42 protein-coding genes, 1 tRNA gene and 1 pseudogene are annotated in these 42075 nt (G+C 54.0%); 38 read left to right on the forward strand and 6 right to left on the reverse strand.

All coding sequences use genetic code 11. The features are described 5' to 3' along the window. From H7F08_RS08630 to H7F08_RS08640, 3 genes and pseudogenes are all read right to left on the reverse strand, one after another. Positions 1-410, reverse strand: a pseudogene (locus tag H7F08_RS08630) (two-component sensor histidine kinase); the annotation flags it as partial. 330 nt (positions 411-740) lie between these two features. Then, positions 741-1478, reverse strand: a complete 738-nt coding sequence (locus H7F08_RS08635; RefSeq protein WP_031573823.1) for a response regulator — start codon at positions 1476-1478, stop codon at positions 741-743. 1 nt (position 1479) lies between these two features. Next, entirely contained in the window at positions 1480-2025 is a 546-nt protein-coding gene (locus H7F08_RS08640) for a hypothetical protein (RefSeq protein WP_024893203.1), read from the reverse strand. A gap of 216 nt (positions 2026-2241) precedes the next feature. Between H7F08_RS08640 and H7F08_RS08645 the strand changes: the two genes are divergently transcribed. The 6 genes from H7F08_RS08645 (at position 2242) to rmuC (ending at position 10752) form a co-directional block, all read left to right on the forward strand. After that, positions 2242-3672 (forward strand): TolC family protein, encoded by a 1431-nt coding sequence (locus tag H7F08_RS08645; protein WP_193640341.1) that lies wholly within the window; start codon positions 2242-2244, stop codon positions 3670-3672. Beyond that, positions 3672-4787 carry an efflux RND transporter periplasmic adaptor subunit gene (locus H7F08_RS08650; protein WP_193640350.1) on the forward strand — a complete coding sequence of 372 codons (1116 nt, stop codon included), beginning with the start codon at positions 3672-3674 and terminating at the stop codon, positions 4785-4787. The genes H7F08_RS08645 and H7F08_RS08650 overlap by 1 nt, the downstream gene beginning before the upstream one ends. Then, entirely contained in the window at positions 4784-7876 is a 3093-nt protein-coding gene (locus H7F08_RS08655) for an efflux RND transporter permease subunit (protein ID WP_035210997.1), read from the forward strand. The genes H7F08_RS08650 and H7F08_RS08655 overlap by 4 nt, the downstream gene beginning before the upstream one ends. A gap of 160 nt (positions 7877-8036) precedes the next feature. Then, a complete protein-coding gene (locus H7F08_RS08660) occupies positions 8037-8555 on the forward strand; it encodes a hypothetical protein (protein ID WP_031573832.1) in 519 nt (172 codons plus the stop codon). Positions 8556-8695: 140 nt separating this feature from the next. Further along, positions 8696-9151, forward strand: coding sequence for a large conductance mechanosensitive channel protein MscL (mscL, locus tag H7F08_RS08665; RefSeq protein ID WP_010642476.1), 456 nt, complete (start codon positions 8696-8698; stop codon positions 9149-9151). Between the two features lie 101 nt (positions 9152-9252). After that, on the forward strand, positions 9253-10752 hold the full coding sequence (rmuC, locus tag H7F08_RS08670; RefSeq protein WP_031573835.1) for a DNA recombination protein RmuC: 1500 nt from the start codon (positions 9253-9255) through the stop codon (positions 10750-10752). Here the strand turns inward: rmuC and ispH are convergent. After that, complete coding sequence (gene ispH / locus H7F08_RS08675) at positions 10749-11723, reverse strand: 4-hydroxy-3-methylbut-2-enyl diphosphate reductase (protein WP_029316446.1); 975 nt, start codon at positions 11721-11723, stop codon at positions 10749-10751. The genes rmuC and ispH overlap by 4 nt on opposite strands. A gap of 201 nt (positions 11724-11924) precedes the next feature. Here ispH and ppk2 point away from each other — a divergent pair, with 201 nt between their 5' ends. The 3 genes from ppk2 (at position 11925) to corA (ending at position 15697) form a co-directional block, all read left to right on the forward strand. Further along, entirely contained in the window at positions 11925-13103 is a 1179-nt protein-coding gene (gene ppk2 / locus H7F08_RS08680; protein ID WP_140391107.1) for a polyphosphate kinase 2, read from the forward strand. A 24-nt stretch (positions 13104-13127) separates the two neighbouring features. After that, on the forward strand, positions 13128-14609 hold the full coding sequence (locus H7F08_RS08685; protein ID WP_193640342.1) for an MFS transporter: 1482 nt from the start codon (positions 13128-13130) through the stop codon (positions 14607-14609). Between the two features lie 122 nt (positions 14610-14731). After that, entirely contained in the window at positions 14732-15697 is a 966-nt protein-coding gene (gene corA / locus H7F08_RS08690; protein ID WP_031573842.1) for a magnesium/cobalt transporter CorA, read from the forward strand. 3 nt (positions 15698-15700) lie between these two features. Here the strand turns inward: corA and H7F08_RS08695 are convergent, their stop codons facing one another. Then, positions 15701-16429, reverse strand: a complete 729-nt coding sequence (locus tag H7F08_RS08695) for a 16S rRNA (uracil(1498)-N(3))-methyltransferase (RefSeq protein ID WP_031573843.1) — start codon at positions 16427-16429, stop codon at positions 15701-15703. A 79-nt stretch (positions 16430-16508) separates the two neighbouring features. Here H7F08_RS08695 and H7F08_RS08700 point away from each other — a divergent pair, with 79 nt between their 5' ends. From H7F08_RS08700 to H7F08_RS08780, 17 genes are all read left to right on the forward strand, one after another. Then, positions 16509-17342, forward strand: a complete 834-nt coding sequence (locus tag H7F08_RS08700; protein WP_031573845.1) for an inositol monophosphatase family protein — start codon at positions 16509-16511, stop codon at positions 17340-17342. A gap of 58 nt (positions 17343-17400) precedes the next feature. After that, complete coding sequence (gene glpX / locus H7F08_RS08705; RefSeq protein WP_031573847.1) at positions 17401-18345, forward strand: class II fructose-bisphosphatase; 945 nt, start codon at positions 17401-17403, stop codon at positions 18343-18345. A gap of 27 nt (positions 18346-18372) precedes the next feature. Next, on the forward strand, positions 18373-20370 hold the full coding sequence (gene tkt / locus H7F08_RS08710) for a transketolase (RefSeq protein WP_031573849.1): 1998 nt from the start codon (positions 18373-18375) through the stop codon (positions 20368-20370). Between the two features lie 30 nt (positions 20371-20400). Continuing rightward, on the forward strand, positions 20401-21408 hold the full coding sequence (gene gap / locus H7F08_RS08715) for a type I glyceraldehyde-3-phosphate dehydrogenase (RefSeq protein ID WP_010642491.1): 1008 nt from the start codon (positions 20401-20403) through the stop codon (positions 21406-21408). Between the two features lie 27 nt (positions 21409-21435). Then, complete coding sequence (locus tag H7F08_RS08720) at positions 21436-22641, forward strand: phosphoglycerate kinase (protein WP_031573851.1); 1206 nt, start codon at positions 21436-21438, stop codon at positions 22639-22641. Then, complete coding sequence (gene pyk, locus H7F08_RS08725; protein ID WP_065974594.1) at positions 22638-24077, forward strand: pyruvate kinase; 1440 nt, start codon at positions 22638-22640, stop codon at positions 24075-24077. Before H7F08_RS08720 ends, pyk begins: the two co-directional genes overlap by 4 nt. 100 nt (positions 24078-24177) lie before the next feature. After that, entirely contained in the window at positions 24178-25248 is a 1071-nt protein-coding gene (fba, locus tag H7F08_RS08730) for a class II fructose-bisphosphate aldolase (protein WP_010642497.1), read from the forward strand. A 63-nt stretch (positions 25249-25311) separates the two neighbouring features. After that, a complete protein-coding gene (rpe, locus tag H7F08_RS08735) occupies positions 25312-25974 on the forward strand; it encodes a ribulose-phosphate 3-epimerase (RefSeq protein WP_010642498.1) in 663 nt (220 codons plus the stop codon). After that, positions 25975-26661, forward strand: coding sequence for a phosphoglycolate phosphatase (locus H7F08_RS08740; RefSeq protein WP_031573857.1), 687 nt, complete (start codon positions 25975-25977; stop codon positions 26659-26661). A gap of 105 nt (positions 26662-26766) precedes the next feature. Continuing rightward, a complete protein-coding gene (gene trpE, locus H7F08_RS08745; protein WP_065974593.1) occupies positions 26767-28287 on the forward strand; it encodes an anthranilate synthase component I in 1521 nt (506 codons plus the stop codon). 87 nt (positions 28288-28374) lie between these two features. Beyond that, the gene (locus H7F08_RS08750) at positions 28375-28632 is read left to right on the forward strand and encodes an AbrB/MazE/SpoVT family DNA-binding domain-containing protein (RefSeq protein ID WP_031573862.1); all 258 of its coding nucleotides are present in this window, start codon (positions 28375-28377) and stop codon (positions 28630-28632) included. Further along, the gene (locus H7F08_RS08755; protein WP_193640343.1) at positions 28619-29038 is read left to right on the forward strand and encodes a type II toxin-antitoxin system VapC family toxin; all 420 of its coding nucleotides are present in this window, start codon (positions 28619-28621) and stop codon (positions 29036-29038) included. Before H7F08_RS08750 ends, H7F08_RS08755 begins: the two co-directional genes overlap by 14 nt. Before the next feature lie 83 nt (positions 29039-29121). Further along, positions 29122-29697, forward strand: coding sequence for an anthranilate synthase component II (locus tag H7F08_RS08760; RefSeq protein WP_010641092.1), 576 nt, complete (start codon positions 29122-29124; stop codon positions 29695-29697). Beyond that, on the forward strand, positions 29694-30704 hold the full coding sequence (gene trpD / locus H7F08_RS08765; RefSeq protein WP_024893182.1) for an anthranilate phosphoribosyltransferase: 1011 nt from the start codon (positions 29694-29696) through the stop codon (positions 30702-30704). Before H7F08_RS08760 ends, trpD begins: the two co-directional genes overlap by 4 nt. Positions 30705-30713: 9 nt before the next feature. Then, positions 30714-31526, forward strand: coding sequence for an indole-3-glycerol phosphate synthase TrpC (gene trpC, locus H7F08_RS08770; protein ID WP_031573869.1), 813 nt, complete (start codon positions 30714-30716; stop codon positions 31524-31526). 37 nt (positions 31527-31563) lie between these two features. Beyond that, positions 31564-31989 carry an OsmC family protein gene (locus tag H7F08_RS08775; RefSeq protein ID WP_010641088.1) on the forward strand — a complete coding sequence of 142 codons (426 nt, stop codon included), beginning with the start codon at positions 31564-31566 and terminating at the stop codon, positions 31987-31989. A 10-nt stretch (positions 31990-31999) separates the two neighbouring features. Continuing rightward, the gene (locus H7F08_RS08780; protein WP_010641086.1) at positions 32000-32485 is read left to right on the forward strand and encodes an RrF2 family transcriptional regulator; all 486 of its coding nucleotides are present in this window, start codon (positions 32000-32002) and stop codon (positions 32483-32485) included. A gap of 13 nt (positions 32486-32498) precedes the next feature. On the opposite strand, the gene coq7 is transcribed toward H7F08_RS08780, so the two are convergent. Continuing rightward, positions 32499-33125, reverse strand: coding sequence for a 2-polyprenyl-3-methyl-6-methoxy-1,4-benzoquinone monooxygenase (gene coq7, locus H7F08_RS08785; RefSeq protein ID WP_031573872.1), 627 nt, complete (start codon positions 33123-33125; stop codon positions 32499-32501). A gap of 72 nt (positions 33126-33197) precedes the next feature. On the opposite strand from coq7, the gene H7F08_RS08790 reads away from it, so the two are divergent. The 12 genes from H7F08_RS08790 (at position 33198) to H7F08_RS08845 (ending at position 41996) form a co-directional block, all read left to right on the forward strand. Continuing rightward, positions 33198-33515: a (2Fe-2S) ferredoxin domain-containing protein gene (locus H7F08_RS08790; RefSeq protein WP_024893179.1), complete on the forward strand. Its 318-nt coding sequence runs from the start codon at positions 33198-33200 to the stop codon at positions 33513-33515. Beyond that, entirely contained in the window at positions 33515-34249 is a 735-nt protein-coding gene (locus H7F08_RS08795; RefSeq protein WP_193640344.1) for an alpha/beta hydrolase, read from the forward strand. Before H7F08_RS08790 ends, H7F08_RS08795 begins: the two co-directional genes overlap by 1 nt. Next, positions 34227-35159, forward strand: a complete 933-nt coding sequence (locus H7F08_RS08800; protein ID WP_319026043.1) for an ATP-binding cassette domain-containing protein — start codon at positions 34227-34229, stop codon at positions 35157-35159. The genes H7F08_RS08795 and H7F08_RS08800 overlap by 23 nt, the downstream gene beginning before the upstream one ends. Next, positions 35159-35935 (forward strand): ABC transporter permease, encoded by a 777-nt coding sequence (locus tag H7F08_RS08805; protein ID WP_193640345.1) that lies wholly within the window; start codon positions 35159-35161, stop codon positions 35933-35935. The genes H7F08_RS08800 and H7F08_RS08805 overlap by 1 nt, the downstream gene beginning before the upstream one ends. Before the next feature lie 105 nt (positions 35936-36040). Continuing rightward, a complete protein-coding gene (locus tag H7F08_RS08810; RefSeq protein WP_193640346.1) occupies positions 36041-36904 on the forward strand; it encodes an MBL fold metallo-hydrolase in 864 nt (287 codons plus the stop codon). Between the two features lie 30 nt (positions 36905-36934). Beyond that, positions 36935-37360: a YeeE/YedE family protein gene (locus tag H7F08_RS08815; protein ID WP_024893174.1), complete on the forward strand. Its 426-nt coding sequence runs from the start codon at positions 36935-36937 to the stop codon at positions 37358-37360. Beyond that, entirely contained in the window at positions 37360-37794 is a 435-nt protein-coding gene (locus H7F08_RS08820) for a DUF6691 family protein (RefSeq protein WP_031573887.1), read from the forward strand. Before H7F08_RS08815 ends, H7F08_RS08820 begins: the two co-directional genes overlap by 1 nt. Before the next feature lie 119 nt (positions 37795-37913). Further along, entirely contained in the window at positions 37914-38510 is a 597-nt protein-coding gene (locus tag H7F08_RS08825; RefSeq protein WP_031573890.1) for a hypothetical protein, read from the forward strand. A 142-nt stretch (positions 38511-38652) separates the two neighbouring features. Next, positions 38653-38729: transfer RNA gene (locus H7F08_RS08830), tRNA-Met, on the forward strand. A gap of 217 nt (positions 38730-38946) precedes the next feature. After that, complete coding sequence (locus H7F08_RS08835) at positions 38947-40389, forward strand: diguanylate cyclase domain-containing protein (RefSeq protein ID WP_193640347.1); 1443 nt, start codon at positions 38947-38949, stop codon at positions 40387-40389. Continuing rightward, on the forward strand, positions 40379-41704 hold the full coding sequence (locus tag H7F08_RS08840) for a glycosyltransferase family 2 protein (RefSeq protein WP_193640348.1): 1326 nt from the start codon (positions 40379-40381) through the stop codon (positions 41702-41704). Before H7F08_RS08835 ends, H7F08_RS08840 begins: the two co-directional genes overlap by 11 nt. Position 41705: 1 nt before the next feature. After that, on the forward strand, positions 41706-41996 hold the full coding sequence (locus tag H7F08_RS08845) for a hypothetical protein (RefSeq protein ID WP_193640349.1): 291 nt from the start codon (positions 41706-41708) through the stop codon (positions 41994-41996). The last annotated feature ends 79 nt before the right edge of the window (positions 41997-42075 follow it).

Below are 42075 nucleotides of genomic sequence, written 5' to 3' on the forward strand. Positions count from 1 at the left end.
GGCATGGCCAGAGCCAGAGCCGCACCGGGATGCGTCTGCAACCACAAGGTCCCGGAGCGCGGATCAAAACGCAACAGGGCGTCCGGCCAGCCCATCTGCCGGAGTTGCTGCAGGGCATTGACCAAGGGAGGAATGCGAGGATTGCGCCCGCTCATCGCGCTGGCCGGCAACACCTGCAAACCTTGCCGGGACAAAATCGGCTGAATGGCGGTCCGCTGGGCAGGACTGAGGGTTTCGCTGAGGGTCAGAACCTGCGCCCAATTCTGAGCCATATGCTCGGCCTGGGGATTAGCCTGATAAATATTAAAAAACCAGTAAACCGCTAACTGACTCAGAAAGAGCAATCCGGCAATAATCAGAAACATCCGGTTAAACAGAGTATCCGGCCACCAGAATTGATTTTTTTTCATAATCCTTCATCCCAATGCACTGTTTGACGAGGACATTCTGAACCAACAGAGCGCGATGTCGGAGAAGCACCGCCCCGGCCTTGCCCAAAATGCCCTCGTCAAAAATAACCCTTTAACCTAAAAACGGCAGTTGCCGTGGGTGCTTTGCAGCGACTTTTGTTTCGAGCCGTTGTTGTTCCTGGCGAAATCCAGCGCCCGTCAGGAGAGCTGTTTGAGCCCGTAGGGCGAGTTCTCTCCTGACAGCAGGATAAGCCTTAGAACAACAGGCGAGGAACAACGGAGCAAAAAGCACCCACGGCAACTGCCGTTTTTAGGTTTAACCTGGGGGTGCTAGGTTTCATCCGGCTCCGCAGCAGCATTGCCACCATCGGGCACCAGCACATAGCCGCGTCCCCACACGGTTTGTATATAACGCGGATCACCCGGATCCGTTTCGACAATGCGCCGCAACCGGGAAATAAATACATCAACGCCCCGCGATCCCGCAGTGACTTCTTCATTCCCATGACTCATGGCCAGCAGACGCTCTCTGGACAAGGGTTGCCAGGCGTGACTGGCGAGGGCATGTAAAATGGAAAACTCGCTATCGGTCAGGGAGATTTTTTCCGCTCCCCGCCACAAGCTGCGCGTATCCAGAGCCAGACGAAAGGGGCCGAATTCTATGGCCCCAGGCGCCGGATCCACCGTCCGGATTTCCTGACTACGCCGTAACACCGCCCGAATACGGGCCGTCAGTTCACGGGGTTCAAAAGGCTTGGGCAAATAATCATCGGCGCCCACATCCAGCCCCTCTACCCGGTCACTGAGGTCGCCCCGTGCCGTGAGCATGATAATTGGCAGATGAGGTTCCTGCGCACGCAGGCGACGACAGATGCTGAAACCATCTTCGCCGGGCATCATGACATCCAGAAGCAGCAAATCGTAATATTCCCGCTCCAGATGGCGGTCCATTTGTACCCCGGACCCCACTGCCTGAACGGCAAAACCCTGCCCTTCCAAATAGCGGACCAGCATGGTCCGCACTCTGGGATCATCATCGACCAGCAGTATCTTGCCGTTCTCAGCCATTTTATTTACCCCAGGGTCCTGGACGATGGCCCTTGTGCTCCGCCATCTTCACGACGGTCTGCCATTGTACCGGGGTCAGGATTTTGTGCAGGTACTGGACCTGCGCAATACCCCGATCCAGCATCATTTCATGATCCTTGACCACGGCCGCTTTCAGGGGTGCCAGTGCGGCCCCCGATTCACCGTTGAGGAGAGCATCGCGCAATGCCTTGTTATGCGCCATCATGCCCTGACGCCAGGCCGGAAAATCCTTACGCTGGGTATTCCGCCAATTTTTCAGATCACTCTCCTGTGCCGGGGTCAATTTCAGGTCAATCGCGTGTCGCCAGACAATAGGCATCAACATGGGAACGGGCATATTCTGCATCCAGGGGCCACGCATGGGTCCATGCTGCCATGGTCCGTGATGGCCATGCATCATCCCCGGTTCCATGGGGCCATGTCCGGCCATGGGCGGCGGGGGTGCATCTTCGGCAAATGCCGGCAAAGCAGTCATACCGAATGCGGCAATCATCAAACCGGATACTGCATATTTCAGTTTCGACATTGTATTGCTCCTCGTCTCTCAGGGGGAAAAGGTTCGTCCCTTTCCGTGGAATACACGTTAACGGCTTGCCCCCTCTGTTGCCAGCGACAAATTGTCAATAATTGTGAATAAGGCACCGAATCCATTCACACTTTGCAACAATTTTGCACAAAAACCTACTTCCCTCCCTGACGCTTTTTCAGGAGAATGCAGGCTCCACGAATGGGGAGCTTGAGCGTGCCCCATAAAGTGCTAAACGCCGTCACTGGCGTCTGGTTGGCGGTCACCGGACTGACTCAGGCGGATGCCGGGGTGATGGGCTGGTTGGCAGATCCCTTTGATACCGATGGCGGAATCAGCCAGCAACCCGGACAGCCGTGGACCGGCCCCAGTAAACTGCCGACCATACCCGATGCCCATACGCTTGCTCAGGCTGAACAGGAGCAGGTCTGGAGCCTGCCGCAACTGACCGCCTATGCCCTTGCCCACAATCCGCAAACAGCAGCCGCCTGGGATTCTCTGCGTGCCGAAGCGGCAGGAGTGGGTGTAGCAGAAAGTGCCTGGTTGCCGACTTTAACCCTCAGCACTTCGGCTTCACGTCGCCAGTCGGCTTCTACGGCGGGCTTTACCGTACCCGCGCGCAACAGCGTCAATCCGAATCTGACCCTCAGCTACACCCTCTGGGACTTTGGCCTGCGCTCCGCCAAAACCGATGCGGCAAAAGCCCAGGAATGGGTAGCCGGCTTCACCCAGAATCAGGAAATCCAGTCTGTGGCCTTCAGCGTGGCCCAGGCCTATTATCAGGTGCTCGGCAACCAGTCCCTGCTCCTTGCCGATGAAAAAACCGTTGCCGAAAATCAGAAAAACCTGGAAGCCGCAGAAGTCATGCACCGCGCCGGTCAAGCAACAGTTGGAGCCTTGTATCAGGCGCGGGCGGCCATGGCTCAGTCACAATCCACCCTTGCCGCCCAACAGCAGACCCTGCGTAGCAGTCAGGGCGTATTGGCCAGCACCCTCGGCCTGAGCCCCAAAACCGTTCTGAAAATTCACCCGCTGCAACTCAATCAGACACCCCCGCAACTGCACGATGCGGCAGACACCCTGATGCAATCCGCACTAAGCGCCAACCCGGCCTTGCAGGAAGCACGAGCCCAGGTGGCTGCAGCCCAGGCCAATCTGCGGAGTGCTGAGGCCAGCGGCTTGCCCACTCTGGGGGCCAGCAGTTCCTATGGCTACCTGTTTCAGGGTGGCTTTCGGCCCGGCGACACCTGGACCGTTGGTTTTACTCTGACCGTTCCATTGTTTACGGGCTTTAATAACCACTATCAGGTTCGCCAGAACGAGGCCTTGCGTGATCAGGCTGAAGCCAATCTTGCTGGTAGCCGAAACAGCACCGAAAGTACAGTCTGGCAGGATTATCATAATTTTCAGGGTGCGACGGCAGCATGGCCAGGAGCTCGCAGTGGTCTGCAAAACGCCGACAAAGCTCTGGAAGTAGTACAGGCACAATATCGCGTTGGGCAAGCCACCATCCAGGATGTGTTACTGGCAGAATCCACCCTGGCGCAGGCGCGTTACACCCTCATTCAAAATCTGGTCAGCAGTTACGTGGCACTGGCGCAACTCAGTCAGGCCGTGGGCATGCCTTTGGGAGCACAACAACCGTGATGCGTTATCCCCTTATTTTTCTTCTGACCGCTGTTACCTTGGGTCTGACGGGCTGTCAGGGCAAAGCCCGCCATGAAATGCCTCCGCTTCAGGTACAGTTGACCACTCCGACCCAAGAAAATATGACCCACTACGTCGGTTATCTTGGAACCGTGACGCCTATCCAGACCGTCACCGTCATTCCCCAGACTTCGGGACTGCTACAAAACATCTCTTTCACGCAGGGGGCCATGGTCAGCAAGGGTCAAACCCTGTTTACCATTGATCCGGCCCAAACCCGGGCGGAGCTTGCCCAGGCTCTGGCCAAACTGGCTGCTGATCAGGCTACTGCCCGCTACAACCGCAATCTGGTTGATCAGGATCGGCCCCTGGCGGAAAAAGATTTTATTACCCGCCAGAGTTTTGACCAGGCGGTTTCCCAGGCGCAGGCGGCGGCGGCTCAGGTGGCCGAGGATCAAGCTGCTGTTCAGCAGGCTCAGATTAATCTGTCTTACACCAGGATTACCGCACCTATCAATGGTCGCATCGGCTTGGCGCTGGTCAAAGCCGGGAATCTGGTGGTCGCCAATCAAACCCAATTAACCACCATCAATGAAATCAACCCCATCACCATCAACTTCAGTGTTCCTCAAGCACAACTGGGGGCCGCCAGACAGGTACAATCCCAAAACACCAACCTGCCCATCCAGGAAGAAAAAGGCGGGACCCTACTGGCTCAAGGCAAGCTGACTTTTATTGATAACACCGTCAGCGCCAGCACCGCCACGGTCAGCCTGCAGGTCACGGTACCCAATACCAACCATAAACTCTGGCCGGGTCAGTACGTGCTGGTGCAAATGCCGGTCCAGCACATCGCTAATGCTCTGGTTCTGCCCGTAGGAGCTGTGCAGCAGGGTAGTTCCGGTCCTTTCGTTTATACCGTCGAACAGGGCAAAGCAACGGACAAGGCCATTCAGGTTCTCTGGGAAACAGGAAAAAAGGCGGTGATCAGTGGTATTACGCCCCAAACCAGGGTCATTTTCCCGCTCCCGGCGCGACTATATCCCGGTGCCGCCGTACAAACCGGTGCGGCCGGGCACTCTACCAAGCAGCAGCATCAAGGTAGCCCCTCGTGAATTTCTCGGCGTTATTCATCCGGCGCCCGGTGATGACCGTTATCATCATTCTCGGGCTGGTGATTTACGGCATTTTTGCCTTTACTAATCTGCCCGTCGCCCTCCTGCCCAGCGTCGATTTCCCAACCGTCATGGTATCGGCCAGTTTGCCTGGCGCCAGCCCTCAGACCATGGCCAGTGCCGTCGCCACGCCTCTCGAAAAACAGTTTTCTTCCATTCCCGGACTGTCTTCGATGAGTTCCGTGAATAATCAGGGTTCCACACGCATCATTCTGCAGTTTGATCTCAGCCAGAATATCGACGTAGCCACCCAGAATGTATCCAATGCCGTCACCCAGGCCAGTCATCTGTTGCCACCCGGCATGACCAGCCTGCCTTTTGTCAAACAGCTGAATCCTTCTGCGGCCCCCATCGAATTCATCGCCCTTTCCGCACCCAATATGCCCATCTACAAGCTCAATGAGTACGCAGTAGACAAGGTGGTGCCAGCCATTTCCGGGATTCCCGGGGTAGCGCAGGTGCAAATATTTGGTGAGCAGAATTACGCCGTACGCATTCATGCCAATCCATTTGCCATGCAGGCGCATGGTATTTCCCTGCAGGATCTCAGCACGGCCATCAACAATCACAATGTGAATTTACCCCAGGGAACGGTTCTGGGCGCCGTCCGTAATTACGCGGTGAATGTTCATGGTCAGCTACAGGACGCCCAGGCTTTTGCCAACATGCCCGTAACTTTTGCCAACGGCGCTGTAGTCCCCCTTTCCGACATCGCTCAGGTGCGCAATGGGGTGGATAATGACCAGATTGCCAGCTGGATTGGTAACCAGCGCGCCCTGATTCTGGCGGTCGTCCGTCAGCCCGACGCCGATACGGTCGCCATTTCCGATGCCATCGGCAAGCGCCTGCCGACGCTTGCTGCCAGTCTGCCCGGCGGGGCGAAAATGACGGTGGTTTATGACAAAGCGGACTATATCCGCTCCGCCGTGGAAGAAGTGGAAATCACCTTGCTTCTGGCTTCCCTGCTGGTAGCGGGCGTGCTCTGGCTGTTCCTGCGCCGGGGAAGCCCCACGCTGATTGGGGCAGTAGCCATTCCAACCTCCATTTTGGCCACTTTCGCCATTATCTACGAACTGGGCTACACCCTGAACACCCTGACGCTGCTGGCCCTGACTTTGGCCGTCGGATTTGTGGTGGATGACGCCGTGGTCATGCTCGAAAATATCACCCGCCACGAAGAAAATGGTGAAGAACCTTTCCATGCGGCCATTACCGGCAGCCGGGAAATTGGTTTTACCGTCATTTCCATGACGCTTTCGCTAGCTGTGGTGTTCCTGCCCTTTCTGGTTATGGGTGGCATTATTGGTCGTTTGTTCCGGGAGTTCGGGGTCACGATAGCCATCGTCATCCTCATGTCCGGACTGGTCTCGCTGACCCTGACCCCCATGCTCTGCGCCCGTTATTTGCGGGTAAAACATCATAGTCCCAGCCGCTTTGAGTCGGGCTTCTCGCGGCTGCGCAACTGGTATGGACGCAGTTTGCGCAAAACCATGCAGCATCGCGGCTGGGTGTATATAGCTGCACTGCTCAGTCTGCTGGGCATGATCGGCCTGTTCGTCATTCTGCCTAAAGGGTTCATTCCCAGCGAAGACAGCGGCATGATCATGGGCAATCTGGAGTACCCTCAGGGTATTTCCTTCAGTCAACTGGAAGATACCCAGCAACGTATCGCCACGGCCGTAGGTCACAACAAGGCCGTACAGGCGGTCATGTCCAGTGCCGGGCAGGGAGCGGGCGCTTTCGGGTCCGCCAATACCGGACGCCTGATTATCCGTCTGAAGCCCCTGGGACAAAGAGCTTCCGGAGAGCAGGTCATCATCCAGTTACGCCAAATTGTCAGTCACTTTAATGGTGTCGAGGCCAGCTTCCAGTTGCCTCCAGCCATTCAGATGGGGCCGGTATCGTCGCAGTCTCACTACCAATACATTCTCCAGAGCGAAGATCAGGACAGTCTCAACGAAGCAGTCCCCCATTTGGTAAAAGCCCTGCGCAAAGTGCCGGGACTCCAGGCCGTCAATAGTGATCTGCAGCTAGCCAACCCCGAAATCGAGGTCCATGTAATGCACCAACGTGCCCAGGCCCTCGGGGTAACACCCCAAGGTATTGAGCAGGCCCTCAACTTTGCCTTCGGTGGCACCCAGGTTGGCACCATTTATGCCTCCACCAACCAGTACGAGGTCATTCTTGATCTGGAGAGAAAGTTTCAGGAAAATCTGGGAGCCCTTTCGGCAATTACCATTCCCGGTACTGCCGGTCTGGTCCCCCTGGCAGCCATCGCCCATTTTGCCTATGGCGTAGGGCCCTTGAGTATCAGTCATTATGATGGCCTGCCCAGTGTCACCATTTCCTTCAATCTGGCCCCCGGTGTCTCCCTGGGAGAGGCCACCCAAAGGGTGCAAAAGGCTGCCGCACAAATTCTTCCCGCCAACGTGCAGGGTGAGTTTGGCGGCTCGGCAGCGGCCTTTTCTCAATCCACGAACACGCTGCCCTTGCTGCTTCTTGCCACCATCGCCCTGATTTATGCGATTCTGGCCATTCTCTACGAAGACTTCATCCACCCGTTGACCATTCTGACCGCCTTGCCACTGGCAGGTTTCGGCGCGCTGCTGGCTTTGTGGATATTCCATCAGGAACTGGATTTGTTCAGCTTTGTGGGCATTATTATGCTCGTGGGTCTGGTCAAGAAAAATGGCATTATCATGGTGGATTTTGCCGTCCATCGGCGTCGCGAGGGTGCCAGCGCAGAAGATGCCATTGTCGATGCCTGCATTACCCGGTTTCGCCCGATCATGATGACCAACCTTGCGGCGGTATTGGGTATTTTGCCTATCGCCATCGGCATCGGCGCTGGTGCAGAATCGCGGGTTCCGCTGGGTGTTGCGGTAGCCGGGGGCATTGTTGTTTCACAATTTTTGACCCTGTATATCACTCCCGCTTTTTATGTACTTTTTGAAAACTGGAAAGGACGCTGGCGACGCCAGCCTCAGCCGGCACAGAGCAGCCCGGGGATTTCCGGGGATCACCCATAAACCTCAAAACGGCGCTTGGGCGGGAAGCTTTGCAGCGACCTTGGTCCGCGCCGTAGGCTGCGCGGACCTGTTTCGGTATGACATCTGAATGGATAAGTTCTGCATTATCACTGAATTGTGATATATAACGAACAACTATCCGTAGAATAGCGAGTCCGTAATGCCTGCAAAAATCCTGTTATTACTGGTCCTTGCCAGCCTGGCCGGCTGCGCCACTATAACGCCCTCCGGGCCCAACCATTTGACGAGCAGCGCCGCCACCCAAAGCGCCCAACTCGCGCAACAAAAAGCTGAACTGGCCGAACGGCACCTGGCAGCCATTGCTGGCCAACGGGCTACTGCAGAACGGCAGTTTTGTCCCAACTGGCAACAGGCACTCCTACACGCCCGTAATAATGCTATCGGCTGCGCCCAAATGCCGATCAATGCCCAATCCGCCTGCTGGCAGGCGGTTGCCCAATGGACCAACGAAGAAAGCCAATATTTTCATGCTCTGCATCCTTTATTCACCCACAGCCCCTACGCGGAACCCGCAGGGCATGCCGCACACTTTTTCGATTTGGCCCAAAGCTGGGCCATGACCTGCGAAGATGGCGGTGCTGCATGTACCCAAGCCTCAGGACATCAGCAAATGGATCAGGAGAAGAAGCAGGTGAATCAGTTTTGCATGCACCAATAAATAATGATCCAGGCCACTTTTTAAGGCGAAGCTCTATAGGCATCTCTGGAGAAATTGAGTAGGATAAAAATCGGTAGAAAACAATTACCTTACAATTAACTAAAAGATTTTCCTGCCCATAACTCAAAAAGGGAGAAACCATGTTCAAGGATTTTATAGGAGACTTCAAAACATTTCTGCAGCGTGGGAATGTGATCGATCTGGCGGTCGCTTTTGTTATTGGTACGGCTTTTTCTGCCATAGTCACCGCTTTGGTAGGCGACATCATCATGCCGCCCATCGGCCTGCTGCTCGACAAGGTCGATTTTTCCAATCTATACGTCATATTGAAAGAGGGCAGCACTCCCGGTCCTTACCTGACCCTCGCTGCGGCGAAAAAAGCAGGCGCAGTCACCCTCAATTATGGCCTGTTCATCATGTCACTGATCAGCTTTTTCATCATTGCTCTGGTCATATTTTCCATTGTCCGCGTAATCAACAAACTCTACCCCAAGCCTGTTGCACCGGTTTCCACCAAAAACTGCCCCTATTGCTTTTCCTCCATCCCTTTGGCGGCTACGCGTTGCCCCAGTTGCACCTCCCAACTGGAATCCTGATCAGGTAATTACTTTGGCGAAGCCCGCTCACTGAGAGCCCCTTCGCCTTTCCTGCGCACTTGCCGTATGCTCATGACTCATTATGTACACGGGTGGATCATGTGATCTGGGAACTTTTTCTGGTTTTTCTGGCCGGGATGCTGCTCGGTCTGGGTATTCTGTTTTTTTTGAGCCGGCAAAACTTACGTCGCCAGCAGGACGAGGCAGCAGCTGTCCAGGCACGTCAGGAACAAGTCATCTCCGAATTGCGCGCCCATATTCAGGCGCAACAATCCGAGCTGCTGAAACAAAATGAAAACCGGGTCCGGGCAGAGACAGAAAACCAGCAGATCCCCTTGCTGAATGAAGCACTCAAAACTGCTCAGGATGAAATCAATCAGTTACATAATAATCTCAATCAGATACGCGGTCAGCAGGCAGAATTACAGGAACGCCTGGAACAGGAGCGCTTGCGCAGTAATGAGAAACTGACTTTGCTGGAAGAAGCCCGGCAGCGCCTCACCGAAACTTTCCAGTCCCTCTCTGCCGATGCCCTGCGCCGCAATAATCAATCTTTTCTGGATCTCGCCAGGGAAAACCTCGAACGCTTTCAGGAAAACGCCAAAACTGACTGGGATGGCCGCCAGAAAGCCGTGGGACAACTCATCGAGCCCATTCGTGAATCCATGGAAAAAGTGGGCCAGCGCATGGATGCCATGGAAAAAACGCGTATTGATGCTTATGGCGCTTTAAATGAACAACTGCGTGGCCTCGTTCAGGACCATCTGCCCCGCCTGCATCAGGAAACAGCAGCCTTGGTAAAGGCACTGCGTCAACCTGCCGCGCGAGGCCGCTGGGGCGAAATGCAGCTCAAACGCGTTGTGGAAATGGCAGGAATGCTGGCCTACTGTGATTTTGCTGAACAGGAAAGCGTGCAGACGGAAACCGGGCAGCAACGCCCCGATCTGGTTGTCCGACTGCCCGGAGGCAAACGCCTGATTGTAGATGCCAAGGCGCCCCTTAACGCTTACCTGGAAGCCATGGAAAGCGAGGATGAGCAAAAACGTCAGCAGTTCCTGCTCAAGCATGCCCAGGAACTACGCACGCACATGACCCAACTCGGCAAAAAGTCCTATTGGGAACAATTTCAGCCCACCCCTGAATTCGTGGTGCTTTTTGTCCCCGGAGAAGTATTTTTCAGCGCGGCGCTCCAGGCCGATCCAGCTCTGATTGAATTTGGCGTCGAACAAAAAGTCATTGTTGCCAGCCCAACCACCCTCATTGCCCTGCTGCGAGCCGTTTCTTACGGATGGCGGCAGGAATCTCTGGCAGAAAATGCCAGAGCCATCAGTGAGCTTGGCAAAGAACTTTATGATCGTCTCCATACGCTTGCCGGACACTGGAGCAGGGTAGGGAAAAATCTGGGACAGGCCGTTGATGCCTATAACAAGGCCACCGGCTCACTGGAAGGTCGTGTTCTCAGTTCTGCCAGAAAGTTCCGGGACCTCAAGGCGATAGCAGACAACAAGGAATTATCTGTCTCTGAGCCGGTAGAACTCAATCCGCGTCAATTACAGGCAGACGAACTGATCGGCGAAAAGCTGCCTGACTCCAGCGATTAGGCGGAGTCCCCGGTCACCTGCCCGGCATCCTGCCGACGGGATTGTGCCTGCACGAGCGCCAGAGGCAAGCTGAAAATGACCTTTTCTTCAACCCCCGCCGTTTCCTGCGGCGCTGTAGCACCCCATTCCTGTAACTGGTCGATAATACCTTTCACCAGACTTTCCGGTGCCGACGCACCGGCACTAATCCCGATTTTGCCGACATCAGCAAACCATTCCCGACGCAATTGGCTCGAATCTTCAATCAGATGCGTTGGGGTATCCAGCCTTCCGCCCAGCTCGGCCAGACGACTGGAGTTGGAACTGTTGGGCGCACCGACCACCAGCAAAATATCCACCTCGGGAGCCAGGGTTTTGACGGCATCCTGACGATTTTGGGTGGCATAACAAATGTCATCTTTTTTGGGGCCCTGAATATGGGGAAAACGCGCACGCAAGGCCTGAATCACCTCGGCGGTATCATCCATACTCAGGGTAGTCTGGGTAATATAAGCCAGCTTTTCCGGGTTTCGCGGAGTCAGGCTGGCCACATCAGTCACATTGGAGACCAGATACATCATTCCTTCTTCCACCTGCCCCATGGTGCCCTCCACTTCCGGATGCCCGGCATGACCAATCAGCACCATTTCCATCCCGTCCCGACTGTATTTCTTGACCTCCATATGGACCTTGGTGACCAACGGGCAAGTCGCGTCAAATACGCTCAGCCCCCGGGCGGCCGCATGTTGACGTACCGCAATGGGTACCCCATGCGCACTGAAAATCACCGTTGCCGCATCGGGAACTTCGTCCAGTTCCTCCACAAAAACCGCCCCACGGGCACGCAGGTCCTCGACGACATGGCGGTTATGCACCACTTCATGACGTACATAAATCGGTGCCCCGAAAAGCTCCAGGGCGCGGTCCACAATTTGAATGGCACGATTGACCCCGGCACAAAAACCGCGCGGATTGGCTAACAGAATTTCCATATTGAAGTTCTCTAAACGATTTAAGGGAATGGTCCATCCTGCCGCAGGCGCTGTCAACCCAAGCGGCACCGTCTGACCAAGGCTCAAATTCATCTCACCGGAATTTCATCCGGGCCGATAAAACTCAAACGATTGTCATAAAAGCGTCATATTTACCTGATATTATCCTTTTGCAATTCCAATCACTTATCAGGGGTCATCATGGCAGAAAGCTCCAAATCCACCCAAAATCTGCAGGAACAAGCTCTCTCCGCAGAGGACAGCGCCCATAGCCTCACCAGCTCGGGAGATATTGCCCCGGATTTAAGTCCTGAAGGTATTCGTGATTTCGTCATCCATGAAGCCGTAGAAGCAGCCCAGGCTCAGCAAAGTGCCATCGTCACCGACTATGTCAACAGCCATCCCCAGGCCGCCCAGTCTCTGGATGACGCCATTCGGGTGATTCATTCGGATGTCAGCCCGGAAGACCTGGAGCATCTGCATGAGAGTGGAGCCATCCATCCGCGCAAGCACGTCGCCAACACGGATGATGCCCTCAATGACGACTGGCGTAGCGGCGGTTATCCCTACAAGTTCCGGATGACGCGCCGGGACTATGAACACGATAAATATGGCCTGCAGGTAGAACTGCTCAAGTTACAGGCCTGGGTAAAATCCAGCGGTCAGAAAGTTGTCGTCATTTTTGAAGGGCGGGATGCGGCGGGCAAGGGCGGCACCATCAAGCGCTTCATGGAACATCTCAATCCACGTGGCGCCAGAGTGGTTGCGCTGGATAAACCCTCTGAAAGAGAAAAGGGACAGTGGTACTTCCAGCGTTATGTGGAACAACTGCCTACTGCTGGTGAAATGGTATTTTTCGATCGCTCCTGGTACAACCGCGCGGGCGTCGAGCGGGTCATGGGTTTCTGTAATGAAGCTGATTATCAGGAATTCATGCGCCAGGTTCCGGAATTTGAGCGACACCTGATTTACAGCGGCATCTATCTGGTCAAGTTCTGGTTTTCGGTGACCCGTGACGAGCAGCACCGGCGTTTTGAAGAGCGTAAAGTGCATCCCCTCAAGCAGTGGAAGCTATCTCCCATGGATCTCGCCTCCCTGGATCGTTGGGAAGATTATACCCGCGCTAAGGAAACCATGTTTTTTCATACAGATACCGCTTATGCGCCGTGGACGGTGGTCAAATCCAATGACAAAAAACGGGCTCGACTGAATGCCTTGCGGCACCTGCTCCAGGTCATTCCCTACGACAATAAGGACCTCCATGCCATTGGTCCCGTCGACGGACTGGTGGTAAGCCGCGCCCACGTCATGTACGGCGAGACCAATTCTCAGGAACTCAATCCCTTTAATGGTAACCATTCACCGGAATCCGCTGGCTAAATCCACTCCAAGGAGCACCTGACCGTGAGCACAGAAAAAATTCACACCCCGCCTTCGGGGAAAAGTATCCAGCAATATATTGACGAAACACCTGTCTGGTCCGATGGCACGTCCCTCAAGGGAACCCCCATGACGGCCATGCAGTGGCGCATCTGGAGCCTTGCCGTGGCCGGCAAGTTTTTTGAAGGCCTGGTGATTTTCATGACGGGTATTGCCTTACCCCTCATTGTCCGGGACTTTACCCTGCAGGCAGCCCAAAAAGGGGTAGTCACTGCCGTAGCACTTTTCGGTATCCTGATTGGTGCCACCATGCTGGGCGGATTATCCGACATATTCGGACGTAAACGCATGTTTATTGCCGAAATGGTGATTTTTGTGGTGTTTCTCATCGGTCTCACCCTGAGCCCCAGTTATCTCTGGATGGTGATCTGCCTCTTCGGGATTGGGCTGGCTCTGGGTTGTGACTACCCCACCGCCCATCTGGTCATTTCTGAAGCGGTTCCCAGCAAGGGACGCGGCGGCCTGGTGCTTGGCGCCTTTGCCTTTCAGGCGGTAGGTGCAATTGTCGGTGCCGGTCTGGGCATTATCATTCTCGATGTTTATCCCGAAGTGGATGCCTGGCGCTGGATGTACGCTGCAGCGGTTATCCCGGCCATTCTGGTGATTGTCGGCCGGTTTTTTATCACCGACAGCCCCCACTGGCTGGCCAGCAAGGGGCGTATGGAAGAAGCGGAAAAGGAAACCCGCCGCCTGCTCAAGCGGGTTCCCCAATACCCCAAGGAAGTGGTCCTCAACAGAGAACACGCCCATCACCACCAGAAAGTCAGTCCTGCTGTGCTTTTCAACAACAAAAACCGGCGCGCCACTTTCCTCGCCGCCATCCCCTGGTTCATTCAGGATTTAGGTACTTACGGTATCGGTATTTTTACCCCGATCATTCTGGCCACCACCCTGGGTGCTTCCAGGGATGTACATAGCGTTGCTGACCTGGCACAAAATGTAATGCTCTCTGCCAAGGGAACCGCCCTGCTCGATGTGCTGTTGATTCTGGGGGTGCTTGCTGCCATTTTCTTCGTGGAAGGGACCGGCCGCATCAAGTTGCAGATCATCGGCTTTATCGGCTGTGCTGTCGGTCTGGGTCTGGCCGCCATTTCTCTGAATCTGCCCGATGGGGACAAAACCATTCTGCTTTTTGCCGGATTCATGCTTTTCAACTTCATGACCAATCTCGGCCCCAACGCCCAGACCTATCTGCTGGCCGGTGAAGTGTTTCCGACCTCCATTCGCGGCTATGGTGCCGGCTTTGCGGCTTCTTTCGCCAAAATTGGGGCGGTCATGACGGCCTTTTTGTTCCCCATCCTGCTCCACACCATTGGTACCCAAACCCTGTTGATCATTCTGGTGTGCACGTCAATACTGGGGGCCGTATTGACCTGGGTTTTCCGGGTCGAAACCCGTGGTAGCCTCGAAAAAATTGAAGAGGCGCGCGTGCAACCCCAGGTCTGAGGGTTTTGCTTATGGGTCCGCGCAGCTTGCGGGCCTGTTTTTCCGCCGGAAATGGCTGTTAGCGTTTCCGGCGGAACCGTTTATGAGGTAAACGACCACAACTTCCGCAAAGGAGTAAATATATGCTGGTCAACTGTGTGGTATATAACGATGGACATAAAGTTGCAGACAGCACACTGGAGGACGTTACTCAGTACTTGCAGCAAGCCGGTAACTTTGTCTGGGTTGCCCTGCAGGATGCGACGGAACCGGAACTGCGCATTCTGCAAAAGCAGTTCAATCTGCATGAACTGGCCGTGGAAGATGTATTTAATGGCTTGCAAAGGCCTAAGGTGGAAGAGTACGACGAACATCTTTTCGTCATACTTCAGGCTCCGGCCTACCACGGCAAAGATCTGCATATGGGGCAGATCAATATTTTTGTCGGCAGCAATTTTGTGCTTTCCGTCCGTCAGGAGTGTGAGCAAACCCTGCTGGGCGTCCGTGCCCGGGCCGAACGCGAGCCGCATATGCTCAAATACGGCTCTGCCTATGTGCTTTATGCCCTGTCTGACGCCATTGTCGACCTGTTTTTCCCGGTCGTAGATATGCTGGATGATGAACTGGAACAACTGGAAACCGTGATGTTTCACAATCAGGATGCGCGCCAGAACATGGAGCGTCTATATGATTTCAAATACAAAAGCAATGTGTTACGCCATGCATTACTGCCTCTGGCAGACGGCTTCAGCAAACTGTTTGGCGGACGGGTCCCCGCCCAGATAGATGGTGCAGAAAACTACTTCCGAGATGTTCATGATCACATCATGTTGCTCAACAGCCAACTGGATACCATCCGTGACACCATTTCCACAGCCATTCAGGTCAATCTTTCCCTGATTGCCATCGACCACGGCGAGGTCAATAAAAAACTGGCGGGCTGGGGTGCCATTCTGGTGCTGATTACCATTTTTACGGGCATCTGGGGCATGAACTTTGAATACATGCCGGAATTGCACTGGAAATTCGGATACCCCATGGCCCTGACCGTCATGGCCGGATCCTCCTATTACCTTTACCGTCGCTTCAAAAAAGCCGGCTGGATTTAGTTTTCAGAGATCCCCCCACAACGCCTGCAACACGGCGACTGCTGCAACAGCAGCGGTTTCCGCCCGCAGAATGCGTGGCCCCATATGCACCTTTTGAAAACCATGGGCACTTGCCGCCGCCAGTTCTGAACTGCTCAGTCCACCTTCAGGCCCGCTTAACAACGTCACTTCCGACTCGGGGTGCAGCAGTTCACGCATTTTCGCATTCTCCGGCGCAGGGTCCAGAACCAGACCCCGCCCCCGGCACAGGGGCCAGGCATCACTCAGAGCCATAGGCGGCAGCACCTTGGGAATGCACGTCGCGCCACTCTGCTCACAGGCGGCAATCACCATATCCTGCCAACGCTGGAGACGTTTTTCGCCGCGCGTTTCTTTCATCTGTACCACGGCATGCTGGCAAGCCACCGGCTGAATCGTCTGCACGCCCAGCTCTACGGCTTTTTGCAGACTCCAGTCCCAACGCTCCCCGCGCATCAAGGGCAACCACAGATGAATCATGAGCGGAGAACGTGTTTGCCGCACAAAACGCCCGTTGATCAGGATTTCGGCGCGGTTACCGGAAATGCCTTTCAATGTACCTGCGTAGACGCAACCATCCCCGTTGAAAAGGGTCAGCTCCTGAGCAATGCGTGCGCGCAGCACTTTCAATAAATGATGGCTGGGCTCCGTGGGCAAAAGAAAAGCGCCGCTTTCGGGTAATTCGGAATCAGCGTATAAATGAATGCGCGGCATCACTGTAGGCTTTCAGCAAGAAATAACCCGCATATCATCGCAGCGCCGTAGTAGTGGGTCAAAATTCACGGAGATGGGCATGTCCAGAATCAATGAAATCGACCAGCAATGGGTGGGGAAATTGCTGCGTACCAGTGCCGAGCGTTTTGTTCTGCCGCGTTTTCATACCGTAGTCAGCAGTCGCAAGCCTGACGGCAGCATCGTTACCAGCGCCGACATAGACAGCCAGAATTTTCTTCAGGATATGCTGGCCGCCCGCTACCCCGATATTCCCTTGCTGGGTGAAGAGATGCCCCGCGCAGAACAACAATCCCTTTTGGAAAACAGTGATGCACTCTGGTGCCTGGACCCTCTGGACGGCACCAGTAATTTTGCCGCCGGGGTACCGATTTTTGGCATCTCTCTGGCCCTGCTGGAAAAGGGGCATTCGGTCATGGGCTGGATTTATGATCCGGTACGCGCTGAACTTTTTTCAGCCGTACAGGGAAAAGGGGCTAAAATCGATGGGGCTATGCTCCACACGCGCGAAGCGCCAACACTGAAACACTGCGTAGGGGTGGTGGATTACAAGCGACTGGATCGAAATCTGGCCCTGCGCATCATTGATGAACGCCCCTTTCATAGCCAACGTAATTTCGGTTCATCCGTATTGGAATGGTGTTGGCTGGCGGCGGGGCGCTATCATTTTTATTTGCATGGTGCCCAGCAACTCTGGGATCGCGCCGCAGGCGCATTGATTCTTCAGGAAGCTGGGGGGCAAATTTCCCAGTTCAATGGTCAGGCTCTTCAGGAAAAAGACCTGAAACCGCGCTCCGTTCTGGCCACACTGGATCCGAATTTGCACCAGACCTGGCGAAACTGGCTGGAGCATGCCGCCGATAAGGCCTCCGAGTTCCCAAACGCGGTCCTTTGATTTATGCTAAAACGAATTATGTCTTCTATCTAATTCCGCCACTGAAGGGAACAAGCTTATGTCATCCATAGGTAGTCTTGCGCTGTCTCTACTCCCCGTTACCGAATCTGCCGCCCGCGCTGCCAGCGCCTGGATTGGGCGAGGTGAAAAAGAACTGGGAGATGGAGCCGCTGTAGATGCTATGCGCGCTGCCATTGCTCAAGTCCCCATGCGTGGCGTGGTTATCATCGGCGAAGGCGAAAAAGACGAAGCCCCCATGCTCTACAACGGTGAGCAGGTCGGATCGGGCACGGGTCCGGAAGTGGAAATCGCCGTGGATCCCGTCGAAGGCACCACCTTCTTAGCCCAGGGCATGCCCGGTTCCATTTGTGTACTGGCTGCAGCCCCCAAAGGCAGCATGTTCCAGCCCGGCCCCGCCTATTACATGGACAAGTTGATTGTCCCCGCCCCGGCACGCGGCAAAATCGATCCCGAAGCACCTATGAAAGCCAAACTGCAGGCACTGGCCAAATCTCTCGGCAAAGATGTTAAAGAATTGCGTATTTTCCTTCTGAAGAAGCCCCGTCATGACGCCATGATCCGGGAAATTCAGGCTGCAGGCGCGACGGTTCGCCTGCAGACAGACGGTGACGTCAGTGGTGGCATCATGGCAGCCCTGGGTACCAAAGTGGACGCGATGATGGGCATCGGCGGCACACCCGAAGGCGTCATCTCGGCCTGCGCCGCCCGTGCCATGGGCGCAGATATGTTTGGCTGCCTGGCCCCGCAAAAACCCGGCGAAGCCGAAGCGATTGCCGAAGCAGGCCTGAAAGTAGGCCAATGGCTGAGCCGTGATGAACTGGTTTCCAGTGACGACGTGCTTTTCGTCGCGACTGGCCTGACTTCCGGCGACATTCTTGATGGCGTTACCCGTTCCCACTACTTTGTAGAGAGCGAAACCCTGGTCATTTCCGGTCACGACGGTATTTTACGCCGGGTCCGCACCCACCAGCGCGCCGACTGACATTTTCATCTATCCAAGGAGTGAGTTATGACTGTAACCCGTACTGATCTGGCCAATGCCATTCGCGTTCTGGCCATGGATGCCGTCGAAAAAGCGAACTCCGGCCATCCCGGAATGCCTATGGGCATGGCGGACATCGCCGAAGTCTTGTGGAATGATTTTCTGGTACACAACCCGGCCAATCCGCATTGGGCCGGACGTGACCGTTTCATTCTTTCAAACGGTCATGGTTCGATGTTGCAGTATGCGCTCCTCCATCTGAGCGGTTACGATTTGTCCATTGATGATCTTAAGCAATTCCGTCAGTGGCACAGCAAAACTCCCGGTCATCCCGAATATCGCGATGCCCCCGGCGTTGAAACCACCACGGGCCCCTTGGGTCAGGGCATTGCCAACGGTGTGGGTATGGCCCTGGCGGAACGTATGCTGGCTGCCCAGTTCAACCGCCCCGATCATGAAATCGTCAGCAACTACACCTATGTGTTTCTCGGCGACGGCTGTCTCATGGAAGGGGTTTCCCATGAAGCCTGCTCTTTGGCCGGGGTCTGGGGACTGAACAAGCTTGTCTGTTTTTACGATGACAATAACATTTCCATTGATGGTCACGTGGACGACTGGTTCGGGGACGATACCCCGGCGCGTTTTGAAGCCTACGGCTGGCATGTCGTTCGTCATGTGGACGGTCATGATCCTGAAGCCATCAAAAAGGCTATTGCCCAGGCCCACAAACAGACCACCAAGCCGACCCTGATTTGCTGCAAGACCGTCATTGGTCATGGCTCACCCAACAAAGCCGGCACCCACGATGTACATGGAGCCGCGCTGGGCGCTGAAGAAGTTGCCCTGACGCGCAAGAATCTCGGCTGGAGTGGTGCACCCTTTGAAATTCCGGAAGCGATTTACCACGGCTTTAATGCCAAGGCCAAGGGCGAAAAAGCGGAGAGCGACTGGAAGGAAAAGTTTGCCAAATACAAGGCCAACTTCCCCAAGGAAGCGGCCGAATTTGAACGGCGCCTGAGCGGCGAAGCCAGCCCCGAATTTGACGCCGCCATTGACCGGATGATCAGCGAGTTCCGCAAGGAAAATCCGAAAATTGCGACCCGTGTTGCCTCAGGCAAAACTATTCAGGGTATTGCGGCCTCACTGCCCGAGTTTCTCGGTGGCTCCGCCGATTTGACGCCTTCCAACAATACCCGCTGGAAAGAAGCGATTGACATCGGCAAGCACCGTTTGATGGGTAATTACATTCACTACGGCGTGCGTGAATTCGGCATGTCGGCCATCATGAACGGTGTGTCATTGTATGGCGGCTTCCTGCCCTTTGGTGGCACCTTCCTGATTTTCTCGGATTACAGCCGCAACGCGATCCGCATGTCAGCCCTGATGGGTATTCGTGTCGTCTATGTCATGACTCATGATTCCATTGGTCTGGGTGAAGATGGCCCCACCCATCAGCCGGTCGAGCAGGTCAATAGCTTGCGCCTGATCCCCAACCTCAACGTCTGGCGTCCTGCAGACGCCGTGGAAACCGCCATTGCCTGGGAATCTTCCGTCAAGCTGCAGCGTACGCCTTCCTTGCTCGCGCTCAGCCGTCAGAACCTGCCGGCACTGCCCCATACGGATGAAACCGTAGCCAACGCCCGTCGTGGTGGCTATGTCATCAAGGATGCCGAAGGTGGTAAGGCACAAGGCATTTTGATTGCTACCGGTTCTGAAGTTGAACTGGCTCTGGCCGCCCAGGCGAAACTGGCTGAACAGGGTCACGCCGTTCGCGTGGTTTCCATGCCTTGTATGGACATCTTCGCCGCTCAGGATGCTGCCTATCAGGAAAGTGTTTTGCCGGCCGGCATCAGCAAGCGGGTCGCCATTGAAGCAGGCACCACGGGACTCTGGTACAAATACGTCGGATTGCACGGAGCCGTCGTCGGTATTGATCATTTCGGGGCTTCCGCTCCGGCAGCGACGCTCTTCGCCAAATTCGGCTTCACTGTGGACAACATTATTGCCCAGTTCCAGGCGCTTTGAATTCATTTGCAATTTTGAGGAGTAAATATAATGACCATTCGCGTAGGTATTAATGGTTTCGGCCGTATCGGCCGCATGGCTTTCCGCGCCATCGCCAAGGAAGCAGAGTTCAACAACATTGAAGTTGTTGCCATCAATGACTTACTTGAGCCTGCCTATCTGGCTTACATGCTGCAGTATGATTCAGTTCACGGCCGCTTTCAGGGTGAAGTCAAGGTTGAGGGCAATGATCTCGTCGTCAACGGCAAGAGCATCCGCCTGACCGCCGAACGCGATCCTGCCAATCTCAAGTGGGGCGATGTAAACGTAGATGTAGTCATTGAGTCTACCGGCTTTTTCCTGACGGGCGAGACCTGTCAGAAGCATCTGGATGCCGGCGCCAAAAAAGTGGTGCAGTCTGCGCCCTCCAAGGATGACACCCCGATGTTTGTTTACGGGGTAAATCACAGCAAGTATGCCGGTGAAAAAATCGTATCAGCAGCTTCCTGCACCACCAACTGCCTGGCGCCCATCGCCAAGGTGCTGAATGATCATTTCGGCATCAAACGCGGCCTGATGAGTACAGTGCATGCTACTACCGCGACCCAGAAAACCGTTGATGGTCCTTCTGCCAAGGACTGGCGCGGTGGCCGTGGCATTCTCGAAAACATCATCCCTTCTTCCACGGGTGCTGCCAAGGCCGTGGGCAAGGTGATTCCGGAGTTGAACAAAAAACTGACCGGTATGTCTTTCCGGGTGCCCACCTCTGACGTTTCGGTGGTTGACCTCACCGCCGAGCTGAATAAGGAAACCAGCTACGAAGAAATCTGCAAGGCCATGAAAGCCGCCAGTGAAGGTCCGCTCAAAGGCGTTCTGGGCTACACTGAAGCCTCAGTGGTTTCCACCGACTTCCGTGGCTATCCGACCCCGTCCATTTTTGACGCTGGTGCTGGCTTGCAGCTGGATCCGACTTTCGTCAAGGTAGTGTCTTGGTATGACAACGAATATGGTTATACCTGCAACATGATGCGCTTCGTCAAGCACGTCGCCAGTCACTGATTATCACTGCAAACTGGAGATGCCATCATGCATGTTTTGACTTTTGAAGACCTGTGCAAGCGTGGCCTTGCCCAAGGCAAGCGAGTTTTTATCCGCGCTGATCTCAATGTTCCCCTGAGCAAGGAAGGGGCCATTGCCGACGACACCCGGGTGCGGGCGTCTGCACCTGCGGTCCAAATGGCTCTGGATGCCGGTGCCGGCGTCATGATCACCTCACACCTGGGTCGCCCCACGGAAGGTGAATTCAAACCCGAAGACTCTCTGGCTCCGGTGGCCAAGCGACTTTCCGAGTTGCTCGGTCGTCCTGTCCGTTTGCAGGCGGACTGGGTGGACGGTGGTTTTGAAGTCAAGCCAGGTGATGTGGTTATGCTCGAAAACTGCCGCATCAACAAGGGCGAAAAGAAAGATGACGATACTTTGGCGCAGAAATACGGAAAACTCTGTGACATTTTCGTCAATGACGCTTTTGGTACCGCCCATCGCGCCGAAGCCAGTACCCATGGCATCGCCAAGTATGCACCGACTGCCTGTGCTGGCCCCCTGCTGGTGGGTGAACTGGATGCGCTCGGTAAGGCCCTGCAGAATCCCAAACGACCATTGGTGGCCATTGTTGCGGGTTCAAAAGTATCCACCAAGCTCACCATTCTCAAATCACTGGCCGATAAGGTAGATCAGCTGGTGGTAGGCGGTGGTATTGCCAATACCTTCATTCTTGCCGAAGGTCATGGAGTGGGTAAGTCGCTCTGCGAGGCTGATCTGGTCCCCGAGGCAAAAGCCATCATTGCCGCTGCCAAAGCCAAGGGTGGCGCGGTTCCCCTGCCTACGGACGTGGTCGTTGCCAAGGAATTTTCGGCCACGGCACCAGCTCGTACCTGTGCAGTAGCCGACATTGCCGAAGACGACATGGTTCTGGATATCGGGCCTGATACCGCCAGGGCGTTGGGCGAAATTCTCAGAAAAGCGGGGACCATCGTCTGGAACGGCCCGGTAGGCGTTTTTGAGTTTGAAAGTTTCGCGGGGGGAACCAGGGCCATTGCCCAGGCTGTCGCCGAAAGCACGGCATTTTCCATTGCCGGTGGTGGCGATACCATCGCGGCCATCAATCAGTTCCATATTGAAGACAAAGTTTCTTACATCAGTACCGGTGGCGGTGCCTTTCTGGAATTTCTGGAAGGCAAAACCTTACCGGCCGTTGCCATACTTGAAGAACGTGCACGAGGTAACAACGCTTGATACGCCGGACGAAAATCGTCGCAACCCTAGGCCCTGCCAGTTCTGATGTGCAGGTCATCGATCGTCTGATCGAGGCGGGCGTCGATGTCGTCCGCCTCAATTTTTCTCATGGTTCCCCCGAAGACCACGTGCAAAGAGCGGAAATGGTGCGCGAACGGGCACGTGCCCATGGTCGCGCCATTGGGGTCCTGGCCGATTTGCAGGGCCCGAAAATCCGCATCGGCAAATTTGCTGATGGCAAAATTCATCTGCAAGAAGGCGAACCCTTTATTCTAGATATTCACTGCAGCATGGGAGATCAAACCCGGGTGGGGGTGACTTATCCGCAGCTGGTCAGCGATGTTGATCGTGGTGCCACACTGCTGCTGAATGATGGCATGATTGTGCTCTGGGTCGAGAAGGTTCAGGGCGGCGAAATTCATACCCGGGTAGTACAGGGTGGTGAATTGTCCAACAGCAAGGGGATCAATCGCGCCGGTGGTGGCCTGACCGCGCCGGCCCTGACCGATAAGGATCGGGCCGACATCATCACGGCCGCCCAACTGGAAGCCGATTATCTGGCGGTTTCCTTTCCGCGCAGTGCAGCAGATATGGATGAAGCACGTCGCCTGTTTCGTGAAGCCGGAGGACATGGTGCCCTGATTGCCAAAATAGAACGTGCCGAAGCGGTTGATGCGATTGAAGAAATTTTGGCAGTATCCGAGGCCATCATGGTCGCCCGGGGAGATCTCGGGGTGGAAATTGGCGATGCAGCCGTTCCTACAGTCCAGAAGCGCATTATCGCCCTGGCCCAAAAACATAATCGCCTGAGTATCACCGCCACCCAAATGATGGAGTCCATGATTCATCAGCCCATACCCACGCGTGCCGAAGTTTCCGACGTGGCAAATGCGGTTCTTGATGGTACGGATGCCGTCATGTTGTCGGCAGAAACGGCAAGCGGCGCTTATCCGGTAGAGGCCGTGGCGGCGATGGACCGTACCTGTCGCGAAGTTGAACGGCATGCCCCCAGCACCAACACCCTGCAGATTATTGATCGCCCGCTTGCCGGAGTGGATGAAACCATCGCAGCTGCCGCGCTTCTGGCTACCCTGCGCTCATCTATCGCCGCCATTGCCGCCTTTACCGAAAGTGGCTCTACCGCATTGTGGTTATCGCGGGCTAATCCCAAGGTACCCATTTATGCTTTGACGCCCCAGGTGTATACCCGCCGTAAGGTGACTTTGTACCGGGGCGTTCATCCGGTGAATTTCCCCCAAAACCGTCATGATGATCCTGTGCAGGTGATGCGCGCTGCCGAAGATGAACTGCGCCGTCGTGGTGCAGTACGCGACGGAGATCTTATGTTGATTACCATTGGTGAGCCCATTGGCTCTCCGGGCGGAACCAACACCCTGAAACTGGTCCGCGTAGGAGATGTCACCCATCGCGGTTAGACAGAAACACCGGAATGACGGGCGGCTTGCAGTTTGCCTATCCCGTCTATAGGATTGATTAGAAACCAACCATTTTTCATTCACGTTTAGGAGAAGTGCTATGGCCCTCGTTTCACTGCGCCAGCTTTTGGATCACGCTGCAGAACACAGCTACGGAATTCCCGCATTTAATGTCAACAACCTCGAACAGGTTCGCGCCATCATGGAAGCCGCCGCTGCTGTGGATGCGCCGGTTATCCTGCAGGCATCTGCGGGTGCCCGCAAATATGCTGGTGAACCCTTCCTGCGCCACCTCATTTTGGCGGCCATTGAAGAATATCCCGATATTCCTGTCGTCCTCCATCAGGATCACGGTGCCAGCCCAGCCGTTTGTATTCAGGCCATCCGCTCCGGATTCTCCAGCGTCATGATGGACGGCTCCCTGATGGAAGATGCCAAAACCCCGGCCAGCTACGATTACAACACCGCCGTCACTGCCAAAGTGGTTGAAATGGCCCATGCTGTAGGCGTTTCTGTGGAAGGTGAACTGGGTTGTCTGGGATCCCTGGAAACCGGCATGGCTGGTGAAGAAGACGGAGTGGGTGCCGAAGGCTGTCTGACCCACGACCAGATGCTGACCGATCCGGAAGAAGCCGCCCAATTTGTGAAGGCCACCAAGCTAGATGCCCTGGCTATCGCCATCGGCACCAGTCATGGTGCCTACAAATTTACCCAGCCGCCAACCGGCAAGGTACTGCGTATTGACCGGATCAAGGAAATTCACGCCCGTATTCCCGATACCCATCTGGTCATGCATGGCTCCAGTTCCGTGCCCCAGGAATGGCTGAAAATCATCCACGAATTTGGTGGTGATATTGGCGAAACCTACGGCGTGCCCGTCGAAGAAATTCAGGAAGGCATCAAAAACGGGGTGCGCAAGGTCAATATAGACACCGACCTGCGTCTGGCCGCTACGGGTGCTGTGCGCCAGAGCCTTTACAAAAACCCCAAGAACTTCGATCCCCGCAAGTTCCTCACGGCTTCTCTGGATGCTATGCGCGACATCTGCCGTCAGCGTTTCGAAGCCTTTGGTACGGCCGGCAATGCCAGCAAGATCAAGGTCGTTCAGCTGGATGACATGTTCAAACGCTACAAGAAAGGTGAACTGGATCCCCGCGTCACTGGTCTCTGAAGCGATTCCGGTTTTTGCAACTGGCGAGGGCGCACGGCGCTCTCGCCCTGTTTTGGAGGCCGTATGACACAATTCAAGATTTCACCCTCCATTCTCTCTGCTGACTTTGCCCGCCTGGGTGAAGAAGTGCGGGCAGTGGATGAAGCTGGCGCCGACTATATTCATGTTGACGTCATGGACAACCATTTTGTACCCAACCTGACTATTGGACCGCTGGTCGCTGCGGCTATCAAACCCCATACCCAGAAGCCTCTGGATGTGCATTTGATGATTGCCCCGGTGGATGCCATCATTCCCGAGTTTGCCAAGGCCGGTGCCAACATCATCACCGTGCATCCGGAAGCAACCATTCATCTGGATCGCACCATTCAGTTGATCCACAGCCTCGGTTGCAAGGCTGGCGTGTCGCTCAATCCCGGAACGCCCCTCGATGTGCTGGACTACGTCCTGGAAAACCTGGACCTGGTACTGGTCATGAGCGTCAACCCCGGTTTTGGCGGTCAGAGTTTCATTGACTACACCCTGCGTAAGATCGAAGCCATCCGCAAGCGCATTGACGCTACCGGCAAGCATATTGAACTGGAAGTAGATGGTGGCGTTAAAGTCGATAATGTGCGCCGGGTCGCCGATGCTGGTGCCGATGTATTTGTCGCCGGCAGCGCCATTTATAACACTCCAGACTATAAAGCTACCATTGCGGCTTTCCGCAAGGCACTGGCGGGTTAAATGACGGTGCAACTGAACGTCAGCGCACCCTTCACGGCGCGGGTGGTACTGCTGGATCTGGACGGTACGCTCATTGATACCGCTCCGGATCTGGCGGGAGCCGCCAACCACGCCCTTCGCAAACTGGGGCGTCAACCTGCCGGGATGCCGGTGATTCGCGGCTTCATCGGCAATGGCGTTCGTGAACTGATGCGCCGGGCCCTGAGTATTCAGCAGGAACCCAGCGAAGCAGAACTGGACGCCGCCATGGTCGATTTCAGTCGATACTACGGAGAGCATCTGCTGGATCACAGTCAGATTTATCCAGGCGTAAGCGACACCCTCAAAGCCCTTCAGGCGCAAGGCCGGGAGCTGGTCTGCATCACCAACAAGGCCAAGGCTTTTACCGAACCCCTGTTAAAACGTCTGGAGTTATATGACTTTTTTGGCCTGGTCCTGTCGGGTGACAGCCTTCCCAAAAAGAAGCCGGATCCATTGCAACTCCTGCATGCTGCTGCCCACTTTCATCAGCCGGTAGGTGACTGTTTGTTGGTCGGAGATTCCTGCAATGATACCCAGGCAGCCCGCGCAGCTAGCATGCCCGTAGCTTGTGTAACCTATGGATATCATGGTGACGAACCCGTACACACGCTCAATCCCGATGCTGTACTGGACAATATGAGTGAATTATTGGATATTCTCGCCTGAGACAGGAGTAACGGAAATTATGCGGAAATTGGAACGTGTGGGAAAACGATGGCGTTGCTGCTGAAAAGCAGTGCCCTTCTTTTTATCGTTCCAACGAGGTGATCCGTGATTTCTGAAGCCACTTTTGCTGCCCTGGCAAGCCAGGGCTATAACCGCATTCCCCTTTCCCGCGAGGTCATTGCCGACCTCGATACTCCTCTTTCCGCCTATCTGAAACTGGTAGACGGTCCCTATGCCTATCTACTCGAATCCGTTCAGGGCGGTGAAAAATGGGGGCGTTACTCCATCATCGGGCTCCCTGCCCGGCAGATCATCCGCGTGCATCACGGGTTGGTGACCGTTCATAATGAGGGGGTCGAAACGGAACGGGCCCAGCCGCAAGACCCGCTCGAATGGATCAGCGCATTTCGCGCGCGCTTTCGGGTCGCGCCCCTGGAAGAAGCCATTGATGACCGTTTCAGTGGCGGACTGGTCGGTTACTTCGGATACGATATTGTTCGCTATATTGAGCCGCGTCTGACGCGTAGCGCAACCCTCCCTGATCCGCTCGATCTGCCGGAAATCCAGTTGCTGGTGGCCGATGAACTGCTGATTTTTGACAATTTACGTGGAACCATCCGGCTTCTGGTTCATGTGGATCCCAGTCAAGACAAGGCCTATCACCAGGGTCTTCAGCGCCTGGATGCGCTGCAGAAGCGGCTACGACAAAGCGCCATGCCGCCGCCACCCCCCGTGCAAACCCGCAGGGTGAGGGAAGAAGACTTCACCGCCAGTTTCAGCCGTGAGGGATACATGGCCGCAGTGGATCACATCAAGGATTACATCGCTGCTGGCGACGTCATGCAAGTCGTGCCTTCGCAACGCCTGTCCACCGAACTGAGTGCCCATCCTCTGGACCTTTACCGGGCCCTGCGAGGCGTCAATCCTTCTCCCTACATGTTTTATGTAGATCTGGACGACACTTATCTGGTGGGCTCTTCGCCAGAAATTCTGGTCCGGGTGGAAGACCAGCAGGTCACCGTACGCCCCATTGCCGGAACCCGTCCCCGGGGCAAAACCCGGGCAGAGGATGAAGCCCTGGAAAAAGAGCTTCTGGCAGACCCCAAAGAACGTGCCGAACATCTCATGCTGATTGATCTGGCCCGCAATGATGTGGGCCGAATTGCCGAAGTCGGTTCGGTCACACTGACGGATTCCTTTGGCATTGAACGCTACTCCCATGTCATGCACATTGTTTCCCAGGTCACTGGTCGGCTGCGCCCGGAGCTGGATGCCATGGATGCCCTCCGTGCCAGCTTTCCGGCGGGCACCGTATCAGGAGCGCCGAAAATTCGTGCCATGGAAATCATCCGGGAAATCGAACCGGTATCCCGGGCCGTATATGCCGGGGCCGTGGGCTACTGGGGCTGGAATGGCAACATGGATACCTGCATCGCCATCCGCACTGCAGTCATCAAAAACGGCACCCTGCATATTCAGGCCGGAGGAGGCATTGTGGCCGACTCCGAACCCGCAGCAGAGTGGGAAGAAACCATGAACAAGCGCCGCGCCATGTTCCGCGCTGTAGCCCTGGCCGAAAACGGCCTCGACCCCGAAGGGAGGGCAGATCATGCTGCTCATGATTGACAATTACAGACTACGCCACCTGCATTCCGTTGTCGGAATAATGCCTTGTGCTAAAATATTCTTACTAGGTAAGAGGGGAATGTTGCCATGTTAACAACTGTTTCCGATAAAGGCCAAGTTGTCATTCCGGTGGAAATCCGTCGCCGCTTGGGCATCACCCCCGGCTGTCAACTCGATTTCAGCCTGGAAGGTCATGTCATCCACGTCGAGGTGAAGCGCCAAGTCACTCAAACCACTGCCGAAGACGGCTTTGGCATGCTGGTTTGCACGCGGCCGGGCAAGCGCCGTCTTGCCGATTTTGATGTCGCCCTCGCCATGCGGGAAAGCAAAGATGATCGCCCTTGATACCAACATTCTGGCACGTTTCTATGTGGCTGACCCGGCTGACCCCGAGGCCGCCAGACAACGACCGATTGCCCATAGACTCCTGACCGAATCTCCCCAGGTGTTCGTGCCCCTGACCGTAATCCTTGAGCTCGAATGGGTCTTGCGCGCCTTTTATGGCTTCGCGGACGAGGATTTCGTCAGGGTCGTCACACATCTGCTTGGTCTGCCCAACGTCAATGTCGAGGAATGGTCGCGCATCGCCGATGCCTTGGCCTGGCACACAGAGGGGCTGGACTTCGCCGATGCCCTGCACTTGCTGGCCAGCAGCCACTGCACGGAATTCATAAGCTTTGATGACCGTCGCTTTGCGCGCCGCGCCAAACGTCTTGCTGTTACACCTGCAGTCGTTGTCCCTGCCAAGTAGCCGTCGCTAAAGAGGGTATGAAAGGGCATGATTCGCGAGTGTTTTATGGTTGAATGCATAAAAATCAATAGGATGGTGAAATTATGCTGCTCATGATCGATAATTACGATAGCTTCACCTACAACCTGGTGCAGTATTTTGGTGAGCTTGGTGCAGAAGTACGGGTAGAACGCAATGACGCCATTGATATTGCCCGCATTGCAAAACTGGCTCCCAGCCATATCTGCATCTCGCCCGGTCCCTGCACCCCCAATGAAGCGGGCATTTCCATTGCCACCATCCAGCACTTTGCCGGAAAAATCCCGCTGCTGGGCGTTTGTCTCGGCCATCAGGCCATCGGTCAGGCTTTTGGTGGCAAGGTGATCCGCGCCGATCAGGTGATGCATGGCAAGACCTCGCCCATCCATCACCATGGTCAGGGAATCTTCCACGACCTGCCCGATCCCTTTCCCGCCACCCGTTATCATTCCCTGATTGTCGAACGCGACAGCCTGCCGGAAAGTCTGGAAATCACGGCCTGGACGGAAGCGGGAGAAATCATGGGCTTACGTCACCGCGCATTGGCCGTGGAAGGGGTGCAGTTCCACCCTGAATCCATTCTCAGCGAATGTGGTAAAACCCTCCTCCAGCACTTCTTACAGGGAGAAGCAACCCGATGATGGTCCGCGACATTCTTGAACAAATTGCCGCCGGGCAGGATTTGTCCCGAGAGCAAGCCCAGCATGTATTTGCCGGAATCATGGCCGGTGACTGGACGCCTGCGCAAATTGGTGCCCTCCTCATGGGCCTGCGCATGAAGGGACAACGGGTCGAAGAACTGGTTGGTGCCACCCTGGCGCTGCGCGCCTGCATGACCCGGGTAGAAGTTTCCACCGATCATCTGCTCGACACCTGCGGGACCGGCGGAGATGCCCTGAGCACCTTCAACATTTCCACGGTATCTGCCGTCGTCGCAGCAGCGGGGGGCGCCCGGGTAGCCAAACACGGCAACCGTTCCATGGTCAGTCGCAGTGGCAGTGCAGATGTTCTAGAAGCTGCGGGTCTGCCCATGGATATGGACCCCGAAGCGGTGGCCCAGAGCATCGAAAAAATCGGCATCGGCTTCCTGTTTGCACCGGCGCATCATGGTGCCATGCGCCATGCCGTCGGTCCGCGCAAGGAACTGGCTATTCGCTCATTGTTCAATTTGATGGGTCCCCTGAGTAACCCGGCGGGAGCCCCGCATCAGGTGCTCGGCGTATATGCCGAACGCTGGCTGATGCCACTGGCCGAAGCGGCACGGGAACTGGGCTCCCGTCACGTACTGGTGGTTCATGGTCATGACGGCCTGGATGAAATCAGTCTTTCTGCCCCCACGGACATGGCCGAACTGAAGGATGGGGTGATTTCGCGCAGCCGTATTCAGCCGGAGGACTTCGGTATTGCGCGCGCACCGCTTGCCAGCCTGCAAATTAACAGCGTAGCAGAAGCATTGTCGGCCGCTGAAGAGGTCCTGCAAAACCGGGCTGGGCCGCGCCTGGATGTGGTTTTACTGAACGCGGGGGCGGCACTTTATGCGGCAGATGTGGTACCCGATATGGCGGTTGGTGTGGTGTTGGCAAGAGACATTTTGAAGTCAGGAGCTGCCTGGAATAAATGGCAGGAATTACTGGGCAAAAACCAATAAAGGATCCGTATGACGGACATACTCCAGGAAATTATTACCCGCAAACACGCTGAAATCATTGAACGCAAGGCTCGCCTTGGCCTGGCTGAATTGCAGGAATCTGTAGCCCTGAGCGGGCCAGCGCGTGATTTCATCGGTTCTATCCGCAGTAAAATCGGCGCCGGGCAAGCCGCAGTCATCGCCGAAATCAAAAAGGCCTCCCCTTCCGCAGGCATTATCCGGGAAGATTTCAATCCCGTCAGCATTGCCCAGGATTACGCAGCCCACGGCGCTGCCTGCCTGTCAGTACTGACGGATGAACATTATTTTCAGGGCGCCGACATTTACCTGACGGCTGCCCGGGAAGCTTGTTCCGTTCCAGTGCTGAGAAAGGATTTCTGCATTGATCCCTATCAGGTCTGGGAAGCACGCGCCATTGGCGCAGATGCCATCCTCCTCATTGTCGCGGCGTTGTCTGATGAACAACTGCAAACCCTGGAAGAATCTGCACATTACCTGGGTATGGCTGTACTCGTCGAAGTACACAACAGCGCAGAACTCCAGCGTGCCCTAAAATTGCGTACTCCATTGATTGGCATCAATAACCGCGATCTGCATCGCTTCGTGACCGATATTGAAACCACCCTGCAGTTACTTCCACAGATACCCGAAGACCGCATTGTGGTCACCGAAAGCGGCATTCGCCAGGTTGAGGATGTCCTGCAACTGCGTGCGGCGGACGTCAACGCTTTCCTCGTCGGCGAAGTCTTCATGCGCGAAGCGCAACCCGGTGCGGCTTTGAGTAAGCTGTTTGGTTTACTTGACGCCCATATTGTCATCTAATGATAGATTGTTGTTCAAAAGTAAAAGGGGGCGACGCATGCAGACACGCGTACAATGGATGGGCCCGGGTCAAATGAGTTTTGTGGCCAATGCTGACAGTGGTCATGCCTTGGTCATGGATGGATCCGCAGAAATTGGTGGACACAATCTCGGCGCACGTCCCATGGAAATGTTGCTCATGGGTCTCGGTGGTTGCGCGAGCATTGACGTGGTCATGATCCTGCAAAAATCCCGGCAGGCCATCCAGCAATGTGTGGTTGACATCCAGGCCGAACGGGCGGATACCGACCCCAAGGTATTCACCAAAATACACCTGCATTTTATGGTATCCGGCAACGCACTGGATCCCAAGCGAGTAGCACACGCCATCAGCCTGTCGGCGGAAAAATACTGTTCAGCCAGCGTCATGCTGGGGAAAACAGCGGAAATCACCCACGACTTTACAGTCGTCGACGAATCCTGAGGATGTTTTCATGCTACTGAGTAAAACCAGCGAATATGCTTTACAAGCATTAATTTATCTTGCCGCCCAACCGGAGGGCGAACCGGTGCTGAGCCGGGATATTTCCGATTATCTGCGGGTTCCGGCCCAATATCTGGCAAAAATCCTTCAGGATCTGGCCAAACGCGGGGTACTGGATTCTTTTAAGGGCCGTGGTGGTGGCTTTGTGCTGAGGCCGGGGGCCGACCAGATGAACATTCTGGATATTGTCGAAGTGGTGGAAGGACAACCCTTCGGCCAGGGTTGCGTGCTGGGACTCAAGGCCTGTGCCGACGAAACCGCCTGCCCGGTCCACTATCAGTGGAAGCCTCTGAAGGCCGAAGTCATGAGTTTACTCGGCAAGCAAACCATTGGCAGCATGGCAGAAGCCGTACGGGCCGGTCGTTACCGTATTCATCTGCCGGGGGGTTCAGAACTCCATATCCGGCCGTTGGCCACCAAAAACCAGGCATCCTGAGTTTTCGGGAGGCTTAAATCCAGAGTGCTCCCTGCGTCAGCACCCTGGAAAACGCCGCCATGGCCATCCGCACCGGCATGGGCAGTTTCCCGGCACCCAGGGATTCTGCAGTCTCGGCATGTCCTACTTCATCATCCCGCATCTGCGCCACCACGGCCCGGCTGCGATCATCATCAGCTGGCAGGGTATCCAGGTGCCCGTTCAGATGCTCTTCCACCTGATTTTCCACCGCCACCACCAGACCGAGATTGGCTGCACGACCCTGGCGGGCGGCGAGAAAGCCCATGCTCCAGCCCGCTCCGTACCAAAGAGGGGATAAAAGACTGGGACGACTGTTGAGTTCTTGCAGCCGGGTCTGGCACCAGCGCAGATGATCTTCTTCTTCGCTGCGGGCATGTTCCAATTGCGCGCGTAATTCTGGATCAGAGGTACCTGCCGCCTGGCCCGTATACAGGGCCTGCGCCATCACTTCACCGGCATGATTGACCCGCATCATTCGCCCTGCCTCCTGACGTTCCCAGGGACGCAGCAAGGTATCGGGCACCGCCCGGCCGGGATAGGGGCGATTACTCCCGACGTGCTGACCGGTCAGGGTACGCAGGGCATTATCCAGATTGGCGACAAGCAAATCGCTGAGCATGATTTCTCCGTACGCTGTTTGTAAAAGCTGATTCGGGTATGATGTCCCTGAGCAGAGAAAGGGTCAACGCTTATGGAAGAAGGTTTTTATCAACGGCACATGTTCATTTGCCTGAATCATCGCGACAATGGTGAACAGGCCTGCAACAACAGCGGGCTGGCCGACGAAATGTTTCATCTGGCCAAGAAACATGCCAAATCCCTGGGTATTCATGGTGATCATCAGGTCCGCGTCAATCGCTGTGGCTGCCTGGGACGCTGCCAGGAAGGCCCGGTGGCCGTCGTTTATCCGGACGCCATCTGGTACACTTTTGTCGATGGAGATGATGTGCGGGAAATTGTCGAATCCCATCTGCGTGACGGGGTTCCCGTAGACAGGTTGCGCATCTGATGCTGCCCATAGACCGCAGTCACCTGTATGACGGAGGGGAGCTGGCGGGCCTGGAATGCGTCGGCCAGAAAGTCCTCATCCCCGGCCCGGCAGGTGATCTGGAAGGCCTTACCGCCTGTCCTGAAAAGGAAACCCGGGGAGCAGTAGCCGTCCTTCTCCACCCGCACCCGCTCTATGGCGGCACCCTGCACAACAAGGTGGTGCATTATCTCAGCAGAACCTTCAACCTGCTGGGCATCCCCTCCCTGCGCTTCAATTTTCGGGGTGTCGGAGAAAGCGCCGGCAGTTATGACGACGGCCGGGGGGAAACAGAAGACTGTCTGGCCGTCCTGAATTGGGTGCAGGAAAGACGTCCGGGTTTTGATATCTGGCTGGCCGGCTTTTCTTTTGGCGCTTACGTGGCCTATCGGGCCGTACACCACCATCCCCATATCACGCGCCTGCTGACGGTGGCCCCGCCCGTCAATCTGTTCGACTTCCAGCACCTGTCGCCACCCCGCTGTCCCTGGACCCTGATTCAGGGTGAGCAGGACGAGTTGGTACCGGCAGCCAACGTCAAACAGTGGCTGGCAGACTTACCCGTCAACCCCACAACCCTGCTGCTGCCTGCGGATCATTTTTTTCATGGTCAACTCAACACCCTGCAGACAGCGCTGCTGCAATCCCTTGCAGACGAAGTAGCCAAGATGCGCTATACGGGAACAAGCCCCTGTGCTGAATCCCGCTTTTCTTGAACTGAAACATCTGCACAAGCAGTATGGTAACCGTGAAGTCCTGCGGGGGGTGGATTTTTCCATTCCTGCGGGTAGTTGTTATGCCCTGGTAGGCCCTAATGGCGCGGGCAAGAGTACCACTGTCCGGGCTATCCAGGGCCTCACCCCCCTGGACGGCGGAGAAATCCGCATGGATGGACAGGCCCTTTCCACCTTGGGGGCAGCGGGTCGCGCCAGAATCGGCGTCGTTCCGCAAATGGACAACCTCGACCCGGATTTTACTGTAGAAGAGAACCTCTGGACCTACGGACGCTATTTTCGTATTCCCAAGACCAGAATCCGTCAACGCAGTGCGGAATTGCTGGATTTCATGACCCTGAGCGGCTATGCCCGGCAACCTATCTCCGCCCTGTCTGGTGGCATGCAACGCCGCCTCACCATTGCCCGCGCGCTCATCAACGCGCCGCAGCTCCTGCTGCTGGATGAACCGACCACCGGACTCGACCCGCAGGCACGGCACCTGATCTGGCAACGTCTGCGGGACTTACGCCGGCAGGGAACCACCCTGTTGCTCACCACCCATTACATGGACGAGGCAGAACGACTTGCCGATCAGGTCGGCATTATTGATCAGGGTCACATTCTCGCGCAGGACACCCCCAGAGGTCTGATTGAATCTCATATTCCCGGCGAAGTGCTGGAGTTGCGCCGCCTGGATGGCAGCACCCCGGATCCCGAAAACTGGCATCAACAGCAGGTAGCGCTCAGTGAAAGAGTCGGGGACACCCTCATTTGTTATGGGCAGAACCTGCAGCAAGTGCTGGCGCATTTTGTCCATAACCCGGATTACCGATGGTTGCAGCGTCCCGCCAGTCTTGAAGATGTATTTTTAAGACTCACAGGCCGCAATCTGCGTGAGGACGAGCACTGATGTCCTGGCAAGATGCCATTCCCAATCCCGGAGCCCTGGCGGTGGTACAACGCAATTTCGGGGTATGGCGGAAACTCCTGCTCCCCAGCATGCTTGGCAATTTCGGTGATCCATTACTGTATTTACTGGCTTTGGGTTATGGACTCGGGCATTTTGTCGGACACATGGACGGCATGCCCTACATCACTTTTATTGCTTCGGGCATTGTTGCCAGCAGTGTCATGAATACGGCGAGTTTTGAGGGATTGTATTCGGCTTTTACCCGGATGAGCGCCCAACATACTTATGCCGCCATGCTGGCCACCCCCTTACGGGTCAGCGACATTCTGGCCGGCGAGGTGCTCTGGGCTGCCATCAAAGGCCTGATCAGTGCTATCGCCATTATCATCGTGGCCAGCTTTTTCGGAGCCATTCAGGGGCCCTGGGTATGGCTGAGCATTCCGGTCATTCTGCTGTCGGGATTAAGCTTCGGCAGCCTCGCCCTGGTCATGACCGCCATGGCCCGAAGTTATGACTTTTTCATGTACTACTTCACCCTGGCTGTCACCCCCATGTTTTTATTTTGCGGGGTATTTTATCCTTTGCACTCACTCCCCGCCTTTGCCCAGGATATTGCCCAGGTATTGCCGCTGACCCATGCAGTAGCCTTGATGCGCCCACTATTAACCGGACAACTCCCCCGGCAAGTGCCTTACCATCTCGGCGTTCTACTGCTATATACCCTAATTCCCTACCTGATCGCCTGGCGTTTACTGGTCCGACGCCTGTTGCGCTGACAGATTAAGTTGCTCCTTGGCAACAGCTTGTGGACTCGCGACCATATTGACCATAGAATTAGAATAATTAAATATACAAATATTATCTAAATGAGGAGCGAGCGTATGAAACCCATTGTTGAATGCTTTTTTGATGAAGCCACGTTCACCGCCAGCTATCTGGTCAAAGAGCCCGAGGGCCGCTCTTGCGCCATTATTGATCCGGTCCTGGATTTTGATTATGCCAGCGGGCGCACTTCGCACAGCTCGGCTGACAAACTCCTTGCGCGCGTCCACGAGGAAAATCTGCAGGTTGAGTGGATACTCGATACCCATGCCCATGCCGATCACCTCAGTGCGGCACATTTTCTCCGCAAGGAACTCGGCTGCAAAATAGGCATCGGGGCTGACATCACCCAGGTGCAAAAAACTTTCGCCCAGATCTATAACGAGTCCGATCAGATTCCTCAGGATGGCAGACAGTTTGACCATCTCTTTGCCGATGGCGAGACTTTTACCATCGGTAAACTGTCCGTGCAGGTCATGCATACGCCCGGCCACACACCCGCTTGCCTGACTTACGTCATCGGCGACGCGGTCTTTGTCGGCGACACCCTGTTCATGCCGGACTACGGCTCTGCCCGCTGTGATTTTCCGGGTGGTAGCGCCGAGACACTGTACCATTCGGTGCAACGCATATTTGCGCTTCCGGAGGAAACACGTCTGTTTGTTTGCCATGATTACAAGGCTCCGGGACGTGACGAATACCGCTGGGAGAGCACGGTCGCCGAGGAAAAAGCCCACAACATTCATCTCGGCAATCATCGGAGTCTGGCCGATTTTGTTGAACTCCGCCAAAAAAGGGATGCAACCCTGGCCATGCCCAAACTGATTTTGCCAGCACTTCAGGTCAATATCCGCGCTGGCGAGCTCCCCCCGAAGGAGGATAACGGCGTCGCCTACCTCCGCATTCCTCTCAATGCGGTTTAATTTGCCCCGAAGCAGACTGGAGAAATTCTGATGCAACATGAATGGCTCATGGGTTTTATCGGAGGTTTGATGATTGGCACTGCGGCCTTGATCTTTCTGGTGGTCAACGGTCGCATTATGGGCGTCAGTGGTCTTATTGGCGGTCTTATTGATCGTTCTGGTTGGGGAAATGGCCGGGAGCGAATCGTTTTCCTGTTCGGCCTGTTCATGGTTCCGGTGCTCTGGGTCCGCTTTATTGCCCCGGTCGAAACTCACGTCACCAACAACCTCAGCCTGATCATCATCGCCGGCCTCTTGGTCGGTATCGGTAGTCGTCTGGCCAATGGCTGTACTTCCGGACATGGTGTCTGCGGGATCTCGCGCTTTTCCATACGCAGTATTTTCGCAACGGCAGTTTATTTAATGAGCGGGGTCATCGCCATTTCTATTTTCCGGCAACTTTTGGGGGTGATTTAATGTTACGACTGATCAGCGCCTTGTTTGCAGGATCTCTTTTTGGTCTGGGATTGATTGTTTCTGATATGCTCAATGCCGATCGGGTCCAGGGCTGGCTGGATGTTCTGGGTAATTGGGATCCGACCCTCGCCTTTGTTCTCGGTGGTGCCATTCTGCCCATGCTCCTCGCATGGCCCTTAAGCGCCCGTCGAGGCAAAGCCCTGCTGGGCAACGTCCTGCCTGTACCAGCCTCGGTTCGTATTGATTGGGAGCTATTTTTCGGCGCTGCCTTATTTGGTGCCGGATGGGCACTTGTCGGTCTTTGTCCCGGACCGGCCGTAGCTGGATTGGGCCTGAACGGAATCAGTGGCATCTTATTTTTCCTGACTATGATAATGGGAATGTCTCTCACCCCGTATTTGCGGCGACACTTTCAAAAGCCTGCCATGGCTTGAGTACCTAGGCCGGAATTTCGCAGACCTTCCCGATTTTAAACGCGGGAAGGTTTTTTGCGTTTTTTGGTATGCCTGTTTATACTTTGAATCAATTAGAATATTCTTACCATTGAGCGTATATGAATAAAGCCCTCAGGCTATGGGTACTCTCATTTTTAGGCCTGGCTATCACACTGTCATTGTCGCCGGCTGCGGCTAGCCCCGATACCCAGCCCATGATTGCATCGGGACTGTGGCGGATAGTATCGATCATCCAGGGGCCTTGGCAGCAGCAGAGTAAGATGACTCAATATGAATGTTGGAACGCCCAAACAGGCAGCCTGCAGGCCTTTCTCCCAAGCATTGGAAATAGCCGGAATCTGGAGACCGACAATGCCGTCATCAACTCTCCACACCGTACCACGGTGCATCTCCACAGTTTTCAAAATCTCCCCAACGGTACGGCAACACAAAATATCACCATGATTTTCAGTGACAATCGTAGTGTCCTGCACCGCGCCATCATGTCGGGTTCCGGCAGACTGACTTTTTCCTCCTCTCCTGAACTCGGCGATCACTTCACTCAACAAGGTCGCTGGATATCAGCAACTTGCCCGGTAAAACTTCCTGAAGCGAACCTGCAGCAACTACAGAAACCGGTCATACCTGCCCTGCAAAAACTGGATGCGCTCGCAAAACAGTTACAAGCCGGGGATCCTGATCCAACCCACCAGTAAATATATTTTAAACAATTTAAAATCAATTAATTGCGAATTATAAAAAGACTGCACCGGGTCATCGGGATGGAGAATTTTCCTGCTTCGTTCGCTATTGTTAACTTGACAACAGCGACTGCAAACGCTTTAATTTGCTGCTATTGGCGCTTTAGCTCAGTCGGTTAGAGCAGCGGAATCATAATCCGCGTGTCCGGGGTTCGAATCCCTGAAGCGCCACCAAATATTACAAAGGCTTAGACCTCGGTCTGAGCTTTTTTCTTATCTTGTTACATTTTACTGTAATCATCCTTTTGATTTTATGGGCGTTATCCACTGAGTTGCTAGTTATATAACCCATAGAAATTACCATGAAAATCGTGTATAGTTTTCAAGAGAAAACTAGATGTTGCTTCCATGCTTCGAATTTTTATTCGCTGTGTCCAATGGATATTAGCCTATGAAATCCCCTGAAACCAAAATGACAGCTTCAGATGAGTCAGTTTCGAGTATGACTTCCTTTCCAACTTCAAAACGCTTTTTTTTGGTACTGATCAGCCCCGACAAGCCGGGCCAGCTTCCAGAAAACGTAATTCATGTCACAGACCAGACCGCTGTAGTTGAAGGGAATATCAATCTATTCGGCTTCTTGTTACAGGGGCTTTCTGAAGCTGAACAAAACAAGGCCGTTTCGCATATCCGTCAGTCTCAGTACTGGGTCCATCCTGTATATACAGATAACACCAACAACAAGAATCCTCTGTTAGATGGTCATAAAACACTTGTTGAAGCGATGAGTTCTGCACAGCAAATGCAAGAATTACTTATAAGCCTCAAGCTTGACCCGCAAGCCCTGCAGACTGATGAAAAAATAATGCTCTACCAATATATTCGTGAGCAGTCTGAGCTTCGACCGGTACTCGATCGAAACAGCAAGCGACTGTACCGATATCCTGTGATAGACGTTCTTTCAAAAACAGAAGAATTAGCAGACATCGTACTAATCGATCTACTTAAAAGGCAAACGCTAATTCCAAGAACATTGCTGGATCGAACCAGAGAATGCCCGCATTGCGGAAGCGCACACCCGCACTTTATTGATGTTTGCCCACAATGCGAAAGTATAGAAATTCACAAAACAGCAGCTCTACACTGCTTTACTTGCGGGCATGTCGGTCCGGAAACAGACTTTCAGTCACCCAGTGGAATGCTTTGTCCTCAATGTAACACCAGACTCCGACACATCGGTGTAGACTATGATCGGCCACTGACTCAATACGCGTGTCAAAGTTGCCATCATATATTTATCGAGCCTAAGATCAGAGCGAATTGCTTGGATTGTGGATCAGAAAATCTTCCTGAACAAATGATTCCCCATGATATATCGACCCTAGTACTATCAGTAAAAGGCCGGATGCTACTTCGCTCAGGAGCCTCCAACGAAAGCTTCACCAATGTGAAGACTTCAAACTATGTAGTAGGTGCTTATTTTCGCCAAACAATCGCATGGTCACTCAGCATCCAAGAACGCCATCCAGATATAGGCTTTGGGCTTGTACTTTTTAACATTCAAAACGCTCAAGAAATCATCGAACAGATTGGAGCATTGCGTGCATATGCATTATTTGATGAAATATCATTGAGAATTAGTGAATTGCAACGAGATTCTGACCTGGCAACTCGGTTTGGTGAATATGGATTATGGATATTTTTACCTATGTCATCAGCAGAAGGCTTTGCGAATAGGCTTAAAGGCATATTATCTACGTTAAATATACCCCAACAATCAAATATTCAGGCGGAAATACATTCACTACAATGTCCACAAGATATCATACCTAAGACTACGGTAAATGATGTTATGGCAAAACTCAGCAAAAAAGTACAAAAGCATGTGGGCTGAAGCGGTATGGACATTTATGCGATTGATGGATACAACGAAGCACGGTTCCGGACTGAATCTCGCATTAAAGTTTTTTCCGTTCGCAATCATACTTGAACTTCCACTGTACCTACTTGTATTAATTGGAATAATTCGTTACACTCTGGCTAAGACTCGCCCAGTATTATGGCGTGAAAAATATCCTTCTGTATCATGCACAATCACTTGCTACTCAGAAGGAAGAGATGTTATAAAAACCATTCTTTCTCTCGCATATCAAGAATATCCTGGATTCATTCAAATAATTCCTGTTATTGATGGCGCACTGCAAAATGCTAACACTCTAAGCGCAGCCCTTAGTTGCATACAAGAGGTAAACAAATTACCAAATAGACGCCTACAGGTGATACCGAAGTGGCAACGAGGTGGACGCGTATCGTCTCTGAATACAGGCCTGATGTTTGCCACCGGGGAAATAATAATGGCTTTAGACGGCGATACCTCTTTTGATAATGATATGATAAAAAATGCTACGCAGCATTTTGACGATCCGAATGTGATTGGTGTAGCTGGTTGTTTACGTGTACGCAACAGAGATAAATCACTGACAACCATATTTCAAAATATCGAATACATGCTTTCCATCGCAGCGGGAAAAACTGGACTTTCCGAATTCAATGTAGTCAATAATATATCTGGCGCTTTTGGAGTTTTTCGCACATCTTTTATTCGAATAACTGGAGGTTGGGATGCTGGTACCGCGGAAGATCTGGATATGACGCTGCGAATTAAGCAGCACTTTGGTCGGCATAGCCGTTTAAGAATAGTTTTCGATCCGATGGCTATAGGCCACACGGATGTACCAGTGACTTTTAAAGATTTCATCAAACAGCGATGGCGATGGGACGGTGATCTTTTTTATATTTTTATACGAAAATATCGTTACAATATTCGTCCAAAACTATTAGGCTGGAAGAATTTCTTTTTTATCTTATACTCCGGATTAATCCAGCAGATATTAATGCCCTTCATAATCACTTTTTATACTGTAGCACTTTTCATATTATTTGATACAGGGGTAATAGTAGGCCTTCTCATGTTTATATACTGCGTATACCTTATTGCACTATTAATACTATTCATTTTTTACATCATTGGGATATCAGAACGCATTAGTCAAGATATAAAATACTTACCATTTTTATTATTATATCCATTTTTTGCATTCATTACCAGAGTCAACAGTGCATTTGCAATCATCCAAGAAATATTTATTGGTACTCATTATGATTCTGCCATGGCACCATGGTGGGTATTACGTAAAACAAAATTCTAACATGAAAACACTGCCAATTAGATTAATTATGATGTGGCTCCTGGTAATCTGCACTCCAGCTTCTGCCGAAGTAACAGTGGATGATCTTGTTCATTGGGCAAACTATTCGGCTATTGATAATCAGCTTGCCAAAGCAGACATAGACGTTTTGCAACAGCAATTAAAAATTGACCAAGCCAATCAAGGTTTAAATCTTTTTTTGGGATCAGGTTTTGGAAATAACCGTGCGGTAATTTCTAATACATCCACTCTCACATATCAGGTTCCTCGCTGTTTTAAGTGGGTAGCTTGAGATCCAGCTTACCCAGTACGAGGTAAGCCATGTTAATAAAATTCTTGTGGGTGCGATAGCCCCGTGCCCTGGATTTGGC

The sequence above is a fragment of the Acidithiobacillus sp. HP-11 genome (assembly GCF_015100075.1).
GTDB lineage: Bacteria > Pseudomonadota > Gammaproteobacteria > Acidithiobacillales > Acidithiobacillaceae > Acidithiobacillus > Acidithiobacillus thiooxidans.

Excerpts from the sequence above, each read along its gene's own strand:
- H7F08_RS08695 (WP_031573843.1), bottom strand. The coding sequence starts at position 16,429 with ATGCCGCGCATTCATTTATACGCTGATTCCGAATTACCCGAAAGCGGC.
- H7F08_RS08795 (WP_193640344.1), top strand. The coding sequence starts at position 33,515 with ATGCTGCCCATAGACCGCAGTCACCTGTATGACGGAGGGGAGCTGGCG.
- H7F08_RS08660 (WP_031573832.1), top strand. The coding sequence starts at position 8,037 with ATGCCTGCAAAAATCCTGTTATTACTGGTCCTTGCCAGCCTGGCCGGC.
- H7F08_RS08750 (WP_031573862.1), top strand. The coding sequence starts at position 28,375 with ATGTTAACAACTGTTTCCGATAAAGGCCAAGTTGTCATTCCGGTGGAA.
- H7F08_RS08720 (WP_031573851.1), top strand. The coding sequence starts at position 21,436 with ATGCATGTTTTGACTTTTGAAGACCTGTGCAAGCGTGGCCTTGCCCAA.
- H7F08_RS08650 (WP_193640350.1), top strand. The coding sequence starts at position 3,672 with ATGCGTTATCCCCTTATTTTTCTTCTGACCGCTGTTACCTTGGGTCTG.
- coq7 (WP_031573872.1), bottom strand. The coding sequence starts at position 33,125 with ATGCTCAGCGATTTGCTTGTCGCCAATCTGGATAATGCCCTGCGTACC.
- H7F08_RS08815 (WP_024893174.1), top strand. The coding sequence starts at position 36,935 with ATGCAACATGAATGGCTCATGGGTTTTATCGGAGGTTTGATGATTGGC.
- H7F08_RS08805 (WP_193640345.1), top strand. The coding sequence starts at position 35,159 with ATGTCCTGGCAAGATGCCATTCCCAATCCCGGAGCCCTGGCGGTGGTA.
- H7F08_RS08845 (WP_193640349.1), top strand. The coding sequence starts at position 41,706 with ATGAAAACACTGCCAATTAGATTAATTATGATGTGGCTCCTGGTAATC.
- fba (WP_010642497.1), top strand. The coding sequence starts at position 24,178 with ATGGCCCTCGTTTCACTGCGCCAGCTTTTGGATCACGCTGCAGAACAC.
- H7F08_RS08820 (WP_031573887.1), top strand. The coding sequence starts at position 37,360 with ATGTTACGACTGATCAGCGCCTTGTTTGCAGGATCTCTTTTTGGTCTG.
- ppk2 (WP_140391107.1), top strand. The coding sequence starts at position 11,925 with ATGGCAGAAAGCTCCAAATCCACCCAAAATCTGCAGGAACAAGCTCTC.
- rpe (WP_010642498.1), top strand. The coding sequence starts at position 25,312 with ATGACACAATTCAAGATTTCACCCTCCATTCTCTCTGCTGACTTTGCC.
- tkt (WP_031573849.1), top strand. The coding sequence starts at position 18,373 with ATGACTGTAACCCGTACTGATCTGGCCAATGCCATTCGCGTTCTGGCC.
- H7F08_RS08635 (WP_031573823.1), bottom strand. The coding sequence starts at position 1,478 with ATGGCTGAGAACGGCAAGATACTGCTGGTCGATGATGATCCCAGAGTG.
- H7F08_RS08700 (WP_031573845.1), top strand. The coding sequence starts at position 16,509 with ATGTCCAGAATCAATGAAATCGACCAGCAATGGGTGGGGAAATTGCTG.
- mscL (WP_010642476.1), top strand. The coding sequence starts at position 8,696 with ATGTTCAAGGATTTTATAGGAGACTTCAAAACATTTCTGCAGCGTGGG.
- H7F08_RS08780 (WP_010641086.1), top strand. The coding sequence starts at position 32,000 with ATGCTACTGAGTAAAACCAGCGAATATGCTTTACAAGCATTAATTTAT.
- H7F08_RS08775 (WP_010641088.1), top strand. The coding sequence starts at position 31,564 with ATGCAGACACGCGTACAATGGATGGGCCCGGGTCAAATGAGTTTTGTG.
- H7F08_RS08840 (WP_193640348.1), top strand. The coding sequence starts at position 40,379 with ATGTGGGCTGAAGCGGTATGGACATTTATGCGATTGATGGATACAACG.
- H7F08_RS08790 (WP_024893179.1), top strand. The coding sequence starts at position 33,198 with ATGGAAGAAGGTTTTTATCAACGGCACATGTTCATTTGCCTGAATCAT.
- trpD (WP_024893182.1), top strand. The coding sequence starts at position 29,694 with ATGATGGTCCGCGACATTCTTGAACAAATTGCCGCCGGGCAGGATTTG.
- ispH (WP_029316446.1), bottom strand. The coding sequence starts at position 11,723 with ATGGAAATTCTGTTAGCCAATCCGCGCGGTTTTTGTGCCGGGGTCAAT.
- H7F08_RS08825 (WP_031573890.1), top strand. The coding sequence starts at position 37,914 with ATGAATAAAGCCCTCAGGCTATGGGTACTCTCATTTTTAGGCCTGGCT.
- H7F08_RS08640 (WP_024893203.1), bottom strand. The coding sequence starts at position 2,025 with ATGTCGAAACTGAAATATGCAGTATCCGGTTTGATGATTGCCGCATTC.
- H7F08_RS08835 (WP_193640347.1), top strand. The coding sequence starts at position 38,947 with ATGAAATCCCCTGAAACCAAAATGACAGCTTCAGATGAGTCAGTTTCG.
- glpX (WP_031573847.1), top strand. The coding sequence starts at position 17,401 with ATGTCATCCATAGGTAGTCTTGCGCTGTCTCTACTCCCCGTTACCGAA.
- trpC (WP_031573869.1), top strand. The coding sequence starts at position 30,714 with ATGACGGACATACTCCAGGAAATTATTACCCGCAAACACGCTGAAATC.
- H7F08_RS08740 (WP_031573857.1), top strand. The coding sequence starts at position 25,975 with ATGACGGTGCAACTGAACGTCAGCGCACCCTTCACGGCGCGGGTGGTA.
- H7F08_RS08760 (WP_010641092.1), top strand. The coding sequence starts at position 29,122 with ATGCTGCTCATGATCGATAATTACGATAGCTTCACCTACAACCTGGTG.
- H7F08_RS08810 (WP_193640346.1), top strand. The coding sequence starts at position 36,041 with ATGAAACCCATTGTTGAATGCTTTTTTGATGAAGCCACGTTCACCGCC.
- gap (WP_010642491.1), top strand. The coding sequence starts at position 20,401 with ATGACCATTCGCGTAGGTATTAATGGTTTCGGCCGTATCGGCCGCATG.
- H7F08_RS08755 (WP_193640343.1), top strand. The coding sequence starts at position 28,619 with ATGATCGCCCTTGATACCAACATTCTGGCACGTTTCTATGTGGCTGAC.
- corA (WP_031573842.1), top strand. The coding sequence starts at position 14,732 with ATGCTGGTCAACTGTGTGGTATATAACGATGGACATAAAGTTGCAGAC.